At 51.6% G+C, this 57,671-nt stretch carries 50 protein-coding genes and 2 riboswitches (2 of these 52 running past the window's edge); of the genes, 8 read left to right on the top strand and 42 right to left on the bottom strand.

The window, feature by feature from the left end:
• Positions 1 to 839, bottom strand: the 5' portion of a protein-coding gene (locus tag ACX1C1_RS12665) for a DUF3048 domain-containing protein (protein ID WP_458957428.1). It extends 265 nt beyond the left edge of the window; the window shows 839 of its 1,104 coding nt (coding positions 1–839); the start codon lies at positions 837 to 839; the stop codon falls past the left edge of the window.
• 176 nt (positions 840 to 1,015) lie between these two features.
• The gene (locus ACX1C1_RS12660) at positions 1,016 to 1,834 is read right to left on the bottom strand and encodes an alpha/beta hydrolase (RefSeq protein ID WP_458957427.1); all 819 of its coding nucleotides are present in this window, start codon (positions 1,832 to 1,834) and stop codon (positions 1,016 to 1,018) included.
• 322 nt (positions 1,835 to 2,156) lie between these two features.
• Here ACX1C1_RS12660 and ACX1C1_RS12655 point away from each other — a divergent pair, with 322 nt between their 5' ends.
• Positions 2,157 to 2,285, top strand: a complete 129-nt coding sequence (locus tag ACX1C1_RS12655) for a hypothetical protein (protein ID WP_458957426.1) — start codon at positions 2,157 to 2,159, stop codon at positions 2,283 to 2,285.
• On the opposite strand, the gene ACX1C1_RS12650 is transcribed toward ACX1C1_RS12655, so the two are convergent.
• The 16 genes from ACX1C1_RS12650 to purE form a co-directional block, all read right to left on the bottom strand.
• On the bottom strand, positions 2,275 to 3,687 hold the full coding sequence (locus ACX1C1_RS12650; protein WP_458957425.1) for a sensor histidine kinase: 1,413 nt from the start codon (positions 3,685 to 3,687) through the stop codon (positions 2,275 to 2,277). The genes ACX1C1_RS12655 and ACX1C1_RS12650 overlap by 11 nt on opposite strands.
• On the bottom strand, positions 3,681 to 4,520 hold the full coding sequence (locus ACX1C1_RS12645) for a response regulator transcription factor (RefSeq protein ID WP_458957424.1): 840 nt from the start codon (positions 4,518 to 4,520) through the stop codon (positions 3,681 to 3,683). The genes ACX1C1_RS12650 and ACX1C1_RS12645 overlap by 7 nt, the downstream gene beginning before the upstream one ends.
• Before the next feature lie 29 nt (positions 4,521 to 4,549).
• Positions 4,550 to 6,031 (bottom strand): FG-GAP repeat domain-containing protein, encoded by a 1,482-nt coding sequence (locus ACX1C1_RS12640; RefSeq protein WP_458957423.1) that lies wholly within the window; start codon positions 6,029 to 6,031, stop codon positions 4,550 to 4,552.
• Positions 6,032 to 6,062: 31 nt separating this feature from the next.
• Positions 6,063 to 7,043, bottom strand: coding sequence for a polysaccharide deacetylase family protein (locus ACX1C1_RS12635; RefSeq protein ID WP_458957422.1), 981 nt, complete (start codon positions 7,041 to 7,043; stop codon positions 6,063 to 6,065).
• A 182-nt stretch (positions 7,044 to 7,225) separates the two neighbouring features.
• On the bottom strand, positions 7,226 to 8,491 hold the full coding sequence (gene purD / locus ACX1C1_RS12630) for a phosphoribosylamine--glycine ligase (RefSeq protein WP_458957421.1): 1,266 nt from the start codon (positions 8,489 to 8,491) through the stop codon (positions 7,226 to 7,228).
• Between the two features lie 59 nt (positions 8,492 to 8,550).
• On the bottom strand, positions 8,551 to 10,098 hold the full coding sequence (purH, locus tag ACX1C1_RS12625; RefSeq protein ID WP_458957420.1) for a bifunctional phosphoribosylaminoimidazolecarboxamide formyltransferase/IMP cyclohydrolase: 1,548 nt from the start codon (positions 10,096 to 10,098) through the stop codon (positions 8,551 to 8,553).
• Between the two features lie 85 nt (positions 10,099 to 10,183).
• Complete coding sequence (gene purN, locus ACX1C1_RS12620; RefSeq protein WP_458957419.1) at positions 10,184 to 10,798, bottom strand: phosphoribosylglycinamide formyltransferase; 615 nt, start codon at positions 10,796 to 10,798, stop codon at positions 10,184 to 10,186.
• Positions 10,798 to 11,841 carry a phosphoribosylformylglycinamidine cyclo-ligase gene (gene purM, locus ACX1C1_RS12615; protein WP_458957418.1) on the bottom strand — a complete coding sequence of 348 codons (1,044 nt, stop codon included), beginning with the start codon at positions 11,839 to 11,841 and terminating at the stop codon, positions 10,798 to 10,800. Before purM ends, purN begins: the two co-directional genes overlap by 1 nt.
• Before the next feature lie 43 nt (positions 11,842 to 11,884).
• Entirely contained in the window at positions 11,885 to 13,384 is a 1,500-nt protein-coding gene (purF, locus tag ACX1C1_RS12610) for an amidophosphoribosyltransferase (RefSeq protein ID WP_458957671.1), read from the bottom strand.
• Positions 13,385 to 13,416: 32 nt separating this feature from the next.
• Positions 13,417 to 15,660, bottom strand: a complete 2,244-nt coding sequence (gene purL, locus ACX1C1_RS12605; RefSeq protein WP_458957417.1) for a phosphoribosylformylglycinamidine synthase subunit PurL — start codon at positions 15,658 to 15,660, stop codon at positions 13,417 to 13,419.
• Positions 15,638 to 16,330: a phosphoribosylformylglycinamidine synthase subunit PurQ gene (gene purQ / locus ACX1C1_RS12600; RefSeq protein WP_458957416.1), complete on the bottom strand. Its 693-nt coding sequence runs from the start codon at positions 16,328 to 16,330 to the stop codon at positions 15,638 to 15,640. The genes purL and purQ overlap by 23 nt, the downstream gene beginning before the upstream one ends.
• A gap of 4 nt (positions 16,331 to 16,334) precedes the next feature.
• On the bottom strand, positions 16,335 to 16,580 hold the full coding sequence (gene purS, locus ACX1C1_RS12595; RefSeq protein WP_179215887.1) for a phosphoribosylformylglycinamidine synthase subunit PurS: 246 nt from the start codon (positions 16,578 to 16,580) through the stop codon (positions 16,335 to 16,337).
• Between the two features lie 94 nt (positions 16,581 to 16,674).
• Positions 16,675 to 17,574, bottom strand: coding sequence for a phosphoribosylaminoimidazolesuccinocarboxamide synthase (locus tag ACX1C1_RS12590; RefSeq protein ID WP_458957415.1), 900 nt, complete (start codon positions 17,572 to 17,574; stop codon positions 16,675 to 16,677).
• A gap of 20 nt (positions 17,575 to 17,594) precedes the next feature.
• Positions 17,595 to 18,890, bottom strand: coding sequence for an adenylosuccinate lyase (gene purB / locus ACX1C1_RS12585; RefSeq protein ID WP_458957414.1), 1,296 nt, complete (start codon positions 18,888 to 18,890; stop codon positions 17,595 to 17,597).
• Positions 18,891 to 18,897: 7 nt separating this feature from the next.
• Complete coding sequence (gene purK / locus ACX1C1_RS12580; protein WP_458957413.1) at positions 18,898 to 20,076, bottom strand: 5-(carboxyamino)imidazole ribonucleotide synthase; 1,179 nt, start codon at positions 20,074 to 20,076, stop codon at positions 18,898 to 18,900.
• The gene (gene purE / locus ACX1C1_RS12575) at positions 20,073 to 20,558 is read right to left on the bottom strand and encodes a 5-(carboxyamino)imidazole ribonucleotide mutase (protein ID WP_458957412.1); all 486 of its coding nucleotides are present in this window, start codon (positions 20,556 to 20,558) and stop codon (positions 20,073 to 20,075) included. The genes purK and purE overlap by 4 nt, the downstream gene beginning before the upstream one ends.
• Before the next feature lie 261 nt (positions 20,559 to 20,819).
• Positions 20,820 to 20,918, bottom strand: a riboswitch (purine riboswitch).
• Between the two features lie 262 nt (positions 20,919 to 21,180).
• On the opposite strand from purE, the gene ACX1C1_RS12570 reads away from it, so the two are divergent.
• Positions 21,181 to 22,464 carry a LysM peptidoglycan-binding domain-containing protein gene (locus ACX1C1_RS12570; RefSeq protein WP_458957411.1) on the top strand — a complete coding sequence of 428 codons (1,284 nt, stop codon included), beginning with the start codon at positions 21,181 to 21,183 and terminating at the stop codon, positions 22,462 to 22,464.
• Positions 22,465 to 22,518: 54 nt separating this feature from the next.
• Here ACX1C1_RS12570 and ACX1C1_RS12565 read toward each other — a convergent pair whose 3' ends face one another.
• From ACX1C1_RS12565 to ACX1C1_RS12555, 3 genes are all read right to left on the bottom strand, one after another.
• Positions 22,519 to 23,439, bottom strand: a complete 921-nt coding sequence (locus tag ACX1C1_RS12565; protein ID WP_458957410.1) for an ABC transporter permease — start codon at positions 23,437 to 23,439, stop codon at positions 22,519 to 22,521.
• Entirely contained in the window at positions 23,436 to 24,320 is an 885-nt protein-coding gene (locus tag ACX1C1_RS12560; RefSeq protein WP_458957409.1) for an ABC transporter permease subunit, read from the bottom strand. Before ACX1C1_RS12560 ends, ACX1C1_RS12565 begins: the two co-directional genes overlap by 4 nt.
• Before the next feature lie 740 nt (positions 24,321 to 25,060).
• Entirely contained in the window at positions 25,061 to 26,434 is a 1,374-nt protein-coding gene (locus ACX1C1_RS12555; protein WP_458952756.1) for an IS110 family RNA-guided transposase, read from the bottom strand.
• A 228-nt stretch (positions 26,435 to 26,662) separates the two neighbouring features.
• On the opposite strand from ACX1C1_RS12555, the gene ACX1C1_RS12550 reads away from it, so the two are divergent.
• A complete protein-coding gene (locus ACX1C1_RS12550) occupies positions 26,663 to 28,315 on the top strand; it encodes a transposase (RefSeq protein WP_458957408.1) in 1,653 nt (550 codons plus the stop codon).
• Positions 28,316 to 29,057: 742 nt separating this feature from the next.
• Here ACX1C1_RS12550 and ACX1C1_RS12545 read toward each other — a convergent pair.
• A complete protein-coding gene (locus tag ACX1C1_RS12545; protein ID WP_458957407.1) occupies positions 29,058 to 29,687 on the bottom strand; it encodes a nitroreductase family protein in 630 nt (209 codons plus the stop codon).
• A gap of 68 nt (positions 29,688 to 29,755) precedes the next feature.
• On the bottom strand, positions 29,756 to 30,724 hold the full coding sequence (gene msrB, locus ACX1C1_RS12540; RefSeq protein WP_458957406.1) for a peptide-methionine (R)-S-oxide reductase MsrB: 969 nt from the start codon (positions 30,722 to 30,724) through the stop codon (positions 29,756 to 29,758).
• Positions 30,725 to 31,001: 277 nt separating this feature from the next.
• On the opposite strand from msrB, the gene ACX1C1_RS12535 reads away from it, so the two are divergent.
• Together ACX1C1_RS12535 and ACX1C1_RS12530 are read left to right on the top strand one after the other, a co-directional pair.
• Entirely contained in the window at positions 31,002 to 31,433 is a 432-nt protein-coding gene (locus ACX1C1_RS12535; RefSeq protein WP_458957405.1) for a hypothetical protein, read from the top strand.
• Entirely contained in the window at positions 31,430 to 32,509 is a 1,080-nt protein-coding gene (locus tag ACX1C1_RS12530) for a phosphodiester glycosidase family protein (protein ID WP_458957404.1), read from the top strand. The genes ACX1C1_RS12535 and ACX1C1_RS12530 overlap by 4 nt, the downstream gene beginning before the upstream one ends.
• A gap of 122 nt (positions 32,510 to 32,631) precedes the next feature.
• Here the strand turns inward: ACX1C1_RS12530 and ACX1C1_RS12525 are convergent, their stop codons facing one another.
• From ACX1C1_RS12525 to ACX1C1_RS12515, 3 genes are read right to left on the bottom strand one after another with little or no spacing between them, the layout of a single operon-like run.
• A complete protein-coding gene (locus ACX1C1_RS12525; protein ID WP_458957403.1) occupies positions 32,632 to 33,621 on the bottom strand; it encodes a 5-oxoprolinase subunit C family protein in 990 nt (329 codons plus the stop codon).
• A 5-nt stretch (positions 33,622 to 33,626) separates the two neighbouring features.
• Positions 33,627 to 34,484, bottom strand: coding sequence for a 5-oxoprolinase subunit PxpB (gene pxpB, locus ACX1C1_RS12520; RefSeq protein ID WP_458957402.1), 858 nt, complete (start codon positions 34,482 to 34,484; stop codon positions 33,627 to 33,629).
• Positions 34,477 to 35,262 carry a LamB/YcsF family protein gene (locus ACX1C1_RS12515; RefSeq protein ID WP_458957401.1) on the bottom strand — a complete coding sequence of 262 codons (786 nt, stop codon included), beginning with the start codon at positions 35,260 to 35,262 and terminating at the stop codon, positions 34,477 to 34,479. The genes pxpB and ACX1C1_RS12515 overlap by 8 nt, the downstream gene beginning before the upstream one ends.
• A 174-nt stretch (positions 35,263 to 35,436) precedes the next feature.
• On the opposite strand from ACX1C1_RS12515, the gene ACX1C1_RS12510 reads away from it, so the two are divergent.
• Positions 35,437 to 35,910, top strand: coding sequence for a DUF2975 domain-containing protein (locus ACX1C1_RS12510; RefSeq protein ID WP_458957400.1), 474 nt, complete (start codon positions 35,437 to 35,439; stop codon positions 35,908 to 35,910).
• A gap of 10 nt (positions 35,911 to 35,920) precedes the next feature.
• Positions 35,921 to 36,136, top strand: coding sequence for a helix-turn-helix domain-containing protein (locus ACX1C1_RS12505; RefSeq protein ID WP_458957399.1), 216 nt, complete (start codon positions 35,921 to 35,923; stop codon positions 36,134 to 36,136).
• Between the two features lie 105 nt (positions 36,137 to 36,241).
• Here the strand turns inward: ACX1C1_RS12505 and ACX1C1_RS12500 are convergent, their stop codons facing one another.
• The 8 genes from ACX1C1_RS12500 to ACX1C1_RS12465 all read right to left on the bottom strand — a co-directional run bounded on the left by ACX1C1_RS12500 (position 36,242) and on the right by ACX1C1_RS12465 (position 44,569).
• Positions 36,242 to 36,667, bottom strand: coding sequence for a DUF3221 domain-containing protein (locus tag ACX1C1_RS12500; RefSeq protein ID WP_458957398.1), 426 nt, complete (start codon positions 36,665 to 36,667; stop codon positions 36,242 to 36,244).
• A 156-nt stretch (positions 36,668 to 36,823) separates the two neighbouring features.
• Positions 36,824 to 38,170 (bottom strand): NCS2 family permease, encoded by a 1,347-nt coding sequence (locus ACX1C1_RS12495; RefSeq protein WP_458957397.1) that lies wholly within the window; start codon positions 38,168 to 38,170, stop codon positions 36,824 to 36,826.
• Positions 38,171 to 38,293: 123 nt separating this feature from the next.
• Positions 38,294 to 38,394, bottom strand: a riboswitch (purine riboswitch).
• 135 nt (positions 38,395 to 38,529) lie between these two features.
• Positions 38,530 to 39,642 carry a DUF1648 domain-containing protein gene (locus ACX1C1_RS12490; RefSeq protein ID WP_458957396.1) on the bottom strand — a complete coding sequence of 371 codons (1,113 nt, stop codon included), beginning with the start codon at positions 39,640 to 39,642 and terminating at the stop codon, positions 38,530 to 38,532.
• The gene (locus ACX1C1_RS12485; RefSeq protein WP_458957395.1) at positions 39,632 to 40,033 is read right to left on the bottom strand and encodes a GntR family transcriptional regulator; all 402 of its coding nucleotides are present in this window, start codon (positions 40,031 to 40,033) and stop codon (positions 39,632 to 39,634) included. The genes ACX1C1_RS12490 and ACX1C1_RS12485 overlap by 11 nt, the downstream gene beginning before the upstream one ends.
• Positions 40,034 to 40,197: 164 nt before the next feature.
• The gene (locus ACX1C1_RS12480) at positions 40,198 to 41,139 is read right to left on the bottom strand and encodes a hypothetical protein (protein WP_458957394.1); all 942 of its coding nucleotides are present in this window, start codon (positions 41,137 to 41,139) and stop codon (positions 40,198 to 40,200) included.
• A 92-nt stretch (positions 41,140 to 41,231) separates the two neighbouring features.
• Entirely contained in the window at positions 41,232 to 42,539 is a 1,308-nt protein-coding gene (locus tag ACX1C1_RS12475; protein ID WP_458957393.1) for a 6-phospho-beta-glucosidase, read from the bottom strand.
• Between the two features lie 13 nt (positions 42,540 to 42,552).
• On the bottom strand, positions 42,553 to 43,524 hold the full coding sequence (locus tag ACX1C1_RS12470) for an N-acetylglucosamine kinase (protein WP_458957392.1): 972 nt from the start codon (positions 43,522 to 43,524) through the stop codon (positions 42,553 to 42,555).
• Between the two features lie 193 nt (positions 43,525 to 43,717).
• Positions 43,718 to 44,569, bottom strand: a complete 852-nt coding sequence (locus ACX1C1_RS12465) for an AraC family transcriptional regulator (protein WP_458957391.1) — start codon at positions 44,567 to 44,569, stop codon at positions 43,718 to 43,720.
• Between the two features lie 171 nt (positions 44,570 to 44,740).
• On the opposite strand from ACX1C1_RS12465, the gene trhO reads away from it, so the two are divergent.
• Positions 44,741 to 45,634 (top strand): oxygen-dependent tRNA uridine(34) hydroxylase TrhO, encoded by an 894-nt coding sequence (gene trhO / locus ACX1C1_RS12460; protein WP_458957390.1) that lies wholly within the window; start codon positions 44,741 to 44,743, stop codon positions 45,632 to 45,634.
• A gap of 85 nt (positions 45,635 to 45,719) precedes the next feature.
• Here the strand turns inward: trhO and ACX1C1_RS12455 are convergent, their stop codons facing one another.
• From ACX1C1_RS12455 to ACX1C1_RS12420, 8 genes are all read right to left on the bottom strand, one after another.
• Positions 45,720 to 46,871: a glycerate kinase family protein gene (locus tag ACX1C1_RS12455; RefSeq protein ID WP_458957389.1), complete on the bottom strand. Its 1,152-nt coding sequence runs from the start codon at positions 46,869 to 46,871 to the stop codon at positions 45,720 to 45,722.
• 80 nt (positions 46,872 to 46,951) lie between these two features.
• The gene (locus ACX1C1_RS12450) at positions 46,952 to 47,845 is read right to left on the bottom strand and encodes an NAD(P)-dependent oxidoreductase (protein ID WP_458957388.1); all 894 of its coding nucleotides are present in this window, start codon (positions 47,843 to 47,845) and stop codon (positions 46,952 to 46,954) included.
• Between the two features lie 31 nt (positions 47,846 to 47,876).
• Positions 47,877 to 50,198 carry a helix-turn-helix domain-containing protein gene (locus tag ACX1C1_RS12445; RefSeq protein WP_458957387.1) on the bottom strand — a complete coding sequence of 774 codons (2,322 nt, stop codon included), beginning with the start codon at positions 50,196 to 50,198 and terminating at the stop codon, positions 47,877 to 47,879.
• Positions 50,199 to 50,228: 30 nt separating this feature from the next.
• On the bottom strand, positions 50,229 to 52,277 hold the full coding sequence (locus tag ACX1C1_RS12440; protein ID WP_458957386.1) for an alpha-amylase family protein: 2,049 nt from the start codon (positions 52,275 to 52,277) through the stop codon (positions 50,229 to 50,231).
• Between the two features lie 100 nt (positions 52,278 to 52,377).
• Positions 52,378 to 53,913 carry an extracellular solute-binding protein gene (locus tag ACX1C1_RS12435; RefSeq protein ID WP_458957385.1) on the bottom strand — a complete coding sequence of 512 codons (1,536 nt, stop codon included), beginning with the start codon at positions 53,911 to 53,913 and terminating at the stop codon, positions 52,378 to 52,380.
• A 248-nt stretch (positions 53,914 to 54,161) separates the two neighbouring features.
• The gene (locus ACX1C1_RS12430; protein WP_458957384.1) at positions 54,162 to 55,040 is read right to left on the bottom strand and encodes a carbohydrate ABC transporter permease; all 879 of its coding nucleotides are present in this window, start codon (positions 55,038 to 55,040) and stop codon (positions 54,162 to 54,164) included.
• A gap of 20 nt (positions 55,041 to 55,060) precedes the next feature.
• On the bottom strand, positions 55,061 to 56,014 hold the full coding sequence (locus tag ACX1C1_RS12425; RefSeq protein WP_458957383.1) for an ABC transporter permease: 954 nt from the start codon (positions 56,012 to 56,014) through the stop codon (positions 55,061 to 55,063).
• A gap of 21 nt (positions 56,015 to 56,035) precedes the next feature.
• A protein-coding gene (locus ACX1C1_RS12420) for an alpha-amylase family protein (protein ID WP_458957382.1) crosses the window boundary here: on the bottom strand, positions 56,036 to 57,671 show its 3' portion. The gene runs 359 nt beyond the window's last position; only the last 1,636 of its 1,995 coding nucleotides appear in the window; the start codon falls outside the window, past its right edge — the gene reads right to left on this strand; its stop codon occupies positions 56,036 to 56,038.

Genomic DNA, 57,671 nt, shown 5'->3' with positions numbered 1-57,671 from the left:
ATCAAATTCGACGCTGCCAGTGTTTGGTTGTTATTCAAGTCCGTGTGCGGCTTATCATTGATCGTCCGACTATACAACCCTGTCGTCTCTTCGTAGTGGTAGCCTACTTTGTATCCATCATTTGTCAGAAACTTAATCGTAATGTCTCGCGCTTCTTCCGTGACGGCTGCAGCTGCGACGGTGCCTTCCGATGAAAATTGATATACGGGAACCGGTTTATCCTCCGAATATTTCTTTTTGGACGAACCTTCACGCAGCTTCTCAAGCGAAGAATACAAATTATGAGGCGCCTTACGATCCTTGCTTCTCCAGAAGTAGGAGCCTGCGTTCGTGATCTCATCTAGATAAGGTTTGCTTTGTTTTTGCAAGATGCCATAAGCCTCCGGGCTACCGCCCGCATGGGCCATAACAGCGCCGTAACTATCCGCGATATCGATCAAATATTTGCGGTTGCTTCGAATCGGTCCAATCGTGTCAGTAACGGCTTCCGTGCTCTGGAAGATCGCCACCAGACGCGTAATCCCGCCTTCTGCAAGTACTTCCCACACAACATCCGCGTTAGATAAGCCGGACTGCGGGCGCGCTGCGGAGAAATTATTAATCATGACAGCGATTGGTCTCGACTTGGACTCTTGCTGAATTCCTGCTCCTGTAAGAGGAGCGGTGTACGGCAATGGTGTTGCCGTAGGCGTTGCTGTGGTCTCTACAACAGTCGGCACAACAGTAGGATCAAGATCGACATTAGCATCAACGGCATGATCGCCGCCGCTGCAAGCTGTCGTCATGATCAGCGTCGCCGCTAGCAGTGCCGCGCAGCCAGTGCGCAATCGGTTGTTCATGGATAACCCGCCTTTGTCAGAAAGTTGGTAATCTTAGAATCTTTTACCGCTATCTCTTATTTAAACATAGGTTAAGGCCGCATGTCTCGACAAAATTATTGTTTTTCAGATACAAAGTCAACAAAAAAAAGAGCCCACGCGTCAATAATCGCGAGACTCATTTGCTTGACTCCATATTAAATGGACCAATGATGCCAATCTTGCTGCTTGCGGTCGAGACCGGTAAGCCAATCCGAGGTCACTCGAATCGCTTCTTCCTGATGCTCTCTCGAAGAATACGTGTGCCCCGCTTGGAAGATGATTTCTTTGTCGCATAACCCCTCGCTTCTCGTCCAGAATACCTTCTGGTAGAGAAAGCTGTAATCGACGGGGATAAGCTCATCGCCCGTCCCGTGCACGAGCAGCACTTCTCCACCAAAGCGAGTGGCGGACTGAAAGGGCTGATGTTGCATCAACGAATCAAAGAATGCTGGGCGCAGCGAATATCCGGCATGGTCGACGCTACCCTTCTTAACCGATGCCTCATAACCCGTTCGACCAACGATACGAACAATATCATTAAAGGGATAACCAACCGCCGACCACATAATCAGTCGTTTCACGCGTCTATCTTTGACAGCCGTCATCAAGGCAACTGCACCGCCCAAACTATGCCCAAGCAATACGATACGAGTCGGATCCACGCATTCCATCCCGTGCACATAATCGATGGCGGTTCTTGTTTGATCGATCATGGAATCGAATCCAAGCGAGCCGTATTCGCCATTGCTCTCCCCGCAGCCGCCATAGTCGAAACGAAGGACATAAGAGCCTTGCGCAGCCAGCGCTCTTGCCGTCTTAACGAACAATCGATCCACACCGATTCGGCTCCCGATAAAACCATGGCAGATGACAACAGCTTGCTTCTTCGCCGAAGAATCGTTGTCTTCAGCGGGATAATGTAAAGTTGCAGTTAATTCCAGCCCTTCGTGCTGCAACGTCAATTGTTTCTCCATCTCCGTATGCACCTCCCGATGCCATTATCTATATACAATAATTCCTATAATCAAACTATGAATTAATTTTATTCATATTACCATGCTCCCCAAACGCTGTCAACGACCCTTTACTGCGCCTCTCTCTTCGCTTCGCATGGATGCAAGTCCGTTAGCGCAAACTACATGGCAACAGTCATTTGATGCCGCTTGCCCAAGGTGATTCCGTTAAGTTTCCCTTCATCGTAATGTGCGAAGCATGCAGAGAAAAAGCCGCACCTCCAGGGGAGATACGGCTTGCAAGCATCAGAATTGACGTTCCTATGTTCGGGAGGTGGACAAGATGGAAGAGATGCCGTTATGGATTGCATGGCTCCGCGACAATTGGATGTCTATTATGCTCGGAGCAGGAGTCATCATTGCAGTGCTGTTCGTCATCTTCAATCGAAAGCTGCTCTTCTTCAAGGAGTAGGGCGTTCGCTCGCGATTGGCAGCATAATGACGACGATAGTTCCTGCTCCCGGTTCACTATCGATCTGAAGCTCTCCCCCATGCAGCTCGATAACTTCTTTGCAAATCGCAAGCCCGAGGCCAGATCCGCCTTGTCCGGAGCTGGCCTTATAAAATTTGTCCGTTACATGCGGCAAATCCTCAGGACTGATCCCGACGCCTGTATCAGCAATTGTCACCCTCGCCTGTTGCTGATCCTCCGATACCAATGTTGCAACACGGATGCTCCCGCCTTGCGGCGTAAACTTAAACGCGTTATCAATCAGATTGATGATCACTTGTTTCAACCTGTTGGCATCGCCGCTTACCACAATCGGGCCAGCGCCATACGTTGCCATAAGCTTGACTCGCGTCTGCTCCTCCCGCACGCCGAGTTGGCGCACGGTCTCCTTGACGGGACCGTTCAGATCAAGGAGCTCCGCATGTAATTCCATCGAACGAGCAGACAACTTACTGAAGTCAAGCAAGTCCTCGACAAGACCGGACAATCGCTCCGTTTCCTTGCTTATAATAGACAAGCCAAGCAACACATCCTCATGATCATCCTCCGGTCCGCTCTCCTTTAACGTTTCACTCCAGCCCTTGATCGATGTAAGCGGCGTCCTTAATTCATGAGAGATGGAAGAGATAAAATCATTTTTCAGCTTCTCCCGTTTGTTCAGCTCGCTCACCATTGTGTTAAACGTCTCGGCTAATTGACCGATCTCATCCCCGCTGCGCTTGGTCGCACGTTTGGTCCAATCTCCATCCGCCATGTATCTTGCCGCCCTTGTCAGCTCCTGCACCGGGCCTACAATGCGCTGCGCCAGGAACAAGCTAAGCCCTAGAAACAATAACACAACAAAGATGCCTGAAATAACAGCCATCTGAATCAATTGACCAACCATATGATCAACCTTCTCAACTGAAGCTGTATATCTGAGCAACGAAACAATCCGAGTATCGCCCATTAGCGGAATCGTGATGGATGTTACCCGTTCGCCATAATAAGGATCGATCCCGCTCCATCTGCCGACGTTGCCTGCCATCGCGCTTCTAACATCCTCCGAGTCATAACGAATCGCCGGTGCGAAGCCATCAGAATCAATTTGAACCTCGCCGTCGCTGCTGAGCAGCTGAATACGAGTGGGGCCGCTGTCCGCCATGTTTTGCAACAAATAATCCGCTTGATCATGCAAGCTAAGCGACAGGAGAGAGCGGCTATGCTGTGTGATCGCAGATTCTGCTCGTTGCTTCACAGAGCTCTGCGCGCTGCCGTAATAATAATTCCAGATCAGAATGGTGAACGCCGTCCCTAACAAGGCCACAACAAGCACGATGAGCAGCAAATAACTCCACACCATTTTTGCTTTGACGCTTAACATTCGGCTGCTCCCCGTTTCCATCGATAACCGAAGCCCCATACCGTCTCAATGAAGGTAGGCTCCGACGGATTGTTCTCCAGCTTCTGCCTGATGCGCCGAATGTTGACGTCTACGACCTTCAGATCGCCGACATAATAACGTCCCCATACTTCGGTGAGGATATGATCCCGGCTGATGCTTTTCCCTTCGCTCTCCATCAGCAGCCTGACAAGCGCCCACTCCGTCGGTGTCAACACGATTTCGTTGCCATCCTTCCATAATCTCCGCTGCGGGACCGAGAGCCTGAAAGGTCCGCTTGTCATCTCGTCCAGCATATGACCGCTTATGATCCTCTCCTGCACAGGTACGGCATGCGAATGCAAGCTTACAGTAGTAACAGATGCCGAGTCAGTAACAGATTCGGCGCCGCTCGCAGCTTCCTCGATCAGACTATCCTCCCGCTCAATGGAAGACACAAGCTGCGGCAGTGCTTGCATACGCCGATATAACGACTTGATGCGTGCAACAAGCTCCCCAGGACTGAACGGCTTCTGCACATAATCGTCTGCTCCCAGCTCCAGTCCAAGGATTTTGTCCTCTTCTTGCGACTTTGCCGTGAGCATAATAATGCCCATCCGGGGATACTTATGCCTAAGCTGCTCGCACACTTCGAACCCGCTGATTGTTGGCAGCATGACATCGAGGAGTGCGATATCGAATGGTCCCTCCGACTCTGTATATGCAAGAGCGTCTTCACCATTCTCCGCTTCTGTGACCGCCATGTCGTTACGCTTCAGGTTGATGCGGATGAATCCCCGAATCGACTCCTCATCTTCCAGCAACAATATGCGCATCCCGACACCCCCGCTTCTTTCCTGCTTATTTATTCCGAATAGCCGATAAGAAGTCGCTCCAGAAGCCTGTCCCTATCGACCATCATCTCTTCGATATCTGCCCTTGCTTGTTCCGATAACGTTGGGATCTCATCATTATAGAAGGATACCGCATACTGATTGCCACTGTGGATTCCCACAGTCTTGAAGGCGCGTTTCTCATCCCGCCACACATGCTCCACACTTTTCCATTGCCGATTAGGAACCTCATAGATCGTGATCAAATCCGCCATTTCATTAGTTGTTTCGTTAAAATACTGAAGCGTAACGATGCCATAACTCGCTCTTGGCGGCGTCTCCAACGTTAATTTACCACTCCAGCTGTCCGGAATATCCAGTCGTATGCCATGGTTCTCGTCCACATATTGTTCGGAGACGCGAATCATATCGTTTCTGCCATCCCATTGCAGCCACTCTGTCAGCCATAATGAATCCGAGTAGGGCACATCCTCATGTCCCTTTGCCTCTGTAATTCGAGGAAGCTCAATGATGCCATCTCCGTTCATATCCCTGCTCCTTGTTGGTTTGCCGGAGAAACCAAGCCCTTGCCTCTCTTGTTCTTCTGTCGGGAACACTAGCGTGAGCTCGAGTCCGCTCCAAGCATACATATATGTCAACATGCTATGCGCGCCTGTTCCTCCTTCAAGCACGATCCCCTGTTGCCTGACCGAAATACGCCCCATCTGAATACGTTCGAACAAATTAACTCCCTCAGGCAATGTTACTTTCGATCTCGGGATAAGTCTGCCGTCCTCCCAAACATACAACGTTAATTGGAAGATAGGTACGACCAGCTCAGAAGTCGTCCCGGAGGAAATAGATCCGCTGACAACGGCAAGCTCTCGCTCGCCGTCACGATCCAGATCGGCCGAATCGGCTAGACTAAACGGAAGTGACGCTGCGGGAATCATCGTCAGTTTTCCTTTGTCGTTACGAGCTGTTTTGGAATTGAATGAATAGATTTCAAGCATGGTGGCGCTATCAAAGGCGCCTACCCAGCCAACGGCCATTTCCTTAACCCCGTCGCCATCCAAATCCTCTATGCTGAGCCAAGTCATCTCACGAGCCAATGGCTGCTGTACGAGCAGCCATTGTCGCCATCCGTTCTCCGTCAATCGCAGCGCCATAATTTCCGGGGAGCTGTATTCGTTATAATACGTGACGACTGCTTCTTGTTTGCCATCGCCATCCAGATCGATCAACCGAATGGCTTCTTTATCAGAAGAATCATGAGGGAGCATCAGAATACTAAACTCGGGAAGCGCCTTCGTGACGGCTTCCAGCAGCTGCACCTTCTCATCGCTGATTAGAGGTTTGCGAAGCAGATCAGCCGGTGCAGCCGTGTACTGACACCCCGCCAGCACAAGAACTGCTGCGATCAACACGAGCACCAGCGTTTGCCGTAGCATGCTGCCGCGTGCGACATTCCAATATGCGGTTAATTGAGGTCGAATATGGCGCTGTCGCTGCATAGATTCTGACGTTCTCCTTTTGCGATATACGTTATTTCGCGATAAGCTCTTCTACAGTGACCAGTGTATATCCAAGCTTCTGCAGGTCGTCAATGACGAGAGGAAGCATCGTAACCGTATTCTGGATATGTTTGCCGCCAAAAGAATGCATTAATATTATACCATTAGGCTTGGTGTCATGAATAATCATGTCGCGCATATCCGCTACCGAGGTTCCCGCCCAGTCTCTGGTGTCGATCGTCCAGCCTGTATGATGTCGCCCCTCATCCTTCAGAATTCGTTTCAGTTCGTCGGACAAGGAGCCGTAAGGAGCTCGGAACAGAGAAGGCGTTTCTCCAAGCACTGCTTTGATCGCTTGATCCGTCAGACTGATCTGCTCCAAGATCCCTGATTTTCCGAGCTTTTTTAAATCTTTATGATTTTGAGTATGATTGCCGATAGAATGCCCCTCATCCTTGATGCGCTGCAGCACCTCGGGATATTTGCTCACTTGCTGTCCTACGACAAAAAACGTCGCTTTAACACCTTTTTCCTTAAGTATATCTAGAATCGCCGTCGTATATTTGGCATCCGGTCCATCATCAAACGTCAGCGCGACGTACTTCTTACCATCATCATTGCCATCCGTTATACCGCCACTGCCGCTGCTGTTTCCATCAGTTTTATCGACCTCAGCATTCGAGCCTGTCCCGTCCGTATGACCTTCAATGACTCCGCTGTTCCCATCTGTACCTGCTCCGCCTGATCCCGTCTGCGTCTCTCCTGACTCCGTTTGTGATCCGCCCTCTCCGCCAACGCCACTTACACTGCCGCCTTCGCTGCCCGTTCCATCATCGCCCCCTGCCTCGCCGCCTTGCAGAACCTCGCCGCCCTGCTCGACCGATGGAACAATCGCCGACAGCCCCATGGAAATCGAACGCCCCGCGGCACAACCAGCTACCCAGAACAGCACGGCCACTACAACAACCAACATTAACAATCTCCGACGACGACGCTTTTTTGAATTCTCCATCTTCTCACCTTCTAGTCCTCTGATAGATTCATTCTATCGGAAGAATAGATTAAGAGAGTTACAAAAGAGTAACACCATTCGAGCTCGTTTGAGCTTGTTCGTGTCTGTGTGACAGTAAACAAAAAATGGCAGCTCCAAGGACTTATCCTTGAACTGCCATCTCACCTGCGATTACTTAAATATTAAACAAGCGCCTTAGCCGCGATATCCGTCCGGTTTTGTTTTCCTTCGAACTGGATCACGCTCACCGCTTCATATGCTCGTGCGCGAGCCTCTGCGATATCGCGCCCTCTGCCTACGATGCCCAGTACGCGGCCGCCGTTCGTCACGAATTGACCATCCTTGAGATCGGTGCCCGCATGGAACACAAGCGCGCCTTGCGCTTCTGCTGCTTCGATGCCCGTAATGACGCGTCCCTTCGGATACGATGCCGGATAACCTTCGGATGCCGCGACGACGCAGACTGCGGCTTCGTCGCTCCATTCGATGTCGAGCTCACCGAGTCGGCCGTTCATTGCCGCCAGGACGATGTCGACGAGATCAGTCTTCAGACGTGGAAGCACGACTTGCGTCTCGGGATCGCCCATACGAGCGTTAAATTCGATTGTTTTAGGGCCATCCTTCGTAATCATGAGGCCTGCGAACAATACGCCGCGGAACGGTCTGCCTTCGCTCACCATCGCTTTAGCCGTCGGAATGATAATATTCGTGATGGATTCTTCGACGATAGCCGGATCGATATGAGGAAGCGGCGTGTATGTGCCCATTCCGCCTGTGTTCGGTCCTTTATCGCCGTCAAAGATCGGCTTGTGATCCTGTGCCGGAACCATCGCTTTAACCGTTTCTCCATCCACAAAAGCTAGAATCGACATCTCTTGTCCTTCGAGGAACTCCTCGATGACGATTTGATTGCCTGCTTCGCCGAACACCTTGTCCACCATCGCCTCACGCAGTGCAGTTTCCGCTTCCTCCATGGAGAAGGCGACCGTTACACCTTTGCCGGCAGCAAGTCCGTCAGCTTTGATCACGATTGGCGTCGCTTGCTGGCGCAAGTATGCGGAAGCCGCTTCATAATCCGTGAACGTCTCGTATTTGGCAGTTGGGATGTTGTATTTGCGGAGCAAATCCTTCATGAAGATTTTGCTTCCTTCAATCTCCGCCGCTGCTTTGTTAGGGCCGAAGGCCGGAATGCCTGCCGCTTCGAATGCGTCTACGATACCCGCTGCAAGCGGATCATCCGGGCCAACGAAAACAAGATCAATCGATGCTTCCTTCGCGAATCTTGTAAGCTCATCGAACTGTGAAACCCCGATCGGCACACATTCCGCGATCTGTGAGATGCCCGCATTACCCGGAGCGCAGAACAATTCCTTCACTTTATCGCTTTTCTTGAGCGCCCAGCAGATCGTATGCTCGCGACCGCCGCTGCCAATGACCAATATACGCATATGATAACAAACCCCTTTCACTTATGGAGAAAGCCCGCCTCTATCGGCGGGCTATTAGATTAATGTTTGAAGTGACGTACGCCTGTCAGCACCATAGCAATTCCGTTCGCATTAGCTGCAGCGATGGATTCTGCATCCTTGATGGAGCCGCCTGGCTGAATGATCGCCGTAATACCGGCTTTTGCCGCCAATTCAACTGTATCTCCCATTGGGAAGAACGCATCGGAAGCAAGCACAGCTCCGTTGGCCTTCTCAGAAGCCTGTTCGATTGCGATACGTGCTGCACCTACACGGTTCATTTGGCCTGCACCAACGCCTACCGTCATGTCGTCCTTCGCAAGCAGAATCGCATTCGACTTCACGTGTTTCACAACTTTCCAGCCGAAGAGAAGCTGCTTAAGCTCTTCAGCCGTAGGCTGGCGCTCAGTTACCACTTGGAGATCCGCTTCGGAGATGCTGTGAACATCGCTCTCTTGAACGAGCATGCCGCCATCAACAGAAGTGACGACCCACTCGGCTTTGCGCTCTGCCGCAGCCGATAACTCGCCTAGCTTCAACAAGCGAATGTTTTTCTTCTGCGCAAGAATCTCGAACGCCTCCGGTGTGTAGTCCGGCGCGATAATAATTTCTAGGAAAATGCTGCCGAGCAGCTCAGCTGTGTCAGCACCGATGGTGCGGTTTGCTGCTACGATACCGCCGAAGATCGATGTTGGATCGGCTTCGTACGCTTTTTGATAAGCTTCATGAATGGTTGCGCCGATACCCACGCCGCATGGATTCATATGTTTGACAGCAACAACAGCCGGCTCGTCGAATTCTTTGAGAATCGACAGCGCTGCATTGGCGTCGTTAATGTTGTTGTAGGACAGCTCCTTGCCGTGCAGCTGCTCAGCTGTCGTTACGTTGCCAGTCGCTGCAAGCGGTTTGCTGTAGAAAGCCGCTTTCTGATGCGGATTCTCACCATAACGAAGGTCTTGTACCTTTTCATAAGTAACGGTATACGTTTCTGGCAATGGCTCGCCTGTTTGCTTGGAGAGGTAGTCCGAGATCAAAGCATCGTATGCTGCCGTGTGGCGGAATACTTTGGCTGCGAGACGTTTGCGCGTCGGTAGTGTTGTATCGCCACCCGCCTTCAATTCCTCAATGACGGAAGCATAATCGCCGGCATCAACGACAACCGTTACGAAGGCGTGGTTTTTCGCTGCAGAACGAAGCATCGTCGGACCGCCGATATCGATATTTTCGATCGCATCCTCGTAGGATACATCCGGCTTTGCAATCGTTTCTTTGAATGGATACAGGTTAACAACGACCAGATCGATATAGTCGAGACCCAGATCCTTCATCGCCTGCTGATGCTCTTCGTTGTCGCGAACCGCAAGAAGACCACTATGCACAGCTGGATGAAGCGTTTTGACACGACCGTCCATAATCTCCGGGAAACCCGTTACATCCGAAATGCCGATAACCGGTACGCCTTCCTTCTCCAGCAAGTTGAAGGTACCTCCGGTCGAAATAATTTGCACGCCTTGCTCTGCGAGTGCTCTCGAAAACTCAACAATGCCCGTTTTGTCGGACACGCTGATTAACGCTCTGCGAATAGCCACAATTAACGTCCTCCTTTATGGATATGGATATGGATATGGATCAAACTTTTGGCTTAGGTTTGTCTAAGTGATGGGATAAGTCCTTCTATGCTTGTATAACGGTCACATGTCTGCCTTCGAGCTTGACTCGTCCGGCAGCAATATCACCGATTACTTTCGGATAAAGCTCTCTCTCCACGACTTGAACCCTCTCGGAGAGCGACTCGATATGCTCGCCTTCCAGAATCGGTACGATTTCCTGCGCGATGATTGGTCCGCTATCGAGACCACCATCTACATAATGAACCGTAACGCCGGTCAGCTTCACGCCATAATCCAGCGCTTGTCCCATTGCATTGACACCAGGAAACGCCGGCAGCAGCGATGGATGAACGTTGATCATACGTCCATAATAAGGATCGACAATCGTCGCAGTAAGAATTCGCATATAACCTGCTAGCACGATCAGCTCGACTCCTCGTTTCGAGAGCTCGGCTACAATCTCTGTTTCGTATGCTTCTCGGTTCGGGTAATCCTTGGGTTTGAATACGAAGGCGTCTACGCCCGCACGACTTGCACGTTCGACTACAGGCGCAGACGGCTTGTCACAAACAAGAAGCTCGATGGATACATCGAGCTTCCCCTCCCGCACCGCATCCGCAATCGCCTGGAAGTTCGTCCCTTGACCCGAAGCGAATACCGCGATGCGCAGCGGCGCCATTATACTTCGGCTCCCGTGAACGTAACGATACGGCTGCCTTCCGTAACTGTACCAATGCGGTAAGCTTTCTCGCCCAGCTCTTCGGAAACACGGATCGCCTTCTCCGCTTGATCAGCAGGAACGACGATAACCAGACCGATTCCCATGTTAAATGTTGTGAACATATCGCGGTTCGTGATCTCGCCTTTGTTCTGCATCAGACCGAAGATCGGCAGGATCGGCCAAGAGCCGTATGCGATATCAACGTTAACGCCGTCAGGCAATACACGCGGGATGTTCTCGATAAAGCCGCCGCCTGTAATATGCGCCATACCTTTGACTTGTACTTCCTCGATCAGCTTAAGAGCTTGCTTCACATAGATGCGCGTTGGCTCAAGAAGCACATCGCCCAGCTTAGCGCCGCCAAGTTCATCCAGCTGTTGATCTAACGTATAACCTGCTTCTTCGAGCAAGAGACGGCGTACAAGCGAGAAGCCGTTGCTGTGAATGCCGCTGGACGCGAAGCCCAGAACCGCATCGCCTGGCGCGATTGTGGAGCCGTCGATCATTTTCTTTTTATCTACGATGCCAACCGTAAAGCCGGCAATATCATATTCTTCTTTGGAGTACATGCCAGGCATCTCGGCAGTCTCGCCGCCGATCAGCGCACAGCCGGACTGAACGCAGCCTTCGGAGATCCCTTTGACGATCGCTTCGATCTTCTCAGGCACGACTTTGCCACAAGCAAGGTAGTCAAGGAAGAACAGCGGCTCAGCGCCTTGAACGATAATATCGTTCACACACATGGCAACCGCATCGATCCCGATTGTATCATGTTTGTCCATGGCGAACGCCAGCTTAAGCTTCGTGCCTACACCGTCCGTGCCGGATACGAGTACTGGCTCCTCGTATTTGTCTTTATCAAGACCGAACAAACCGCCGAAGCCGCCTAGCTCCGCCATAACCTCCGGACGATAAGTGCGCTTCACGTGTTTCTTCATACGCTCAACAGCTTCGTTGCCTGCGGCGATGTCGACTCCAGCCTTCTTATATGCTTCTGACAAAAGGTCCCACTCCTTCATTCATCTCAAAAATAATTCGTTGCCTCTAGCAGCTGCAGCTTTTGTCCGACTCTTCGTTGACCGGAGTCGGATAGTCGTTATCGAAGCAAGCAAGACACATGCCGCGGTTATACGCGCCATCGTTGCCGCCTACGGAATCAACAAATCCTCCGTCGCTTAGGAAGGACAACGAATCTGCGTTGATTTCCTTGCGAATCTCTTCTACCGTACGGAACGAAGCAATCAACTCATTGCGATCCGGTGTATCGATGCCATAATAACAAGGATTCTTGAACGGCGGCGATGTAATGCGTACATGCACCTCCAAAGCTCCGGCTTCGCGCAGCAAGTTTACAATTCGGCGGGATGTCGTGCCTCGAACGATCGAATCGTCGATCATCACGACACGTTTGCCTTCAACTACTTTGCGAACTGCTGACAGCTTCATCTTAACGCCCTTCTCGCGAAGCTCCTGCGAAGGTTGAATGAACGTCCGACCGGTATACTTATTCTTGATCAGTCCAAGCTCGTATGGAATACCTGTCTGCTCTGCAAATCCGATCGCTGCCGAAATACTGGAGTCCGGTACTCCTGTTACGATATCGGCATCGACAAACGATTCTATAGCAAGCTGACGTCCCATACGCTTACGTGCGGAGTGAATGTTAATGCCATTGATGTCACTGTCCGGTCTAGCAAAATAAATATATTCCATTGCGCAAGTTGCCCGGCGCTCGATCTTGGCGTAACGATCCGTGCGCATGCCGTCCTTGTCCAGAATCAACATCTCGCCAGGCTGAACGTCACGAACATACTCTGCGCCGATGGTCTCGAATCCGCATGTCTCGGAAGAGAACACATAGGCCTCGCCCAGACGAGCCATCGCCAGCGGACGCAGTCCGTTGGGATCCGAAGCGACAATCAGCTTGTCGTTCGTCATAATCAGGAACGCGAAGCCGCCGACGATGCGCTGCAGCGCTTCTTTGGCTGCGGTCTCGAAATCCTTGGTCGAACGTGCGATCAAGTGGGCAATAACTTCAGTATCGCTGGATGTCTGGAAGATGGAGCCGCTAAGCTCAAGCTCGCGGCGTATCTCTGGCGCGTTGACAATATTCCCGTTGGTCGCCACACCGAGATCGCCGTCACGATAGCGGAAGATCAGCGGTTGAGCGTTGCCAAGCTGGCTTGCACCCGAAGTCGAATAACGAACGTGACCGATGGAGCGGTCGCCCTTCAGCATCTCCAGCTTATCCTTGTCGAAGACTTCCTTAACAAGACCCATGCCGCGATGGTAATTAAACGCATTGCCTCGATCCGGATCTACTGTACAAATTCCGGAGCTTTCTTCGCCGCGATGCTGAAGCGCATGTAGACCATAATAAGACAGGCCGGCGGCATCAGGGTGACCGAACACCCCGAATACGCCGCATTCTTCTCTCAGCTTATCGAAAATATCGTCCCTGCCGATGCCCTCGTTATAATGATCGCCGGTCCATAGCAAATGGCCGTCTAACTCAAGGCCGTCTTGCGCAAGTCCGCCGAGCATGGTGCGCTTCTGATTCTGCGCAGGGCGGTCGATTACTTCATGAGACATGGAATCGCATCCTTCCAAACCTTCTCCAGTTGTTGTACCGGCGCCGCAATGCCGGAGTTGCCATTTACGTTGATGGTCAGGCTGCTACCTTTGACTGTACCGATGACTTCGTGCTTAACGCCTTGCTCGCTCAGAAGAGCGGTTAACGCCGCTGCTTGTTCCGACTTGGCCGACAATAGAATACGCGATTGCGATTCGCTGAACAGCAAGTGGTCTGGACGAAGATCGCTATTAAGCGATACTTCTGCGCCAACGCCGCCGCTGATGCAGGATTCTGCCAACGCGCCCGCAATGCCGCCTTCGGACAGGTCATGTGCCGATGCGACAAGGCCTTGCTGAATCGCGCTTAGTACAGCCTTTTGCACGTTTTTCTCCACATCGAGATCGATAACTGGAGGGCGTCCGGATGGCGCACCGTTCAGGACATATTGCAGCTCGCTGCCGCCAAACTCTGCTTTCGTCTCCCCGATCAGTACAATAACGTCGCCTTCGGACTTAAAGCCTTGTGTTGTAATGTGGTCGATGTCGTGAACAAGACCTACCATACCGATGACCGGTGTTGGGTAGATTGCGCCTTTGGCATTCTCGTTGTACAAGCTTACGTTACCGCCGATGACTGGCGTATCCAGCTTCACACAAGCTTCGGACATACCGTCAGCCGATTTCTCCAGCTGCCAGAACACCTCTGGTTTCTCCGGGCTGCCGAAGTTCAGGTTATCCGTAATCGCAAGCGGCTCTGCGCCGGAGCAGACGATGTTACGCGCTGCTTCTGCAACCGCGATACGTCCGCCCATCTCTGGGTCTAGGAATACATAACGTCCGTTGCAGTCTGTTGTCATTGCTAACGCCTTGCGAGTACCGTCAACCAGCACAACTGCCGCGTCTGATCCAGGACGAACAGCCGTAGCCGTACGAACCATATAATCATATTGATTGTAGACCCACTCTTTGCTCGCAACCGTAGGGGATGCCAACACTTTCTCAAGCGCGCCGTTCAGATCCGTAATTTCTTCAAATGCTGCTGTATCGATCGATGCGCTATCGCGGAACGATGCAGGCTCGCTGGATGGTTTGTTGTATACCGGACACTCATCTACCAGCGCTTTTACCGGCATATCGGCTACTTCTTGACCTTGGTGGAACAAGCGGAGACGTCCGTCATCCGTCACTTTGCCCACTTTGGCGCAAATAATGCCCCAACGGTCAAAGATTTCTTTCGCTTGCGCTTCATGCTGCGGTTCAACGACGAACAACATGCGCTCTTGCGACTCCGATAACATCATCTCGTATGGCGTCATGCCCGTTTCGCGCTGCGGCACTTCGTCGAGGTACAGCTCAAGGCCGTTGCCCGCTTTGGACGCCATCTCCGCGCTGGAGCAAGTGAGGCCCGCCGCGCCCATGTCCTGGATGCCGAGGACGATGCCGGAGTCGATTAGCTCTAGCGTCGCTTCCATGACCAGCTTCTCCATGAACGGATCGCCGACTTGAACCGCTGTACGTTTCTCCTCCGATTCCTCGGACAGCTCTACCGATGCGAACGTCGCGCCGTGGATGCCGTCGCGTCCTGTTGCAGGACCAACGTAGAATACCGGGTTGCCTACACCTTTCGCGACACCGCGCTGGATCTTGTCATGATCGATCAGACCGACACACATCGCGTTAACGAGCGGATTGCCTTCGTAGCTCTCGTCGAACATCACTTCGCCGCCAACCGTTGGGACACCGATACAGTTGCCGTAGCCGGCGATGCCGCTAACGACGTTCTCGAACAAGTATTTTACCCGCTCATTGTTTAAGTTGCCAAATCGCAAGCTGTTTAGTATGGCAACAGGACGCGCGCCCATAGAGAAAATATCGCGAAGAATGCCGCCAACGCCCGTTGCCGCGCCTTGGAATGGCTCGACCGCGGATGGATGGTTATGCGACTCGATCTTGAACACGACGGCTTGGTTGTCGCCGATATCAACGATACCCGCGCCTTCGCCCGGTCCCATCAGAACGCGAGGTCCCGTAATCGGGAATTTGCGCAGGATGGGCTTGGAGTTTTTGTAGGAGCAGTGCTCCGACCACATGACGCTGAATACGCCGATCTCCGTGTAGTTAGGCTTGCGGCCGAGGAATCCGCAAATCAGTTCGTATTCATGATCTGTAACACCGAATTGCGTGTAAATGCGCTGATCCGCGATTTGCTCCGCTGTCGGCTCCTTAGCTGTTAATTGCTGCGCCATGTTGTTCCCTCCATGCATTCAAAATCGATGTAAACATCTTAAGTCCGTCTTCCGAGCCAAGAATTTGGCTAATTGCACGCTCCGGATGGGGCATCATGCCAACTACGTTGCCGGCTTTGTTGCTGATGCCCGCAATGTTGTCTACGGAGCCGTTCGGGTTCGTGTCACCCGCGTAGCGGAACACGATTTGGTTATTATTCTGCAGCTCTGCAAGCGTCTCTTCATCGCAGAAGTAGTTGCCTTCGCCATGAGCGATCGGAATATCGATAATATCGCCTTGCGTGTATTGATTCGTGAACGCAGTCGTCGCATTAACGACTTCAAGCGGCGTTCCGTGGCAACGGAATTTCAGACCCGTGTTGCGGATAAGCGCGCCAGGCAGTAGATTTGCTTCCGTAAGAATTTGGAAACCGTTGCAGATGCCAAGAATATATTTGCCCTGTTCGGCTGCCTTCTTTACTTCGTTCATTACATTAGCGAATTGTGCAATTGCACCGCAACGCAGGTAATCGCCATAAGAGAAACCGCCTGGAACAAGAATCGCATCGTAAGCGGACAGATCCGTAGCGGTATGCCATACGTAATCGACTTCCTCGCCGATCGCTTCTACCGCCTTGTAGCAGTCAATATCGCAGTTAGAACCGGGGAATACAAGAACTGCAAATTTCATCCCATTAACCCTCCAGCTCAAAGCGGTAGTCTTCGACAACCGTATTCGCAAGCAGCTTCTCGCACATCACTTTGAGGCGGGCTTCCGCTTCCGCGCGATCGTTTGTGTCAAGCTCCACCTCGAGATATTTGCCGATGCGCACCTTTCCAACTTCTGCGAATCCCATCGAGTGAAGCGCTCCTTGCACAGCTGTTCCTTGCGGATCCAGAACGTTTTCCTTAATCGTAACGTAGACGGTTGCCTTCATAATAGCCTCCTGAATGTGTGGTTGTAATGGTACATCTATGATCTCACTTTTTTGTGTTTATCGCTTATCCTGCGGTTTGTTGCTTGTTTCAAGCCTTCTAGGAAAGCTCTTGTCCCGTCAAGCGGTGGTAAATCTCGCGATATCGAGCCGTTGTCGCCGCTACGACGACCTCTGGCAATGGGTCCGGCATGCTGTCGCGGTCCCAGTCGGAGCCCAGCAGGTATGTGCGAACCGGCTCCTTGTCCATACTGTCGATCTCAACGTCGTAGGCGTAACTGCCTTCTGACCAGAATCGCGACGAGTCCGGCGTAAAGATTTCGTCGATGAGGATTACCTTGCCGTCGATCAATCCGAATTCGAATTTGCAGTCGGCGAGGATAATGCCGCGTTCTTGGCAATACTCATGAGCGAAGCGATAAAGCGCAAGGCTACGATCACGTAGCTCCTCGGCAAGCTCGGCGCCCACCAGTTCCGCCATCCGCTCGAACGGGATATCTTCGTCATGGCCAACATCGTTTTTGGCAGCCGGTGTGAAGATCGGTTCTGCGAAATGCTCGTTTTTGCGCATGCCCTCAGGCAGCTTGATGCCGTTGATCTCGCCTGTGCTCGTGTACTGTCTCCAGCCACCGCCCGTAATGTAGCCGCGCACGACACATTCGATGTCGATACGCTCTGCTTTGCGTGTTACCATAATGCGATTCTTAAGCAGCTCCGGCTCAGTGATGATATCGCCCAGCAACGCTACGTCGGTATGCACGACGTGGTTCACTTGCAGCTCCTTCGTCACTTCAAACCAGAAGGCTGACAATCGGTTCAGCACATTGCCCTTATCCGGCACAGCCGGGTCCAGCACATAGTCGAACGCCGAGATGCGGTCGGTCACAACAATCAGGAAGTGTTCTCCCAGATCGTACAGCTCGCGCACCTTGCCTTTGTATACCAGCGGAGCCTTAACGTAATCAATCGCCGTAGATAATGCCTGCGGCTTTGCGCTCATTCCAGTCATCCCCTCGTCCCTTAGTTCAAGCCCAATCTTGCGAAAATCGTGTCCACATGCTTCAGATGCCAAGCCGGGTTGAAGCAATCGTCGATCTCTTCCGTTGTAAGAGCTTCTTTGATTTCAGCCGTTTCTTCCACGATGGAGCGGAACTGGCGTTGCTCTTCCCAAGCCTGCATGGCGCGCGGTTGCACCGTATCGTACGCTTGCTCGCGGCTGAAGCCTTTGTCGATCAGCTTCGTCATAACACGACCGGAGAACGGTACGCCGTATGTCGCGCTCATGTTGCGTTTCATATTGTCAGGGAATACCGTCAAGTTCTGAATAATGTTGCCGAGACGGTTCAGCATATAGTTAAGCAGCATCGTCGAATCCGGAAGGATTACACGTTCTGCCGACGAATGGCTGATATCGCGCTCATGCCAGAGCGGCACATTCTCGTAAGCCGTCAGCATATGTCCGCGAATGACGCGGGAGAGACCGGACATGTTCTCGCAGCCGATCGGGTTACGTTTGTGCGGCATCGCCGACGAGCCCTTCTGACCTTTGGCGAACGGTTCTTCAACTTCGCGGAATTCACTCTTCTGAAGCGCGCGAATTTCAGTCGCGAACTTGTCCAGCGACGTTGCGATCAAAGCAATAACGCCCATGTATTCCGCATGGCGGTCACGTTGCAGCGTTTGTGTCGAGATTGGCGCCGCTGTAATGCCCAGCTTCTCGCAAACGAATTGCTCTACGAACGGATCGATGTTAGCGTAAGTACCTACAGCGCCGGACATTTTGCCGAATTGCACGCCGTTTGCCGCATGTTGGAACCGCTCCAGATTCCGTTTCATCTCTTCGTACCACAGCGCCATCTTAAGACCAAACGTCGTTGGTTCAGCATGAACGCCATGCGTACGTCCCATCATCGGCGTATCTTTATATTGAATCGCCTTCTCGCGCAGGATGCCGATGAATCTTTCGATATCCTTGAACAGGATCTCGTTAGCCTGGCGGAGCAGGTAACCCGTTGCCGTATCCACAACATCCGTCGAAGTCAAACCGTAGTGAACCCATTTGCGCTCTGGTCCAACCGTCTCGGATACTGCGCGTGTGAACGCGATAACGTCATGGCGTGTTTCAAGCTCGATTTCGTAGATCCGATCAATATCGAAGCTGGCAGACGCACGCAGCGCCTCCACGTCTTCCTTCGGAATAATGCCAAGCTCGGACCAAGCTTCGCAAGCGCAAAGCTCGACTTCCAGCCAAGCCTTGAATTTGTTTTCCTCCGTCCAGATGGCTCTCATTTCGGGTCTGCTATAACGTTCTAACATGATGGCCTCACACCTTCCAAATCTTAGTTTCTTCGATCCATGCAAGTGCAGCATCCACATTTGGCGCAAGCACATTCACATGTCCCATTTTCCGTTTAAACACAGCATCGCTTTTTCCGTACAAATGCAGCTTTGGCGCCACGCCGCCTATTGACGCGGCGTCGTCGCTCTCCGTCATTCTTGCCAGCACCGGCTCCACATGTTGTCCCAGCACGTTAACCATAACCACAGGGCTCATCAGCGTTACGTCGCCTAGCGGCAGTCCGCAGATCGCTCTTACATGCTGCTCGAATTGTGATGTGCGGCAAGCCTCCATCGTGTAATGACCGCTGTTGTGCGGACGCGGTGCCAGCTCGTTCACGTAGAGACCGCCATCCTCCGTCACGAACATCTCTACCGCGATGAGTCCAACCACTTTAAGCCCTTCTGCGATCTGCAGAGCCAATGACTCCGCTTCGCGAATGACTTCCTCCGAGGTGCGGGCAGGAACGATAGATAGATGCAATATATTATCGACATGAATATTTTCCGCAGGTGGGAAGACTTTTATTTCCCCTTTGGAGCTTCTTGCCGCAATGACCGAAATTTCTTGCTTAAATTTGATGAATTGCTCCAGCACGAGCTGAGTGCCCGCCCGCGATAACGTTTCGTAAGCTTCCGGAACTTCAGCAGCATCGCGGATCACCCATTGGCCTTTGCCGTCATAACCGCCAGTTACCGTCTTCAGCACGCATGGAGTGCCAAACGCCGCAACTCCCTCATGAAGCTCGTCCTCGCTGCGAATCTCGCGGTATGGCGCAACGCGTACGCCTGCTGCTTCGATGGCACGTTTCTCGCGAAGACGGTGCTGGGTCGTATACAGCAGCTCGCTCCCTTGTGGGACATATGACTGCTCCATCAGCTTGGCTGCGATGTTGGCATCGACGTTCTCGAACTCGTACGTGATGACGTCCGATGCGTCCGCGAGCTCTAGAGCCGCGTTCATGTCATCGTAAGCCGCCACGATCTGCCTGGATACTTGTCCCATAGGCGAGTCCGGGGTCGGATCCAGCGCGACAAATCGATAGCCCATCGCGCTGCCGGCATTCGCCAGCATGCGCCCCAGTTGACCGCCTCCAAGAATGCCAATCGTGCTGCCTGGCACAATCGTCTTCACGTTGTCCGATCCCGATAGGCTCTTCATCATAATGTGTCGCTGCTTTCCAGCACTTCTTGCTTCACACGATCACGTCTTGCTTGCACGCGCGCGGCGATTTCGGGTTCGAAGGCTCCGAGAATTTGGGCAGCCAGCAGACCGGCATTGGTACCGCCCGCATTGCCGATCGCCACGGTAGCTACAGGGATGCCTCCCGGCATCTGTACGATGGAGAGCAGCGAATCAAGTCCGCTCAAATTTGACGATTTAACAGGAACGCCAATAACCGGCAGAGTCGTCTTGGACGCGACCATACCGGGCAGATGCGCAGCGCCGCCTGCTCCCGCGATAATAACCTTAAGACCTCGCTCCGCAGCATTCTCCGCGTATTCGAACATTAAATCCGGCGTGCGGTGCGCCGATACGACCTTCTTCTCGTATGCGATATCAAGCTCCTCAAGAATATCGCACGCAAGCTTCATCGTGTCCCAATCCGACTTGCTGCCCATGATGACGCCAACCTTAGCAGACATTTGCCCAAACCTACTTTCGTATTATCAATTTGGAATATAAATAGAAAAAAGCCCTTTAGCGATCTATATCGGATCTGCCTAAGGACCATAGCCGAAACGAGTCCCTAAGCGGCACTTCATTTCCTTTCGATGAATCCTGGCAAAGACGAAAACATACCATCATCCGTAAGACAGCACAAGGCTGCCCCTAAAGGAAGCAACCTGTCATTTGACTCTTCTGACTGGGCAATGGATGTATATCATTCGTTATCATTTACCTCATTATTGATTCATCTAGCTCGTAGTCCAGAAAATATGGTTCCCGGGTAGAAACATTCGGGCCAATCCCGAATATATACGAGTATTGCTCGCTTAGGACAACCTGACATCCCAAGCCTATTCTAGTTTAAACAATCGCTCCACGACTGTCAATGAAATACGAACATTACTAGAAATCCAATTGCAAAAGTTCGTTTTTTCGTCCAATTTGTTCGTTTCCGATGTGAACGATGACGCTTCGCACTCTTGGATTGCCGATTTCTTCCTACCTTCTTCTAGGCATGCCAAAGGGTGAATACAATTAGATATAAGGCGTATTGGGTCGTATTGGCAAGAACAAAGGGTATGAGAAGGAGGTTTATCTGTGCACATCCATACGGTAAAAAAGGGCGACTCGCTATGGAAAATCGCGCACGACTACGGTGTTCCTCTGGAGCCTCTGTTTGTTGCGAACGGACTTTCGGATCAAAGCGTACTCGTCATCGGTCAGGCCATCGTTGTACCCACGGAACCAAAACCAACGGTTCATAAAGTGCTGGTCGGCGAATCCCTGTGGAAGATCAGCCAAATGTACGGCGTAACGATCCAGGAGCTTGCTGCCGCTAACGGCATTCGAAATCCTGCACTGATCTATCCCGGACAACTGTTGCAGATTCCGACACCTGCGAAACCCATTATCGAAGTGAACGCTTATCTCGAGAAGCTTGGTCAGAGGGGCGCTGAGCTAACGGAGCAGGTCGGCGATTATTTGACCTATCTTAGCCCCTTCAGCTATCGCGTCCAATCGACCGGCGCACTGCAGCCCATCGATGACACGGCAGCGATCGCTACCGCGTACTCGAAGCGAGTAATTCCGATGATGGTCATCACGAATTTCGAGGGTGATAATTTCAATCCAGAAATCGCCCATGCGGTCGTGACGGATGCCGCCGCGCAGAACCAGCTCATGATGAACATCGTTTCCGTCATGGCGCAGAAAGGGTATAAGGCGCTGAACGTCGACTTCGAATATGTGCCCCCTGCAGACAAGGAGATGTACAACGCATTCCTCAAGCGGCTGGTCGATACGCTTCGTCCGTTAGGATATTTGGTGTCCGCCGCTCTGGCTCCAAAGTTATCGGCCGCTCAAGCAGGCACGCTGTACGAAGCGCATGACTACGAGGCGCAAGGACGCATTCTTGATTTCGTTATCCTTATGACGTACGAATGGGGCTGGTCTGGCGGTCCGCCGAGAGCCGTTGCGCCGCTTAACGAAGTCATGAAGGTTCTGAACTATGCGCTGAGCGTCATTCCTTCTAACAAGATTATTATGGGCATTCCGCTCTACGGCTACGACTGGACGTTGCCATATGTAACAGGAGGACGATGGGCGCCTACGGTCAGCTCTCAAGCCGCAGTAGAGCGTGCCGCGCAATACGGCGCCGTCATTCAGTATGATGAAGCCTCGCAATCGCCGTTCTATAACTATTTCGACGAGCAGGGCAAGGAGCATGTCGTCTGGTTCGAAGACGCGCGCAGCATCCAAGCCAAATTCGATGTCGTGAAGAAGCTCAAGCTGCGCGGTGTCAGCTACTGGGTGCTCGGCGTCGCGTTCGCCCAGAACTGGTTCGTGCTCGGCGAAAACTTCACGATACGGAAGTATCTCTAGTGAGTGGGGGAATGAGGGCCAGAATTCCGCCCCCGCCCCCCCTTTTTTTTCAACTCAGAAATGAGGGAACCTCGCATACAATTGATTGTACCGTTTCTCCAGTCCCTTGGACAGCAGATGGAAGCCGACGATGAGCAGCACGTAAGCGACTAGCGGCGAATAAAAGATCCATTCGTACACTTGAAAATTCCCTCTCGCTTGACCAATCAATCCGCCCCATTCGTTCGTCCGGCTATGGAATTCGGAAGGGCTGTAATATTTGATCGTACCCCCAACGAATATTTGGAACAACGCCAGCTGACCGAACAATGTAAGTACGAGAATGATCTCTTGTACGATTAGAATAAGGAAGCTTTCCTTCAAATGAGGCAGCAGATGCTTGCGAATAATGCCTCCGCCACCCGCTCCAAGCGACTGAGAGGCTGTGACGAATTGACGCTCGCGAAGAACCAGTGTCTTCTCTTTCACCGTGGACATTATGGCTGGCACCCCGACTATCGTAAGCACGGCTCCGAGGAGCAGTGACATCAACAGCGGCGAAAACACCGGATTAATCGTTATTCCTATCATCATTAACCAGATAATAATAAACACCGGTATGCCGTTCAGCAGGTTCCCAGGAGATGCGGCGGTAGAACGCTGTGCCACGGATTTGCTGTAGAAACCAAGTAACATCCCTATGCCCCCTCCGATGGCAACACGAGCGAATGCGATACCTATCGAGAGGAAGATCGTATATTTGGCTCCGTGCAATAGCTTCGTCAACATATCATAACCTGATTTATCAGTACCAAGCAGATACTGTTGCCCCGGCGGGGCCGGCGGAGCTATGACGGTGCCTTCGCCGTTTTCGTCCAGAACATATTCGATTTTGAGTTGATCATATGGCCCATACGGAGCAATTAACGGTCCGATCATAGCGATCAATACCATCATTGACGTTATCATAATGCCGGCAAGCAACGTTTTATTCATCGGACGAACACCTTTCCTAACCCGTATAAGAATATCCGCAGAACACCGTATCCGATCGCATACAACGCCAGCAGTGCCAATAAACCGTTAACGACGACATGATACTGATAGCCGTGGTCAAATGCATTGGAGAATATCAGCATGGTAATCCCGTTATTATTGAACAAATATTCGACTAGAAACAAATTACCCATAATAATGCCCATCAATTTATGTAGATCGCCTTTTACGAATGGAAGCACGTTAGGCAGGGCATGGTACCAAATGACGTACCTCCTCGAAAGACCCTTCGCCTTGGCGTTCCCGATGTAATCTTCCGTGAGTGTGAGTTTCAATTGCATGGACACGCTCCATATCACATAATTCGCCGGGAAAATAATCATCGAGATCAGCGGCAGTACGATAGCAGGGTCATCTTGCGTCAATGTAGCCACTTCAAATAAAACGACGCCGGTTTCCTTGGCGATCATGACGATCACAAATTGCATCAGCAGCACGACCACGAAGTCCGGAAGCGAAGCAATGAGATCAACCAGCGCTTTGAACCAAGGGGCTTTTGTGAACACGAACCAGACTCCGGCTGCCATTCCGATCACCATACCGATTAACGCTCCAGCTGTAACGAAGATCAACGAATTGCGGAAGTAATCGCCGATTCTCTCCCAGAACGAAAACTCGTTCTTACCTATATAGAAACGAAACGTTTCCCCATTCGCGATTCCTGCAAAATAGTGCCCCGCCGCGTCCCAGCCTTGTCCGAACGAGAAGTGGATCGGCCCGCCTTCAAACTCCGTCGTGAGCATGAGCGGCAGCGCAGCTAGCGCGAGCACGAACAATAACATCCCCGGGATCATGATCGTTACCTGTGTTGCTTTGGACATGCCTGTTGTTCCTTCCTTTAGCTCTGTAGTTGTCATTGTAGCTCTGGCTGTACCTCTAGACAAATAATTGAACTTATTATATCTCCTCAATCACACCATTGATAAACAAAAAAATGGAAAATCCGCTAGGCGCACTAGCTGTAGGAGGAGCGCCCATGCGCCTCCTTGCGCGCCACGCGGCTGCGCAGGCTATAATAGCCCGATTAATCGGGCTATTAATGCTCTTGCGGCTCTGCCGACTCCAACAGCCCGATTTAATCGGGCTATTTGCTCTCTCGCGGCTCCGCCGACCCTAATAGGCCGATTTAATCGGGCTATTTGCTCTCTCGTGGCTCCGCCGACTCCAATAGGCCGATTTAATCGGGCTATTTGCTCTCTCGCGGCTCCGCCGCCTCCAATAGTCCGATTTAAGAGACTGTCGATTAATTCTAAAGCGTACTATGTCAACTACTTTTTACGGACTTTAGAGCACCCCAAACACACCTAACCTGTAGAATTTTAAAAATAGGGTTACCAACTGACGAAAAGCGGTGGACGAAAGCGGTATGTCTCGAATCTGAAGAAATAGCCTCGTTTCAATCCTGTATGCAATCTGGCTGAGTGCAGATAGCTGTTCTAACGTACAATTCGCATTGACAGGACGAGGTGGATAACGCTTTAGTACGAGGTCTGGGCCTCCAGAATTTGATCCGATCTTCCCTCGGTCCCAGACATACCGACTTCATCATTTTTCTTTGTATCTAGGCAGCGCTTGATGTGATCATGCAATTAAAGGCGAGCTTTTTGTTGATTTCCTGCACGAGCCGATAAGCTGGCTTGGAGGAATGGAACGGCTGCTTATCGCGTAACATGGCAAAAGCGATCTTAAGCATCTTGTTGCCCATTGCTACAAAGGTTGCGCGTTCGTGCTTGCCTCGGCTTCTGAGACGTTCGTAAAACGGCTTCAGGTCCTCATTATGCAAGCAGAGGCTCCGCCCAGCTAGATAAGTGACATAGCGTAAGTGAGTATTGCCCTGCTTGGAGATTTTGCGATAAGAGCCCGCGCCGCCGCCTGACTGCTTGACGATCGGATTGGTACCGGCCTTCTTGATGAGTTGCCCGGCATGCTGATAATCCAAGACATTACCGATCTCCGCGTAGAGCTCTGCCGCCAAGGATACGCCGAGTCCAGGAACCGTAAGGAGTAAGCTACCGTCGGTCTGAAGCAACAGGTTTTCAATCTCATTGTCCAGCGTATTGATTTTGGCATCGAAGGCGCGGAGGTCCTGTAGCTTCATACGTAGCACCATGAGCTCGGGACGGAGCGTCTGCACGTCTGAGGCAAGTGATTCCTTTGCCACATGAAGCAGCTTGCCGATTGCGTTCGTACGCAACTTCAAGTTGTGCTGAACGGAAAGCTTCCGTAGCCCCATCTCACCAAGTTGCAAAACGAGAGCGGGGTGCGGGTAGTACTCCATGAAGTAGAGAGATGCTTTCCCCCACAAGTCGCTAAACACTTTTATTTTCTTAGCTCTTCCATTCTGGTGTTCGGCGTAACCTTGATACTCTCGCCAGACGATATCCAGGATGTTTCGGATCTCCATACGAAGGCTAGAACGCTTGCGAATTTCTGAGCGCTTTGCACGAGTTAGGACGCGCAACTGTCTTTGCAGGCCTTCCGTTAAACGATACTCCGTCGCTTTATTGTTACGAATGGCGTGAGCAATGGCGACGAGGTCGAGGTCATCGGTTTTGCACCAACTAAGAGCGCTGGCACGCTCTTCAGAGGTCGTGTAGGCGTTGAGAATTTGAACGTGGTACCCATGCATGGTCATCTGTCTGACAATGTCCTCGTAGTAGTGGCCGGTTGCTTCAATGCCAAGAAACAAGCGTACGGCTTCCGTGTCTCGAATGGCTCTTTCAATCGTGTCGTATAGGAGTTTCATTCCGGATTGACTGACGGAAAAAAAGAAGGGTTTCTCAATCACGTCGCCGAAATAATTGCATATGAGTGCTTTTTGGTGGAGCTTTGCCGCATCGATCGCTACGATGAGTACTTGCTCCAGGTTAACACCTCGCAGTTGTTGACTGAACTTTGTTCCCTTTAAGCCTTGAATATGTTGGGATTTCCCCATGTGACTTCAACCTCCTGTGGTGGGTGGTTAGATTGAAGCTCTTCGTCAGGTGCTTCTTTCTTCGATAGTCGCTGGGGATTTTCCTTTATAAAAGGAGTATATTACACGCCAGAATCTATAAATAAAAATGGTCAAATTCTATATAAAATAACCTTTTTACTCGATAAATCACCGAATATCTCCCGATTTCGTGGTATAATAGACTTATACTGAGGGGAGAGATTTGTCATGGCAGTCGCGTTTAAACAGTTTGAGCAGCTTTCATTTGCGGATATCGAGGTTTATTCTGTGTTGCCTGAGCATCCCATTTGGAGCAAAGTAGCGGATCTCGTGGACTTTAGCTTCGCAGACCGCATTTGTGCTCATCTGTATTCCTCGCGCGGCCCTAGACCCTATGCCCCGTCCATCAAATTTAAACTTCACGTTGTCCAGCGCTATTACAACCTTTCGGATCGCGAGATGGAGGAGCGCGTCATTGGCGATCTCTTCATTAAGCGATTTTTAGGCGTTCCGGTCAGCTTTATGGGGTTCGACCACAGTACGATCGGGCTTGATCGCGACCGTCTCGGCTCTGCTTTATTCGATGCCTGTCACCATCACATTCTCGCGCAAGCGAAGCAAAAAGGGCTTTGGGGCGATAACAAGGACATTTGGATTGTGGATTCCTTTATCACGCAGGGCAATGCCGTTTACCGCTCCTCTTATCGCCTCATCAAGCATGCCTTCGTCCGCGTGCTGAACCACCTGAAGCGTGCATATCGGCACTTGTTTGACCGTGCCCAAACGGAGCTTGACTTGCGTCCGTTGACCACAAAGCTTCCTCCCGATGCGACCGCGGAGGATCTCGGTGTTGCGTTTAGTCAATTGATTCTTATGGCTTACGAACTGTTACACTGGTTCGAAAAGGATGCGATCCGCAACCTCTTCTGGTCGTGGTCCCATCCGGAGCGCCGAGTAGATTCTTTAGAGCTTCAAGCGATTCTGTACCAGACTTTAATGGAGAATGTGTACCCGGAAGATCCGAATGATCCCAAGACCCCATTCAAGAAGATCGAGCGTAAAAAGCGGCTGAAAGACCGGATCGGCAGCGCAGTCGACCCAGAGAAGCGAAATGGTTTCAAAAGCAAAACCTTACAGTTCTTTGGCGACAAGGTGCAGGTGGTCATGTCCGAAACCAATGGCATCGTGCTCCATGCGGAACCGATTGCGGGCAATGAGCCCGATGGCGACCGTCTGCAGGAGCTCTTGAACGTTGTGATGGAAGAGCATAACGTCAAACCGGAGTACGTCTTGGGCGATTCAGCGTATGGATACGGGGTACACCGTCAGACGTTGGCTAAAGACGGCATTCAACTTGTGTCGCCGTTAAAATCCATTGGCGTCAATACGAAGGGGCTCATGTCCAGCGACTTATTCCTTTACGACCCCGATGCGGCGTCGGTCACTTGCCCGCAAGGCCAAGTAAATGCTTATATTAACGATATGCGAGAAGACGCAGGCAAACAGTATATATTCAGCAAAGCCCAATGCAAGAGCTGTCCGATCAGATCGGAGTGTACCACGAGCAAAAGGACCGGGAGAACCATTTTCATCAGTGACTATTATGCAGAATTCAAGCAAGCAGGAGCAATTAACGCAACCGATGCGGGAAAGGCACTGCTACAAAAACGCGCGAACATTGAACGGAAATGCAATGAAATGAAAAATCACAATGGGCTAGGCAGAACACGATTACGTTCTCGGGAGAAGCGCCGTATAGACACGAAGCTTGTAGCCGTGGTGACAAATCTGAAGCAAATCGTGAAACACGCGCAGGGTTCGCTTACACTTAGTTTTCAACGTAAGCGAGGCCCTGGCTCACTGTGGCCGATTTACGGTTAAGGGCAGCAAAAGGAACAGAAAAACGGGCTGACTTGACCGAAGTTGGACGTTGAAAGGCATGAAATGCAAAAATTTAACAGAATGATAGTTGAGGGCAAGTCTGGTGACTGTTTAATCGACAGTCTCTTTTCTCGGGCTATTGGGCGCGGCTGCGCCGCCTCCAATAGTCCGATTTAATCGGGCTATTTGCTCTCTTGCGGCTCCGCCGACTCCAACAGCCCGATTTAATCGGGCTATTTGCTCTCTCGCGGCTCCGCCGGCCCCAATAGGCCGATTTAATCGGGCTATTTGCTCTCTTGCGGCTCCGCCGGCCCCAATAGGCCGATTTAATCGGGCTATTTGCTCTCTCGCGGCTCCGCCGATCCCAATAGGCCGATTTAATCGGGCTATTTGCTCTCGCGGCTCCGCCGGCCCCAATAGGCCGATTTAATCGGGCTATTTGCTCTCTCGCGGCTCCGCCGACTCCAATAGGCCGATTTAATCGGGCTATTTGCTCTCTTGCGGCTCCGCCGACTCCAATAGGCCGATTTAATCGGGCTATTTGCTCTCTTGCGGCTGCGCCGGCCCCAATAGGCCGATTTAATCGGGCTATTTGCTCTCTAACGGCTCCGCCGATCCCAATAGGCCGATTTAATCGGGCTATTACCACCACAAACATGAAAAAAGCAAAAAGCTCCATGCCTCCTAACGCGGAGGCACGGAGCGGAGCTTTGGAGCTAAATGTTACTCATACTTGCTTCAATTAGCCTTCCAGCCAAGTTGTTTTCTCGGAGATAGGCGCACGTTTCTGCATTGGCGCTGCCATGTCGGGGTAGCCGAGGAAAATCAGTGCAACAATCTCCTCTTTGCCCTCAGTCAACCCAAGCGCGCTGCGCATCAGCGGGTTAAACATCGGTTCGCCAGAGCGCCAGATAGCGCCAAGACCATGTGCTTGCGCGGCAAGCAGCAGGTTCTGGACAGCCGCTTGCGATGCAGCCAGCTCCTCTGCGCGAACCGATCTTGGATCTTCCGCCTGCGAACATACCGCCGCAATAACAACCGGCGAGCGGTAAGCCTTAGCTACTTCCTTCTCACGCTTCTCCGCCACTTCCTCAGCGCTTAAGTCAGCAGGCCAGTTCGCCTGTGCGATATTGGCGTACCCTTCGCCAAGCGCCTTCCGTCCATCACCCGTCATAACGATAAAACGCCACGGCTGCGTGTTGAAGTGATTCGGCGCCCAGCTTGCCGCTTCGAGGAGCTCCTCCAGAATAGCGCGATCCACGGGATCACTTTTCACTCTGCCAATAGAACGGCGCGACCTGATTGCTTCAAGAACATCCATCGTTGCCCGTTCGACGGGCGCTTTTGTTACCGGCACTTCGTTGCTCATCATTCAATTCTCCCCTTAACCCATAATTATTTCTTCAATCAAATCGAAAAGTTCCATGCTTAGTAAACCATTTACGCGAACAAGCCTGCATACTCGCTATAACCTTCTTCTGCGAGCTTATCCTTCGGAACAAAACGAAGCGAAGCCGAGTTGATGCAATACCGCAACCCAGTCGGCTGCGGACCATCATCGAACACATGGCCCAGATGCGAGTCTCCCTCTTTGCTTCGCACCTCGACGCGAACCATGAAGTGGCTCGAGTCCGTATGCTCCGTCACCGAAGCCTTCTGAAGCGGCTTCGTAAAGCTTGGCCAGCCGCAGCCCGCATCGTACTTATCCTTGGAGCTGAACAACGGCTCGCCAGATACGATATCGACGTAGATGCCGTCTTCGGTATGATCCCAATATTCGCCCGTGAACGGACGTTCCGTTCCATTCTGCTGCGTTACATTGTATTGAATAGGAGTCAGCTTCCGCTTCAATTCCTCCTGGTCCTTCTTCGCAGACCAATGATTCGAGATAAAGGCGTCTCTACCCGATCCTTTGCGATACATCTTGTAACGGAAAGGATTTTTGTTATGGTAATCCTGATGGTAATCCTCCGCGGCGTAGAACACATCCGCCTTTGTAATTTCCGTCACGATCGGCTTGTCGAAACGTCCGCTGCGCGCCAGCTCTTCCTTCGATTGCTCCGCCTCTTGGCGCTGCTCATCTGTATAATAGAAGATACCTGTACGATATGATTCGCCGCGGTCGTGGAATTGCCCTCCCGCATCTGTTGGATCGATTTGCTGCCAGAAGATGTCGAGCAGCTTGCGATAAGGGAAAACTGCCGGATCGTACGTGATCAGCACGGCCTCTGCGTGGCCCGTCGTTTCCGAGCAGACCTCTTCGTATGTCGGATTAACGGTGTGTCCGCCGATATAACCGGAGACGATGGATACAATACCGGGCAATTCCTCGAACGGCGTTACCATACACCAGAAGCATCCGCCCGCGAAAGCAGCCTTAGCATAACTGCTGGATTGAAGTTCTGCCACTTTTGCCACCTCACCTTTCAGTTTATCTTTCCTATTATAAACGATCCTTTGATGAACCGGAAATATGGATAGCTGCGACTGTCGCCAAATCAATAAATAACGTGCATTTTTTCAGGTACATATCCGGGATGGCTTTGTTACAATAAGATGACAGCCGCAACCTTTGGGCCGATTATGCGTCCATACAAGTAGGCAATGGGACAGGCAGGCAACCCGCGCATAAACGGTTCATTCATCCACGGCGGCACAGAACAGAGGCTCAAAGAGGTGAATGACTATGAATGACCTAAGTTTGGAAACGACAATGGCAAGCCGGCAGGAACATGTTGCTCGCAAGCGCAGAAGTGTGGTCTCCCTCGTTATTTTTATCGGGGTGTGGATGATCCTTATCGGCGGCGGGTTCTATATGGCTAAGTGGTATACCGATAAGATGCAGCAAGACATTACAGCTGATATCGAACAACAGACATCCGCTCAACTGAGCGAGATGCAATCGATATACGATACCAAGTTAACGGATCTGGAGACGGCCTACACCGCGGAGATGACCGAGCTGAAGGGCAAGATCGATGCGCTTAACGAGCTCCTTACCTTCACGAAGGACAACGCAGATACAAAAACGGACAATAGCAATAAGCTATATACGCAGCTAAACGAAGTGAAGAAGCAGCTGGACGAGCTTAAGAAAAGTCTGGACGTGCTGAAATGACGATTACAGCCAAAACGTTAAATCGTACCGCTCTGCTCGCTTTCTCTCCGTTTGTAGGTATTCTGATCTGGCTTCTGGTCAGTCAATTGACGATCCAGCTTGCCGAATTAGATTCCGCAACAAGCTCGAGCACAGATATGCTTCTGCAATCTGATGCACGGATTGCGGAGTTAAGCGGCGGTCTTGATGCTGCAAGAGAGACGGCGGTTGGAACCAGTGAATCCATCAAAGCGCAGCTCGACTTGTACAACCGAACCAATGCGGAGATGGCGGCGATCTCCAAGCTAGCAGCGAGTCAGGCCGTGCGGCCGCTGGCGATCTATGACGCCAAGATTACAGCGAAGCTTGGCAAGCCCTCTGCAACGATTAATTCGGACAAGCTCCGCGCGCAGCTCTTTTACTTAAACAACGGCGTATTCAAAAGTTATGCGGTGAAGATTAAGCTCAAATCAGACAACGCCATGAAGATGGTGCTTGGCGGCTCGGAGATCGGACAATCGCAGACAACGATGCAAGCCGTCAAGGAGCATCAAGCGGCTGTCGGCGTTAACGCCGGCGGCTTCGCAGACGGAGGAGGCAAGCGGTATCCGCTGAGCAATACGATTGTGGACGGCAAGTACGTCTCCGGCTTTGAGGCTTCTTATTCGGATTTATTTTTTGTCGGCATGAACGATAAGAACGAATTAATCGGCGGCAAATACACCAGCAAGGATCAACTGGATGCGAAGAATCCGAAATTCGGTGCTTCCTTTGTTCCCGTGCTCCTGCGCGGAGGAGCGGCTCAGCAAATTCCACTCAAGTGGCAAATCAGCCCGAAGCGCGCTCCCCGCACCGTCATCGCCAATTACAAAGACGATCAATTGCTGATTCTCGTAACGGATGGCTACAACGAATCCGGCAGCTCCGGCGCTACGCTCTCAGAGCTGCAGAATCTACTGAAAGGCTATGGCGCGATCGACGCCTACAATCTCGACGGAGGAGGCTCCTCCTCGCTTGTCTTTAACGGCAAGCTCATCAACAAACCGTCGGACGGATCGCTGCGCAAGCTGCCTACCCATTTTTTATTTTTCAAATAAGCCTGCAAAACAAAAAAACAAAACAAATCAAATCAAATCAAGGCTGCCCCAAGAACTCCTTACACGGAGCTCTGGTGCAGCCTTTTTTGCATAAGCGTTTCTAGGCGCTCCTCGTCCTCATGTTATCTGAATTTAAGCGCAACAGCCGTTCTTAGCAGATGATAATCTCGCTCTGACGCAAGCAACAATCGTTCGGCTTCGGCATTCGTAATAAGCTCGAATCGCACTTCCGCTCCCGGTCTAAGTTGCGCAAACATTGGGATGTCGACTGTAGCGACATGGGCAATGCGCGGATAACCACCGGTTGTCTGTCGGTCAGCGAGCAGCACGATCGGTTGCCCGCCAGGCGGCAGCTGTATAGTCCCGAGCGAAACAGCTTCTGACAATAGCTCTCCCTCGTCCCGACTTTCTACTTGCTGCCCTTCGAGCCGACAGCCCATCCGATCGGATTGATGACCGATCGTGAAAGTACCCCCGAACAACTCGCGTCTTCCCGACTCCGTCAATCGGTCATAATGGGCGCCAGGAAAAGCACGAACGATGGCGATATCCCGTTCGGCGATCGCAAAGTGCTCGGCATGCCAGCCGCCGCTCTCCGTCCCTTTGCGGATTGCCGCAGTCAATCGTTCGGCTGTAGAGCCGGCAATGATCGGCTTTAGGCCAAGCTGATCCCCCGCTTGCAGCATCCGTCCTTGATAACCGCCAATTCCCGCTCTCACGTAGGTGCTTCGACTCCCCATAACCACCGGGATGTCGAGTCCGCCAGCAATAGCAATGTAAGCACGGAAGCCCGATCTACAGCCTCTCAGCGCGATAACATCCCCTGCCTGCGCAAGCACGGGCCGCCACATCGGGATTGGTTCGCCATTCAGCTCTGGCATCAGATCTGCGCCACAAATGGCTATGACCGCATCCTTATCCATGCGCAGCTGCGCCCCCGTCCATGTCAATTCCAGCACTGCTTCCCCTTCATCATTTCCGACAAGTGTATTGGACGTCCTTGCAGCGGAGCCATCCATCGCGCCTCCTACCACAACTCCTTGGTTCTGATAGCCATGTCTCCCCATATCTTGTACCGTTGCCTGCAGCCCCGGCTTTAGAATCGTGATCATATCCCTCAGCCTCCCTTGGACCTGTTGTTCTCTTCTTCGTACTCGCCAGTCGGCCAGTCCTCGTATTGCTCCTTGGTGATCGGCACGAACCGGATGCGATCTCCGCTTCGCAGCAGGCTTGGCTGTGACTGTTCCGGCCGGAAGAGCGCCATCGGCGTCCGCCCGATAATTTGCCAGCCGCCAGGTGTTCCTATTGGGTAAATTCCTGTCTGTCCTCCCGCAATTCCAACACTGCCTGGCGGAATCAACATGCGTGGTACGGCTCTTCGCGGTGAGGATATGGCCTTCGGCATACCGCCCAAATAGGGAAATCCAGGTGTAAATCCGATCATATGGACGGTATACATCTCATTGCTATGTAAGGCAACCACTTCGTCTGGAGCCATCCCTGCGATCGCCGCGACCTCATCCAAATCCGGCCCGTCTTCTCCACCGTAGTGTACAGGGATATTAACAATCCGAGCATCTTCTCTAGCTGCCTGGCTGAAGTCAAGCTGATCCAGCACGGCTAGCACCCGGTTGCAGACTGTGCGAAATACCGTATCATCGAGCATTTCCGACTGCGTCCTCCCGTTCTTAACCAAATAGGGATGATAATACAATGCAACGGAAGCGTAGGCAGGTACACATTCGATAAAGCCGGACCATACCGAATGATTTTCTATCGCCCTTGTCACAGCCGTTACCTTGGCAAGCATCGACTCGTCCATCCGGTCTCCCAGCTTAATCAGCAATCCGCTATCTCCAAGAGGCCTAAGCTCATACTTTTCATGGTCTGTCTCATTGGCAACCTTATACCCATCTGCGATGACCATCCTGCTCCCCCCGATTCCTTTGTCCGAATGCCCCACCCTGCTAAACACGATAATCTGCTCTCCGCGGTGCAATACCAGATGCTCGCAACGCTCTGACCAACTCATCTGCATGTCCGAGCGCATCAGGGGAGTCGCCATGCAAGCAGATCGTGTCTGCCTTCAGCTTGATCCAGCTCCCTTGACGTGTTAACAACTCGCCGCTTTGCACGAGACGAACCATTCGAGCTCCAGCTTCGACTGGATTCTCGAGCACGGAACCGTTCACATGTCTCGGTGTCAGTGATCCATCCTCCTCGTATGAACGGTCAGCGAACACTTCATGCGCCGACCTCAGCCCCAGCTGCTGCGCCGCTCGTACCAGCGAGCTTCCCGAGAGTCCATATAACATCATATTCCCGTCTATCTTATATATGGCTTCTGCAATCGCTTCCGCTAATGCTCCATCCTTCGCTGCCATGTTATACAAAGCGCCATGGGGTTTGACATGCGATATTCTCGCACCTTCCGCTGTAGCAAAAGCTTGAATGGCACCAATCTGGTAAACCGTCATTTCGTAAGCTTCCTTTGGAGTAATCGCGATAGCTCGTCTGCCAAAGCCATTAAGATCAGGCAGACCGGGATGCGCCCCAATTGCGACATCATGCTCCAGCGCAAGCTTGATCGTAGCCGCTATCGTGCCCGGATCGCCCGCATGAAAGCCGCAAGCAATATTAGCGGAGGTCACAACCTTCATCAGCTCCTTATCGTTGCCTATTCGGTATGCGCCATAACCTTCTCCCATATCGGCGTTCAGATCAATATATTCCTTTACCACGGTATTATCCATCGCCCCAACATTCCTCTCTCTCTTTCGCTCCCACCATTATATCCCATGTCGAAATTCGTTGTAACACCCCATGTAAAACAACAATAATTTTTTAAATTAGAATTTATATTTATTGATTTACGATAAATTTTATGCTAATCTCGATATGAAATCAGATAAGTGAGGTGCTTGCCCATGAAAAGGGAAACCCTGTTTTTGAAAGCCGTGATTACTTTAATGGGACTTGTGGTTGCAGCCTTGTGTATTTTCTTTATGCCGGTGTTTACAAGAGAAGCGCTGGATAACTTCCCGGATGGTCCTGTCTATCCTCTCGTTTCCATTATGTACGCATCCGCAATTCCGTTTATTGTCGCTCTATATCAGGCGTTCCGACTGCTTGGGTATATCGACAGGAACACGGCTTTTTCGGAGGTATCGGTCGGAACACTCAAGAAAATCAAATATAGCGCGCTCTCCATCAGTATCCTGTATGTCGTCAGCCTTCCTTTTCTATACATCATTGCCGAATACGACGATGCACCAGGCCTTATCCTGATGGGAATGGCTTTTGTGTTCGCCGCTTTCGTGATCGCGGTTTTCGCCGCCGTGCTTCAGAAGCTGCTGCACAACGCCTTGATAATCAAATCAGAAAACGATCTTACGGTCTGAGGTGAACGCGATGGGGATTATCATTAATATCGATGTAATGTTGGCGAAGCGAAAGATGAGTGTAACGGAGCTGTCCGAGAAGGTAGGTATTACGATGGCCAATCTGTCGATTCTGAAGAATGGGAAGGCCAAAGCCATTCGTGTCTCGACGTTAGAGGCGATCTGCAAGGCGCTGGATTGCCAGCCCGGAGATATTCTGGAATACAAAGCCGGTCAAGAGGACTAATCTTGATCTCTATCCATCTGTATCTGACCTATATTCGTGTTCACATGAACAAGCGCCGTCCGAGTTTCCGACGGCGCTTGTTATGTTTGCTCTATAGCCATGGCATTACGACATCTCCATCACTTCTCTAACATCGCTAGCCTCTCCTTCGGCCGGGTAGGTATCGCTTAGCTCACCTTGGATCTCCACGCTGACCTCATCCCCTACCTCAATACCGTCAAGCAGCTTCTCATCCATCACGCTAACCCATACGGCCTCCGGTCTTACAACGTCCAGCAGCTCTTCGATCGCTTCCTTCGTTGGAGCCAGCTCCAGATCTTTGACATCCGAGCTCTGCACCACTAGCAGCTTGGGCGTATCGATCGCCACTACGCGACCTTGTTTGTAATCCCATGCCTCCGACTGTTCATCAGGGCTCGGGCTTACTTGCTCCTCTTGCTGCCCGTTCGTTCCGTTGTCTATAGCAGCCTCATCTGAGCATCCCGTCAAGAATAACGCCCCCGCTAGCACCGTCACGCCTAGTTTGATCATATTCATCACCCTCCAAGTAAGTAGTAAGCAGCTCTTAGATTCTCTTACCTAGGCTTACCCCGTCATGAACAATGATAAACATCACGCCCCATGCGCCGAACAAAAAAAAGAAGCAGCGCCGGTCCAGCGCTGCTTCTTGCGTTCATTTTGTTATGCTTACTCTCCGCCCATAAATACATAACGGCAGATAATGAGTATCGCCAGGATCCACATGAGCCAGTGAACCTTGTATTTGCCTTTGCCCGCAACATTCGCAACGGTAGCAAGCAAGACGTAGGATACAACGCCGAAGGAGATACCGTTAGCAATGCTATACGTGAAAGGCATCATCGCAAGCGTCAAGAATGCTGGAATCGCGTATACCATATCGGAGAAGTCGATCTCCTTCACGGATTGCATCATCAGTACGCCGACAATAATCAGTGCCGCCGCTGTAGCCGCACCCGGTACGAGCGCTACTAGAGGCGAAAGGAAGATCGCCAGCAAGAAGCAGATGCCTGTCGTTACTGCCGTCAGACCGGAACGACCGCCTTGAGCAATTCCCGCGGAGCTCTCAACGAAAGCTGTTACAGTGCTTGTACCAAGGACAGCGCCGCCGCCAACGCCGATTGCGTCAACCATCATCGCTTTTCCTACGATTTTTTTGCCTTCTTCAGGATTTTTCATTACGCCAGCACGGTTAGCTGTACCAACCAGCGTGCCGAACGTATCGAACAGCTCAACAAACGTGAACGTCAGGATGACGGTAATCAGACCTACCTCCAGAACGCCAGCGAAGTCAAAATGCCATACGTTCATGGTGGAGAAGTCCGGAATCCACGTTTTGTCCTCAAGCGCTTCGCTAATGTTCACATGACCGGAAATCAGCGCGATAATCGTTGTACCCAGAATACCGAACAGAATAGCTCCCGGCACGCGTAGTACCATCAGAATTGCAATCAAAGCGATTGCAATCATTGTGAAGATCACATTTTCATTTTCGAAGCTTCCAAGCGAGATTAACGTACCACCATCATCGAATGTGATGATCGTCATCAAACCGCTGTTCTTAAGACCGATAACTGCGATAAACAAGCCAATACCGACCGTAATCGCATGCTTCAAGCTGTCCGGTACGGCGGTAATGAGCATCTGACGAATCTGCGTAACCGTCAGAATGATGAAGATGATCCCGGAGATAAACACCGCTGTCAGACCCATAGCCGGAGATATCGGGGTGTCCGTAGCTTGGGATGCGATGATGACCGATGCAAAATATGCGTTAAGACCCATGCCTGGTGCCAGAGCAACCGGGAAGTTAACGAACAAGCCCATTGCGATTGTGAAGATACCTGCTGCCAGCGCTGTTGCCAGGAAGACAGCTGTCCAGTCCAGACCAGTCGGCTCCAAGATTGACGGATTGACGGCCAATATGTAAGCCATCGTCATGAAAGTCGTCAGACCAGCCATGATTTCAGTTCTGACATTTGTTCCCAGTTCCTTCAAACGAAAGAAACGTTCCATTTTGAATATACCCTCCCAAAATTGTGTTGGAACAAACAAAGAAGCCTAGAAAAAAATGCAAATGTCGCATTTCTCCTAGGCTCTGCAAAAAGGGAAAAAAGCATACGCCGGACCGCTGCGCTTCGCTTTTTTCACTCTCCTCGTAGCCTGATCATTTACGGTGATCTAGTAGAGACTCTCAAGCCGATTCTTGAGATTATACGAAAAGTTCTATGCGGTTGTTTTCCGATTTCAATTCTAAAGAAATTTTAATCCTTTTGTCAATCATTTTCACGAATATTCGTGTTCATCATTAATCCAATCATTCGCAATTGGAACGTTTTCATTAAAATTCCAGTTGGCCATTGATCGGACTTTGCCTATTCCAGCACAAAGGGCAGTCCTACGGCGAGCAAAATGATGACGACGATGATCGCCCATGCCCCTGGTCTTGCCAGATTGATCGTCCAGCCGATCCCGAACCGTTTCTCGACAAAATAGGCCGGGTCATTCGGATTGAAATAAAATTGGCCAAGCTTCCAATACCGATCGTGGTCCGCCGCCGACGCGAAGGATTGCGGCTTCCCTCCGGTCGCCGTCTGGAGACGGCTGCCGCCTTGCCCGGTCTTGACGGACAGCAAGAGCGAGGCGATCACCATGATGCCCACGACCGCGATCGTCGCGATGCCCGAAGCATTGGCCGACCACCCTAACAGCATGCCGATCGGCACCAGGGCGATGGTCGCCATGACCATGAAGCCGAGCACGATCAAATAAGCGGACCATATGCGGCGGAAATGCAGATTGCGTTGCAGCGAGCCTTCCGGATCGGCGGCTTCCGCCACTTGCTTGCTGCGCCCGATGACGACGTTCGTAAAGACGAACACGATCAACAAGAAGGACTGGACAAAGGCGGGCCATAGAACGGAACGGTAGCTTTTGTCCACGCTTCTCGTCACTTCGCCCCCTAAATCGAATTTCATAGGGATCGAGTCCGGGAACTTGTCGTAACCCAGCACGCAAACCAGTATCGTGCCAAGGATAAGCAGCAGATGCGGAATAAACCGATAAAACGGCTGCGTCAACTTCTCGGAACGGAATGCCGTGCTGACCATGATCCGCTGCGGCGCGTCTTTCAGCCAGCGCTCCTCTTCCTTGATTCTTTGGACGGCGCGATGCTGCTTGTAATACACCGCGAACGAGAAGGCCATATACGCCATTGTATGGGCGACGAGCGCGATGCCCCAGCCGTTGTCGCTGGTCAGCGAATACGTGAAAGCGATAAGCGACGCCGTAAGCAGCACGCCTAGTCCGCCGTTCCACCAAAGGTAGCTTTTGCGCAGCGCCATGATCGCGGGATGGCTCTGGGCTTCCTCCGGAATTGTTACGCCGAAGCTTTCGATCCTTCTCGTCAGCAACGGAATAACGGTCGTCGTAATCACGACGGGCACCATAATAACGAACACCAGCACTAACATCCAATTATGAGTCATTTGCATGCTCCCCTCTTTTCATGTCCTCGAACACATCGTGGCATAACGCGTCAAACTGCTCTTTGGTCAATCCCCGGCATATCGCGTCCGCGATAATCGGCCTCAGCTGTTCGTTCAGCCGCAGCTTGTAAGGCTCGTCGGCGGGTGGCATCGTGTCGGGATGAATGACGACGCCTTGCTTGCGATTAATCTGCACGTACCCTTCCTGTTTTAGGATCTGGTACGCTTTGTTGACGGTGTGCAGGTTGATGCCGAGGTCCGACGCGAGGCTGCGGACCGACGGCAGCGGCTCCCCCGGGCGCAGCCTCTTCCTTGCGATCCCGTCCACGATCGCGTTCACGAGCTGCGTATAGATCGGTACATCGGATTGCAAATCGATTTCCAGCAGCAACGGCTTCACCTCCGAATACACTTCATGTAGTTGTTATATATCAACTATAACAGGTAGCATAGAATCGAACAATAGTCATTTGCTCCGGATCATATAGGTATTTAACGCACAAGGAGCAGCATGCCGGCGGCATGCTGCTCCTTGTGTTCCATCTATAACCGATATCAAGCTTGTTTCTCGATCCACACTATACGCTCCGACTGCAGATTAGCGAGCGCGGATTCCGCAGACTTGTGCTCCGCACCGAGCCGACTTACGACGCTCCTAACTTGATGGATCGCCTCCAAGACCTTGTCTTGTGAGCTTTGAATGCGCCCCTGAACGACCCAGTCGGCGATAAATCCGTCAAACCAATAGTCCGCCATTTTCAGCACTTCGCCAATATCGACGCTAATATCGATGCTCCGACGCAAATCGGCCAACTCGTCTCGAAAATTGCGCATCAAATGGTTCGCATTCTGGATAAACGCTTTAGCATCATCCACATGTCCATGCTTGAGATGCGTGCTTACCATTCCACCGCCGCCCCACAAATCCCACTTTCCCCAGTTTTCTGCTTTTTCCAGGCTATTCGATGCGGTTTCCAGCGAAGACAATACACGTTTTCCCGCCGTCCAGGCTTCCCCAATCTCTCTGACCAACAGGGATTGATCGGAAATGTCGGCTTCCATTCTCGACAGCTCGACCAAAGCTTCCGGCGAATGCCGAAGTGCTTCTTCCTTCTCCTTCATCAATTGTGTATAATCTCGCTCGGCAGCTTGGAAATTCGCAAGATCTTCGCCGACTTGCTTCAAATCCGCTTCAACGCTTGCCAGCTCCGCCTTAGCCTCTTGAAGCTTTAGCGCGGCGGCAAGCGCCTGCTGCCTCTCTAATTCCAACTGTTCCTCTTTGCTTCGAAAGATGGTATGAAACAGATTGGTTAGCGACATCCGCATAAGTTGATCAACGTCGGCTTGCTCCGTCTCCAGATTAACCTCCAGCTTCACAATAAGCCGCTCCTGCTCCCGGCGCCTCTTCAGAAGCTCCTCCCGCATACGTTCAGCTTTGTTCAGTCGAAACTTTTGTTCTTTCGCTGCCATGAGCCGATCGTCCAAGATATCCGCCATCGAATCAGCCTCCTCTCCCTATTGTAACGTCAGGATAGGGCGATTGGTTGCATCTTGGCTTGGAATCAGTGTTATTCGTAATGACAGCTTAGCTAGTCCTTAAAGAAGTTCGGCAGATACTGCTTGTTCGCTTCCAGCATTTCTTGGAGCAGCGCCTTTGCCACCGTCACGCTTGGCACGAGCGGATGATGCACGAGCGCTTGCAGCGCGATTCCGCGATCTCCCGTGATCGCCGCTTGAATGGTCAGCGACTCGTACGTCTTGACCGCGTGCAGCAGTCCCGTCACATGCTCGGGAATTGTGCTGAGCGGGATCGGCGTCGGGCCTTGCGCCGTTACGACGCAGTTGACCTCGATGCTGGCATCCTCCGGCAGGAAGGGTATGATATTGCCGTTCTTCACGTTCAGCGTCTGGATGTCGCGTTTGTCCGTATACAGCGAATGCATCAGGTTGACGGCCGCTTCGGAATAATAGGAGCCTCCGCGCTGCTCCAGCTGCTTCGGCTTCTCCTTCAGGTTGACGTCCTTGTACAGCTCGAACAATTCCGTCTCCACGCGGCTTACGACGTCGGCGCGCGTCCCGTTCTTCTCCATCGATGCCGTCATGTCCGCCAGCATCTTGTCCGTCATGTAGAAGTAGCGGAGGTAATACGTCGGAATCGCGCCGAGCGAGCTCAGGAAGTCCGCGTCCCAGTCCAGCGCGGTCACGTTGGAGGCCGTATACTCCCGGCCCTTGCCGATCAGCTCCGGCAGCTTGTCTTCGCCGTTTACGTAAGCCGCGGTAACCCAGTGCAGATGGTTGATGCCCACGAATTCCGGCAGCACCTCGCGCTCGGTCACGCCGTACTCTTTGGCCAGAAACTTATAGAAGTTGATCGGCGAATTGCAGAGCCCCACCGATTTGACCTTCGTATGCTTCAGCACAGCTTCCGTCACGATGCCCGCCGGATTAGTGAAGTTTAGCAGCCAAGCGTTAGGCGCGAGCTCCTCGATATCCTTGCAAATGTCGAGAATGACCGGAACGGTGCGCAGCGCCTTGAACATGCCGCCAGGTCCCGTCGTCTCTTGGCCAATGACGCCGTGGCTGATGGGGATATGCTCGTCGCGGCGGCGCGCCTCGAGCAGGCCGACTCGCATCTGCGTCGTCACGAAATCCGCGCCTTTGATCGCTTCGCGGCGATCCAGCGTCAGGTGGACCTCGATGGGAAGGCCGGATTGTTCCACCATCCGTTTGGCCAGCGCGCCAACGATGTCCAGCTTGTGTTTGCCTTGCTCGATGTCGACGAGCCACAGCTCGCGAATCGGCATTTCGTCATACCTTTTGATAAATCCTTCAACGATCTCCGGTGTATATGAAGAACCTCCGCCGATGACGGCGATTTTGAGCGGTTTTTTATTCATTTGTGATAACCTCCTATAGGATGATTTCGCGTAATTTGGCATCAGTCTCATCATCGATCTTAAGTCCCGCACCATCCATTGCGCTCATGACCGCACCAATAACGGGGTCAATGGTGAGCTTAACGATGGAAGCACCCGGCGCTTCAGTACGAATCGCCTCGCGAATCGCCTCCACCATATGCGGTGAGCTGCCGCGCATCATGACGCTGCCTGTCAGCACCACGTCAAACGTGTCATCTTGCATCCCAAGTCTGCGAATAAGCGCAAGCACAGAGTTGGCATGCTCGCGGCCCGCCTCCTCAAGAATACGAATCGCTGCCTCGTCTCCTCCTGCCGCCGCTTCGAATACGAGCTTGGCTAAACCGGAAGGCGGGCGCACGCCGTTGTAAAGCGCATCGTCATACATCGCCTCCACGGACGGATAACCAAGCTTGGCCGGCACAGTCTCCGACAACACAGATGGTTTCTCGCGCCCTTCCCAAGAGCGGATCGCCGTGCGGAACGCATGGATCCCTAGATCGGTGCCGGACCCTTGTCCATCGCCGAACAAATACCCGAAGCCGCCGTATTGCAGCTCATCTCCCGCACGGTTGCGGGCGGCCGCGTTAAAGCCTGTTCCGCTGATGATCACGGCGCCATGGGATTGATGCGTGCCCGCACGCATACCGATCATCGTATCGCACGCGATTGCATATCGCTCATACCCGAGCGATGCGATCATCGGACGCAGGATTACATAATCGGGTTCTCTATCTGCTCCGGCAAGCCCGAAGTACGCAAACGTCACTTCACTCTTCGATACTCCCGCTTCCGCTAATGCCGCGTCGCACGCTTCTTCAATATGAGTCCTCGCCTCTTGGAAGGCCGTCTGATGGTTGCCATTGCCGCTATGTCCGCGTCCAAGCACCTCACCACGTTCGTTCACCAGCAATGCGTGCGTTTTCGTTCCTCCCGCATCTATACCTAGAAATAGGATATCCTCCACGCTCCTTGTTTATGGGTAGTCTCTAGTTTCTTGTTTCTTGTTTCTTGTTTCTTGTTTCTAGTTTCTTGTAATAAGTGATGTGATGCGATAGCTCTACTATAATACAAAAAAACACCGTCCCTCTACGCGAAAGGAACGATGTTCTGATACAATCTTACTGTTTTTCGCCGTTATTGGGCGGTATAGGATATCATCATAGGCGAAGCTCCGAAGGCAGCTTGCCTACATGGTTCTTGAACAGTCTGTTAAAATTCGATAAATTGCGGAATCCGCACATGGCCGCAATATCGATCATCTTGAGCTCAGTCGTTTCGATGAGGTCAACCGCTCGCGACAATCTCAACTGAATAAGATAATCCATCGGCGACGTGCCTACGATGCTCGTGAACAACGCGCTGAATCGCGACGGGCTTAGATGGGTCAGCTCTGCAAGTTCACCTAACGTCCAGCCATGCTCCGCATTGCCTTCCATGGTACGCAGAACCTGGCGAATGGTCTCCGTGCCTCTCGCGAGACCCGATTTCCCATTCGATTTGTTAACGAAATATCGATTGGCGTAAGCCAGAAAACGAACGAGCTGCGACCGTACGACAGCCTCATAATGCGGCTCTTTGCGGCCGTATTCATCCTTCATCTCCTCTAGCAGTGTCCTCATTCTGGGCAGCTCTGGATTTGTACGATCGAGTACATGGTCAAGCGTTTTCCCCGTGCCTCTGAAGGGGAGAAGCAGTTCTGTGTCATACCGCTGCTCCAACGCGAGATAGGCCGGATCGAACATGATGATGCCCATCACGAGCCCTCCCGTATCAAAGGCGCGGTGCAGATCGCCCGAGTGTATAAGGACGATGTCGCCCAATTTCAGCTCATATCGATTGCCGTTGATGAGTATGTATCCGGTGCCGCTTACGATATAGTTGATTTCGAGCGTGTCATGCCAATGCAAACGCTGGAAAGGAGGACTTACGCCTTCCGTCTGCGACATAAGCAACGGGAAGCCTTGCGGCAGATCGATCTGATCCCGGATAACCGGCGGGCTCTGTTTCATTGCCGTTCCTTCTCCTCTCGTCTTGTTTTAAAGGAAGTATAGCAGAGACTGCGCAATAAAGTCTCCTTCACCACCGACACATGGCGAATGGCAGTCTTTGCTGTTGAGATCAAGCCTCTAGTCCTTTACAATAGAATGAATACAGACTGAAAAGCAGAAAGGACTTTTGCAATGACTGATCAATCCAACTATCAAATTTTGTTGTACTATAAATTTGTTCCGGTACCGGACGCGGAGCAATTCGCCGCCGAACACTTGGCTTATTGCAAGGAACTTGGCGTGAAGGGCCGCATCTTGATCGCTGACGAAGGCATCAACGGCACGTTATCCGGAACAATCGAACAAACCGAGCAATACATGCGCGATATGCACGCCAATCCGTTATTCGCCGATATGGTGTTCAAGATCGACCCGGCTGATAAACACGCTTTCCGCAAAATTTTTGTCCGTTACAAGAAAGAGCTTGTGACACTGCGCTACGATAAGCCGCTTGATCCTAACACGCTTAGCGGCACTCGCCTGTCGCCTAAGGAGTTTCACGAGTATCTGCAGCGCGAAGACGTTATCGTGCTCGACGGACGCAGCGATTACGAATACGATCTGGGCCACTTCCGCGGCGCGATCCGGCCAACGCTCGAAACCTTCAAGGAGTTCCCAGAATGGCTTCGCGAGAATATGGCGGAAATGAAGGACAAGCCGATTATCACCTATTGCACAGGCGGCATCCGCTGCGAGAAGCTGACCGGCGTCATGCTGAGCGAAGGCTTCACGGACGTGTACCAGCTTGAAGGCGGCATTGTGACGTATGGCAAAGACCCGGAAGTTCAAGGCAGATTATGGGATGGCAAATGTTATGTATTCGATGATCGGATCTCCGTACGCATCAACAATACAGACGAAGACATCGTCGTAGGCAAATGCCACCATTGCGGCACGCCTGCCGATACGTATATCAATTGCGCGGATGACACTTGTCATCGCCAGCATATCGTATGCCCGGATTGCGAGACATCGCATAATAGTTATTGCTCCTCCGAATGCGAAGACAACGTAAATGTAGGCTAAACGTGCAGGACGCCCATACAAATAACGATAGCGCCTTCCTAAACGGAAAGGCGCTAATGTTATTTGTGGCAAAGCCATCTATTCGTTAACCGGTCGTCTTCGCGAAAGCAAAGATCAGTCTGAACAATTGCTCTGCTGTTCGTCTCAAGTTCGTTCTCGTAACTTCCGGTTCCATCGCTTGCTCTACCAACATGGGACCACTAATGATGGGGAAATATGAGGTAATGCCGCATTTATTTAAGGCAGACGCCTCCGGCGTTATACCTCCAGCCAATGCGATCGCCGGAATATTATGTTTCGCGGCAAGCTGGGCGACGCCTACGGGCGCTTTGCCCATCGATGTCTGCCCGTCCAATCTGCCTTCGCCCGTGATGACCAGGTCGGCTCCGAGGATGTGCTCCTCCGCCTTGATCGATTCGAGGACGAGATGAATACCCGACTCCATATGGCCGTTTAAGAAAACGGCAAAAGCCCCGCCTAATCCGCCAGCCGCTCCAGCTCCGGGAATAACCTGCATATCCTTACCATATTCGCGCTCCACCAGCCCTGCAAAACCTGCTAATCCCGCATCTAATACCGATACCATCTCGGGAGTGGCGCCTTTCTGCGGACCAAATACGTATGCCGCTCCCATTGACCCATAGAGCGGGTTATTGACATCACATGCAATTTTGAAATTGCAATTGGACAGCTCAGCGCTAACCTTCGACTTGTCCAGCTTGCGAATGGACTGAAGCGCTGCTCCTCCATGCCCCACGGCTTGCCCGTGCTCATCCAGGAATATAAATCCTAGTGCCTGCAGCATACCCACGCCGGCATCAACGGTGGAGCTGCCTCCCAGACCGATAACAAAATCGCGGCAGCCTTGATTCATCGCATCGAGTATGAGCTCGCCTACACCAAATGTTGTTGTTTCGAGAGGATTACGAAGCTCCGCCGGCACGAGCGGCAAGCCGCATGCCGCAGCGACCTCAATGACCGCGGTCTGCTCATCGCCTAGGATTCCATAAACAGCTTGAACAGGCGTCCCCAGCGGACCCGTTACTTGAACCGTTCTGAAACTGCCGTTTGTCGCATGAACAAGCGCTTCCGTTGTTCCTTCCCCACCGTCAGCGAGCGGCAAGATAACCGTATCCACAGTCGAGGAAACGGCTGCAATTCCCGCAGCGATTTCCTTGCTGCCCTCCACCGAAGAGATACTGCCCTTAAAGGAATCTATTGCAATGACAACTTTCATGTCTACTCATCTCCCGAAACGTAACATTTTCACCAGTATAGCACGACTAACAATAGGAACCGCAGTCTATCCGTCCTCCGCTATTCGGCAACAGCCGAGCGATCCCAAAGCTTGATTAAGGCTTGTGTTCCGTTATCCCCGTATCCAAGCTCGGCAAGCTTGCGGTACATCGATTCTGCAAGATTGAGACCCGGCAGCTCCACGCCCATTTGTTTGGCCGAATCAATGGCGATGCCCATATCTTTGATAAAATGTTTGACATAGAAGCCCGGAGCCATATTGCCAGCGATCATACGCGGCGCCAGATTGCTCAGCGACCAGCTGCCGGCAGCGCCTGTCGCAATGCTTGTTAACACTTTATCCGGATCGAGACCGGATGCCTGCGCGTAAGCAATCGCTTCGCATACGCCCAGCATGTTGGAGGCGATGGCAATCTGATTGCACATCTTGGTATGTTGTCCCGCACCTGCTTTACCTTGAAGGACAATATTCGTACCCATCTGTTCGAACAGTGGAAGAACAGACTTATATGCTTCGTCGTCGCCGCCGACCATAATCGACAGTCTGCGTTCCTTCGCCCCGATATCGCCGCCGGAAACGGGCGCGTCGAGCGAGAACATTCCGCGCTCTGCTGCCGCTTCATAGATACGTGTCGCCAGCAGCGGGCTGGACGTCGTCATATCGATCAGATACGCTCCGCTGCGCGCATGCGCGAGCAGACCATCTTCTCCGAAATAAATGTTCTCCACGTCTTGAGGGAAACCAACCATTGTAATAACCGCATCACAAGATGCCGCCAGACTCGCGGGAGAATCATACCACTGCGCGCCTTTCTCCAGTAGTCCCTCAGCTTTGCTCTTGGTCCGGCTGTATACATGTAATTGGTATCCTGCCGCAGCAAGATGACCTGCCATGCTGGTGCCCATTACACCTATTCCAATAAAACCAACCGCGCGAATACCCGTTTCTGACATTCTCTATTCCTCCCATGTTCTCATATAGATGTTATCGGTTCGACATGCGATATTGCTTCGGCGACATTTGTACAAAGCGCTGGAACGCACGATTGAGATTTCTTTCGGAATACCCTACGATCTCCGAAATCTCCAGCACGCTATAATCCGTTTCCTTGAGCAGCTGCTTCGCCTTCTCAACCTTAAATTCCATAACAAATTCGATAAATGATTTGCCGGTTTCTTTCTTGAATAATCTGCTTAGATAGGATGGACTGACGCTGACGAGCTCCGCGCATTCCGACAACGAATGTGTGCCGTCCGGATGATTCGTAATATAGCTGCAAACACGCTGTACGAGAAGACGTGACGAGTTGGCACGAATTTCGCTGCTTGCCCGCTCATACAGCGGGAACAGCACATCAATGAACCAGTCATGTACTTCCTTGGACGTTCTGTATTGACTTAATTGGTCGAACAAATTGTTACCGAGCAGCTCCAGTACGCCAGGACCCTTTTCTTCGAGCGATTGAATAATCGATGAGAGCAGCACCTGGTAGCATTGAAACAATACATTATACGATTCGGCGTTGCTGACCCGCTGGGTGAACTTCTGCAATGACTCCTCGGCGCTTGACAGCTCCCCGTTCCATAGACTTTCCATAATGGATTCTTCATGCTCGCGCGGATAAATAAAGACGGGATGCCGTTCGACGCGGATGATGTCCTCGTGGAATAATATCGTATCCGCATCATGGAACAAGCGGAACTGCAACGCATGCTGCGCCGACGAGTAGGATGCGGATAACTCCTCTAGCTTGACCAAATGGCCGATGCCGCTCGACACACTGAATGACAGGTAGGCCGACATCGCTTCACGCACTTCCGAACAATATTTCTGCAGCGCATGACGAATCGCCGTATCGGCGATCCCTTCATCGAAGTGGATAATCGCAACCGCTTCTCGCTCGTCCAAATCAACCACGTAGCCATTAATATCCGTATGACGGGTCATGATTTCTGCCATCACGTTTTTGACGGCGAACACGATGACCGCTCCTTCATGCGGCATGAACCTTTTCTCCTTGAGCAGGTTCTCGACCATCGTAACTACAGCAACATATCGCCCGTTAGCCGGTATGCCATACTGCTGGCACGCCTCGGCAATGGCATATCTTCCACCTGCTGCTCGCAGCTGCTTCTGCAGGAACTGCTCTCGCAGACCCGGTTGAATCTTCATTACGTACTCATTCAGCGACTGGGCTTGATCGTTCAGATAGCTGAGACAGGATCGAATATATTCGATCTCATTCCCACTCCAATTATCGTCCGCTCCATTCTTGCGCAAATGCTCGCCGTATTGCAGCAGCTTCTGGATTGGATTATAGACGAAACGAGACGAGAAGAAGGATAACATCAATCCGATCAATAATACGATCGAAACGGAGACGAAAATTAAGATCCGGATCCAAGCCAGCTGTCCATACATTTCCTCTTCCGGCAGCTGGGAAATGTACGTTCGTCCATACAAGTTCTTATCATAGGCGAGCAGCATGGCGCCACTCGCATTGTCGAGCACATATTGGTCCGTACGTTCCTCGCGCCCGAGAACGGATTGCAAGTAAGAATCGGATGCAGCGTCTTGACCAAGCCATTGCTGACCCAGCGTATGCAAGATGATCCGATTGTTCGAATCGACGACCGCTACCGTCTGCTTCTCCAAATCGACGGAATAGCTTTTGAGCAGGCTTCGCAGCGCCGCTTCATCCACATGAATAATAAGCACGCCTTGCGGATCGCCATTTCCCATCACCGGCAATTGGCGTACATAAGAGATCAAACCTTTCCCGCCGGATTGAGGCAAATAAAACCAGCCTGCCATTTCATCTATCTTCATTGCGCTCTGGATGTCAGAAGCACCGGGGAACTCCTCAAGACTTGCCAAGCCATAATAACTCGACAATGCCAAGGCGGATTGCTCGTCAAAAAATATAAATTCTTGAATCAGGTCGTTCATATTTTTGTGTAGTTGAAAATAATCAAGAATTTCCAGCTGTCCGCTCATATCCGACGCATATCCTGCTTGGCCAAGCGTCTTGCGAATCAACGGATCGCTTGCAAGCTGCAGCGACTCCTGCTCTACATTGGCAAGCGCGCTCTCAATCCGATACTCTAGCTGCTTAAGCGATACTTTATTATTTTCCTGAAACTCTTTGGTAAGCTGCTTCATGGAGAAATGATAATAAACACTCCCAGCCAGCACAACAGGTATGACGACGGATATACAACTAAACCAGATCAGTCTGGTCAAATATTTGTTTGTCGGCAGTAGCTTCCCGAGCTTGGTCTTGATGTTATGAATGATAGAATTCATTAGGTTCTCCTCACTAGAAAGGTATCCCTATTATAAACGATCCGACGCAGGTGCTGAGCTAGAAAATTTAATACACTCCCATACGTCGAGACGGGGAACCGTAAATCGAATGTATCGTCCATCATATTCGCTGCTTAATTGGTCGCCCGCAATCAGTCGCTGGACTGTGCACGGACCAGCAGCATCATCAACTCGCAGCTCGACTTCGATGTTATACAGCGGCAGTGTTGTCGACAGCGGTCTTCTGCCCGCGCCGTTGACAAGATGCAGAAGCAGATCGCCATCTTTGCGGAATAACGTCAATTGAAGACCCTGATAGGAAGTAACAGAGACAAGCCGCTCGTCTCCGAGCGCCATATTGATCGCATTATCGATCAACACATAGTGTTCCTCTAGTTTAAAATCATTAATCAGCCCACTAAGAGAGAACGGGAAATATAGTGCGCTCCCCTTACCTACACGATGCTGTACAGCAAGCGGCAAATCGGTGTGTGAGACTGGCAGAGATGCCCGCTCCGGCGGCGCGCCAACGCTCTCGAGCGGGGAGAACGGAGGCACAAGCGTCGCGAGTACCGTTGTTCCTTGTACGGGCTTGCAATACGTGACCTTGCCTCTATGCGCGATGATCTCAGTCCGCGCAAGCCCCGCTTGCAGCGGATTCCCCTCACCCTCGAAACGGAGATACGAAGCAACAAGCGATTCGCTTGCAAAGGTTTCCTTCTCGATCCCGACCAGCTCGTATAATGCTGACAGCTCTGCGGGGAGCTCCCCTTCGGTCACGATATAACCGCCTTGCTCTACGAATGCGAGAAGCAACTGCAGGAATGATGGTGTCCAGCGGAATTGTTCAGGAATGATGACCGCCTTATAAGAAGCTAGACGCTCAGCCTCCGCCTGCTCAGGCAGAAGAACGTCGAACGGTATTTGCTTGTTAATTAAAGCATCGGCCCAGCCTTCTGCCGATCGGCCTGCATTCCACATCAACGCGACTTGCGACACCGCTGCTGCATCTTCCATATAGGGATCGACGATCGCGGCGTTTTGGTTCAGCTCGGCAACCGTATCCAGAATACGTTTGTCTGTAATCGTCTCCGGCACGCCTGTGAGCGAATGCCAGATTTGCCCGCCATTCGCGGGTATTTGAGCTAGCCAGAACTTGTACTCAGCTGTTGGCAGACCCGTATGACGCCAATCCATCCCTGGACATGAATGCACGATTCCGAATGGAGCCGGTCTGCCTGGCAGAGATCGACCTAACTTGATGCTCAATGCCGGCTTCCAGAATTCCGGTATTTCCTTATGACCCAGCGACAAAATATCTTGTGGCTCCGTACACATGAGGTCAGTTGTCTCGGCCCGCTCGAACAGATTGTCTCGATACAGATTGTAGTACAGAATCATGGGTACTTCGCCCCGTGTTTGCTTAATCAGTCGATGCATCGCTTCCATATTATCGCGCATGCAGCGGGAGGCGAAGTCCGGCTCCAGCTCGGTTGAGCTAGAAGGCAGCTCCTTGCCGTACATCGCACGATATTTGGTCTTACAGCGCTCGCAATGACAGTAGAAGTAACCCGGCGCATTAAAGAAAATGCCGTCGATATCATAATGATTCAGCACTTCCCTCAGAACAGGCTCTGCCACGGCTTCATTACGATAGTCACCGTTAATACATGTATTCATCAACATCGACCACGGCCCGGGACGTCTTGCCCCGACAATCTGCGGCTCGCCTGCGCCATCACGGACGAACCATTGCGGCCGCTGCAGATAAACCGAATCCTCCGCTTTGCTGAAGTCGAATCGGGCAATAAAACGAATATCTTGTTTATTGCACGCTTCAATAACGTCACGGAGCAAGTCTCGATGCTGCGGCAAATAAGGGTTAACCGTATGGAATGGGATGTTGGAAGGATACCAGCCATATATCCCCCCTACATTAAAGACGATCGCATTTGCTCCAAGCTCCTTCATCTGTGCAGCCAATTGTTCGGGGTCGATCTTCGCAGTATCTTGAACTTGCAGATTAGGCTGGACGACTCGGAGCGGCCTCTGCCACCATAACTTTAGCTCTTCGTTCACTCAGAATCCCTCCGCTTTCAATAATGGAACCGCCCCGCCCGCCCTATACAGGCGCAGTGCGGGGCAGTGGCAAGCTCATCGCTTCCCGTCAGCAGTCATTTTATTTTTCGAACTGTTTGTATTGTTCAGCCATAGCCAAGTAAGCTGCCTTCATCTCCGGCAAGTTGTTCAGCTTATCTACGTAAGCCTTAAAGTCGTCCATCGAAATTTGTCCGACGATCGCCTTAGTCACCATCGACAGGTACTCCGTCTCATACTTAGGCCAAATCGCGATCCATTCATCCGACGAAATGATCCGGTACGGGTTAACCTTGCCGATTTCGTCAAATTTCTCGACTTCTTTGATCTTGGCGTCGTTATACGCTTTGCTGCCCGAAGCGCTTGTTACTTTGCCCCACTTGGCATAGGCCAGCACGCCCGCGCCCTTGCTTGTCGTATTAACTTCCTTCACGCCTTGCTCTGTCAATACTTTCTGACCGTCTACAACTGTATGATGAATGTCCGGAAGTCCGTAGTAAGCCAAATCGGTCATTTCCTGCGAAGCCGTCTTGTCAAAGTATGCTAGTATCTGCTTCACCTTTGCTTCAGGCACTTTCTTCGAAATATAGAAGCCTCCGGCTACGCCTGTTTCGAGTCCAACGGCATCGCCGCCTGGTCCTGTCAGGTGCAAGTTCAAAATTTGCGCATTTTCTTGCCCAGACTTCTTCATTGCGCCTTCCCACTCGTTGTCCCACCAGATCGGACGTCCGTACGAAGCTGCGCGATTCGTCTTAAAGAGCTCTTCGGCTTGCGATTCCTTCATAACCGCATATTCCTTAGACATTAGTCCTTCCGCATACAGCTTGCGGAACCACTCTACCATGTCGGCATATTGCGGAGTTAGACCTGGATTCATCAAACCGCCCTCGGCATTATAGGTCGGATCGAGTGCACCGAAGCCCGCAGTAAACGATTCTGTTGGATTATTGATATACAGCAATCCAACCGTATCGTTTTTGCCGTTGCCGTCCATGTCGCTTTCAACGATCTTTTTAAGCGCGGCTTCATATTCGTCAAATGTTTTCGGAACCGGAATATTAAGCTTGTCTAACCAGTCTTTACGAATTTTAATGCCGCCGTCTACACGTGAGCGGGAACGTGGCACCGCATAGACCTTGCCGTCTACCGACAAGTATTTGAGCGCGTCTTCGGCCAAGTTATTCTTCAGGTTCGGATATTCGCTCAAATCGCCAAGGAATGGTGTCAGATCCCAGAATGCCCCATTTTTGACTGCGCTTACAAGCGTTGGTCTCATGCTGTTCGAATAGGCAACGACTTCAGGCAAATTACCCGAGGCAAGCAGCAGGTCGAGCTTATTATTAAGGTCGCCCGACGGTACCCACTCGATATCTAGCTTGGTGTTCGTCTGCTTCTCCCACTCTGACCAGAAATCATCCTTCATATCCGGCACTTCATTGTACAGTCCTGCGAAGATTTCGATCGAAAGCGGCTCCGATCCTCCGGCATTGCCTGCATTTGATCCCGCGTTAGCACCAGGCGAGTTCGAATCATTGCCGGCGCCGCATCCCGCCAGCATCGAAAAAGCAACAATTGCAGATACGCCTACACTCCAAGTTTTCTTCATGTTACGTTTCATCTTTTTGTTCCTCCCTTTTTTTGTTGAAACCGTGTGGCCTGACCGTTCTGACGTTGACCCTTGTTCTTGCGACTTGCTGACCTCATTGTACCTGCGTTCCAGCAGGCAACCTACAGACAAAGGATGATCCGGCAACCGTGAACAAAAAATGTCCGTACCTTTCTTTGCGCCCACTGGCGTTCATTGCCGCGAATGCTGAGCTCCGAATGCCCAAGACAAATTTTGTCCGTTCAACAAGTGTCCGATTGTTACCCTTTGACCGATCCCAGCATGACGCCTTTGGCGAAATGCTTCTGCAAGAACGGGTACACGATGAGAATGGGCAGCATGGCCAGCACGATGGATGCCATTCGAATCGTCTCTTGCGGTACGACAGCTTCATCACTAGCTCCAGCTTGAGCAACAGCACCGGAGTTGGAATCAATAACCAAGGTCTTCACCAAAATTTGCAGCGTCCACTTGTCAGAATCCGATAAATACACGAGTGCATTAAAGTACGTATTCCAGTGAGCGACCGCAAAGAACAGCGTGAAAGTCGCGATTGCAGGCATCGACAACGGCAGGATGATCCGCGTGAATACGCCGATATCGCTGCAGCCATCAATCTTGCTTGCATCCTCCAGCTCTGAGGGCAACGAGTCCATGAAGCTCTTGATCACGATCAAACTCCAAGCGTTCGTCAAGGCCGGCCAGATTAGCGCCCAGTACGAGTTAAGCAGGCCAAGTTCCTTCACTAGCAAATAGTTAGGCACGATACCGGCGCTGAACACCAGCGTGAATATAACGCCGCCCATAATGATTTTGTGACCAGGCATCGTTCTCTTCGTCAACCCATACGCCATCATAAACGAAACGATAACGTTAAGCACCGTTCCGACGACCGTAATGAATGTCGTGCTCTTAAATGCATTCAGAAAGCTGTTCGTTGACAAGATATACTTGTACGATTCAAGAGACCATTTCTCGGGGAATAAATAAAACTTAAGCGGTACGTAAACCTTAGGATCTGTAAAGGATACACTAAATACATATAGGAACGGGAATAAACAGCTTATTGATATGATTGTAATAACGGTGTAATTGATCCAATCAAACGCCGTCAGCTTTTTTTTCTGCACGAAGCTCATATCCGCTCAGCCTCCTTCATTTAATAAATACCTTCGTGACCGAGCTTCTTGACGATATAGTTCGACAAGACGATGAGGACAAGACCGACGACACCTTTAAACATACCAACCGTTACGCCAATGCTGACCTGACCTTGCAGGATGCCGTGCGTATAGGCGTACGTATCGAACACCTCGCCAACGGACAAGACAAGCGGGTTGATCATAAGCAGCACTTGCTCAAAGCCGATATCCGCCATACTGCCAAGTCTCAAGATTAGCAGAATAATGATCGTTGGGCGAATCGCCGGCAGTGTAATGTGCCATATTTGGCGCATGCGGCTCGCACCGTCAATTACCGCGGCTTCATAACGCTGAGGGTCGACACCTGCCATCGCCGCCAAGAAGATAATCGTGCCCCAGCCGGCTTCCTTCCACATATTCTGAGCTGTTAATATACCCCAGAAGTAGTTGGGCTGCGACAAGAACGATATCGATTCGTTGCCGGTCGCCGTAATGATTTTGTTAATGACGCCAACATCAACAGATAGGATAAAGAACGTCAAGCTCGAAACTACGACCCACGACAAGAAGTGGGGCATGTAGACAACCGATTGATGGAATCGCTTGAACGCCTCATGTCTGATCTCGTTCAGCATGAGCGCAAGCAGAATCGGCAGCGGGAAATGAAAGACAAGCGCAATCACGTTGATCGCGAATGTATTACGAAGCATCACATAGAAGTTCTTGTCGGCGAACAGCTCTGTGAAGTGGCTGAATCCCACCCATGGACTGTCCCAGAACCCGAGAAACGGATTATAGTCCTTGAAGGCAATAAGAAGTCCCCACAGCGGAGCAAATTTAAATACGATAAAAAACAGTACACCAGGCAGCACCAGCAAATAGATGGATCGGTGCTGCACGATGCGGGCAAGCAAACTGCCATGACTGGCAGTTGCTGCAGTCTTGGGCTTGATGGCTGCGGCCATATGCATCAATACTCCTTTGCATTACATTCATTGGTTGGGCGGTGTCTCGATCACGATTGCTTCGTACACGTCCCGTAGATCCAGCTCGAGCATCATTCCGTTATCCGTTTCGTGCCATTCGTACGTTCGGCCAGTCACGAGCGATCTCACTCCGTTCGGACGCCTGATGCCAGGCAGCCGTACAGTTATGCCTGTCAGCGGCAATGGCGCTCTATACGTTGAGCCGTTATATCCAGACAAATTAAGCGCTTGGACGAAGTGCTCGCCTGTTGGCAAGCGATGAAGCAGCCACTCGGTGCAGGCCGGCGCGTCCGTATGCAGCGCACATTGACCATCCATCAGCTCCAGTAGAACATCAATGACAGCATGCTTATGATCTTCGAAACCATGCATGGCGTATTGTGCCCCAGGATGCCAGCTGAAGTATGCCCCGCGCCCGCCTCGATCCGCAACACCAAGGCCGAAACCTCCGCTTTCCGTATGGCCGTATGCTCGTTCGGGAGGCCCGAAGTTAGCTGGGGCAACATGCGGCATACGCTTGTCTGCATCCTGTTCGAACGACATACAGGCAAATGGTTCTGCTATAATCCACGTTCGCTCGCCGAAGCTTGTCAGCCCTTTGTCATCCGACACACGCACGTACGAGGCAGGCGAGCTGACAATCTCTCCTTCATATGCGGCCCCGAACAATTGGCTCAGCGATTCTGTATCGTTCAAGAGCGCACAGCCAGAAGCCAGCACATGAACGCCATTACGCTGCAGACCCGCCAGTCCCGCTCGTTGTTCCTCATCCAGCATAGAGACTCCCGGCAGAATGATCGCTTTGACACCGCTGAGATGCGGCGTCAGTCTTGCTGTCAGCTGACCGATTGGCACGACGTCAAACTGGATATGCGCTTCCTTCAGCATTTTGAAGATGCCTTCGTACTCTTTGATCGCTTGAGGTTCCTTCGGTTTAATCAATGCCACATCAGCAAGCGATTCCAGCTTACCGTAGTAATGCTCATGCTCCGCGTGGAATCGGAATACCTTCTTCACCGCATTCAGATTATCTCCGTCTGGATACCCTTCGAATGCGCCGATGATGCAGAAATCGAGTCCCGATCCGCTTGCTATATTTTGATACAGACGAATCTCAGCCTCATGCTTGGACACTCCGGTAAACCGATATGTCAGATCAATCGCATTGATACAACAATTGCTGACCAGCTTGTCGTCCCACCCATGTTCGATCGAAGCTACGTTCTCCGAAGCAGAATACAGGCGGAGCGGATCGACCCTCTTCAGCGCCGTGTTTGACTCTTTGCGCACGATATCAACGTAGTCGGTGAAATAAGTGCAAATCGCCACTTCCGGGCGCAGCTCCTTCACATGTTTCTGGATACGCTGCAATATATCTCGTACCGTCGCTTCCTGGAACTGCTTATATAAGCCGTCCAGCTGATGCCCGGCGCCCTCGTACTCCATGAGATCAAGTCCGTACATGTCACTGAATCGAGTCCGGCAATTCGCGCAGTAGCAAGGTCCGTAATGATTGCCGCTGTAATCCCAATGCTGATAACCGAACATATTAAAGAAGATTCCGTCTACCGGGTAATTCATAATAACTTCTTCAATCATCTTCAGCGAAATCTGCTGCTGGTAATATCCATTCAGGCATGTA

The organism is Paenibacillus sp. strain BS8-2 (assembly GCF_054483835.1).
Note: the sequence above shows the minus strand (reverse complement) of the source record. Positions and strands in the feature narration are given on the sequence as shown.

What these genes read in the sequence shown, in the direction of transcription:
- ACX1C1_RS12660 (WP_458957427.1), bottom strand. Translation starts at nt 1,834, where the DNA reads ATGGAGAAACAATTGACGTTGCAGCACGAAGGGCTGGAATTAACTGCA.
- ACX1C1_RS12655 (WP_458957426.1), top strand. Translation starts at nt 2,157, where the DNA reads ATGGAAGAGATGCCGTTATGGATTGCATGGCTCCGCGACAATTGGATG.
- ACX1C1_RS12650 (WP_458957425.1), bottom strand. Translation starts at nt 3,687, where the DNA reads ATGTTAAGCGTCAAAGCAAAAATGGTGTGGAGTTATTTGCTGCTCATC.
- ACX1C1_RS12645 (WP_458957424.1), bottom strand. Translation starts at nt 4,520, where the DNA reads ATGCGCATATTGTTGCTGGAAGATGAGGAGTCGATTCGGGGATTCATC.
- ACX1C1_RS12640 (WP_458957423.1), bottom strand. Translation starts at nt 6,031, where the DNA reads ATGCAGCGACAGCGCCATATTCGACCTCAATTAACCGCATATTGGAAT.
- ACX1C1_RS12635 (WP_458957422.1), bottom strand. Translation starts at nt 7,043, where the DNA reads ATGGAGAATTCAAAAAAGCGTCGTCGTCGGAGATTGTTAATGTTGGTT.
- purD (WP_458957421.1), bottom strand. Translation starts at nt 8,491, where the DNA reads ATGCGTATATTGGTCATTGGCAGCGGCGGTCGCGAGCATACGATCTGC.
- purN (WP_458957419.1), bottom strand. Translation starts at nt 10,798, where the DNA reads ATGGCGCCGCTGCGCATCGCGGTATTCGCTTCGGGTCAAGGGACGAAC.
- purF (WP_458957671.1), bottom strand. Translation starts at nt 13,384, where the DNA reads ATGCTCGGCGGACTTGCGCAAGACGGCCTTGAGTTAGACGGCCATTTG.
- purL (WP_458957417.1), bottom strand. Translation starts at nt 15,660, where the DNA reads ATGGCGCAGCAATTAACAGCTAAGGAGCCGACAGCGGAGCAAATCGCG.
- purQ (WP_458957416.1), bottom strand. Translation starts at nt 16,330, where the DNA reads ATGAAATTTGCAGTTCTTGTATTCCCCGGTTCTAACTGCGATATTGAC.
- ACX1C1_RS12590 (WP_458957415.1), bottom strand. Translation starts at nt 17,574, where the DNA reads ATGAGCGCAAAGCCGCAGGCATTATCTACGGCGATTGATTACGTTAAG.
- purB (WP_458957414.1), bottom strand. Translation starts at nt 18,890, where the DNA reads ATGTTAGAACGTTATAGCAGACCCGAAATGAGAGCCATCTGGACGGAG.
- purK (WP_458957413.1), bottom strand. Translation starts at nt 20,076, where the DNA reads ATGATGAAGAGCCTATCGGGATCGGACAACGTGAAGACGATTGTGCCA.
- purE (WP_458957412.1), bottom strand. Translation starts at nt 20,558, where the DNA reads ATGTCTGCTAAGGTTGGCGTCATCATGGGCAGCAAGTCGGATTGGGAC.
- ACX1C1_RS12565 (WP_458957410.1), bottom strand. Translation starts at nt 23,439, where the DNA reads ATGAATAAAACGTTGCTTGCCGGCATTATGATAACGTCAATGATGGTA.
- ACX1C1_RS12560 (WP_458957409.1), bottom strand. Translation starts at nt 24,320, where the DNA reads ATGTCCAAAGCAACACAGGTAACGATCATGATCCCGGGGATGTTATTG.
- ACX1C1_RS12555 (WP_458952756.1), bottom strand. Translation starts at nt 26,434, where the DNA reads ATGGGGAAATCCCAACATATTCAAGGCTTAAAGGGAACAAAGTTCAGT.
- ACX1C1_RS12550 (WP_458957408.1), top strand. Translation starts at nt 26,663, where the DNA reads ATGGCAGTCGCGTTTAAACAGTTTGAGCAGCTTTCATTTGCGGATATC.
- ACX1C1_RS12545 (WP_458957407.1), bottom strand. Translation starts at nt 29,687, where the DNA reads ATGATGAGCAACGAAGTGCCGGTAACAAAAGCGCCCGTCGAACGGGCA.
- ACX1C1_RS12535 (WP_458957405.1), top strand. Translation starts at nt 31,002, where the DNA reads ATGAATGACCTAAGTTTGGAAACGACAATGGCAAGCCGGCAGGAACAT.
- ACX1C1_RS12530 (WP_458957404.1), top strand. Translation starts at nt 31,430, where the DNA reads ATGACGATTACAGCCAAAACGTTAAATCGTACCGCTCTGCTCGCTTTC.
- ACX1C1_RS12525 (WP_458957403.1), bottom strand. Translation starts at nt 33,621, where the DNA reads ATGATCACGATTCTAAAGCCGGGGCTGCAGGCAACGGTACAAGATATG.
- ACX1C1_RS12515 (WP_458957401.1), bottom strand. Translation starts at nt 35,262, where the DNA reads ATGGATAATACCGTGGTAAAGGAATATATTGATCTGAACGCCGATATG.
- ACX1C1_RS12510 (WP_458957400.1), top strand. Translation starts at nt 35,437, where the DNA reads ATGAAAAGGGAAACCCTGTTTTTGAAAGCCGTGATTACTTTAATGGGA.
- ACX1C1_RS12505 (WP_458957399.1), top strand. Translation starts at nt 35,921, where the DNA reads ATGGGGATTATCATTAATATCGATGTAATGTTGGCGAAGCGAAAGATG.
- ACX1C1_RS12500 (WP_458957398.1), bottom strand. Translation starts at nt 36,667, where the DNA reads ATGATCAAACTAGGCGTGACGGTGCTAGCGGGGGCGTTATTCTTGACG.
- ACX1C1_RS12495 (WP_458957397.1), bottom strand. Translation starts at nt 38,170, where the DNA reads ATGGAACGTTTCTTTCGTTTGAAGGAACTGGGAACAAATGTCAGAACT.
- ACX1C1_RS12490 (WP_458957396.1), bottom strand. Translation starts at nt 39,642, where the DNA reads ATGACTCATAATTGGATGTTAGTGCTGGTGTTCGTTATTATGGTGCCC.
- ACX1C1_RS12480 (WP_458957394.1), bottom strand. Translation starts at nt 41,139, where the DNA reads ATGGCGGATATCTTGGACGATCGGCTCATGGCAGCGAAAGAACAAAAG.
- ACX1C1_RS12475 (WP_458957393.1), bottom strand. Translation starts at nt 42,539, where the DNA reads ATGAATAAAAAACCGCTCAAAATCGCCGTCATCGGCGGAGGTTCTTCA.
- ACX1C1_RS12465 (WP_458957391.1), bottom strand. Translation starts at nt 44,569, where the DNA reads ATGAAACAGAGCCCGCCGGTTATCCGGGATCAGATCGATCTGCCGCAA.
- trhO (WP_458957390.1), top strand. Translation starts at nt 44,741, where the DNA reads ATGACTGATCAATCCAACTATCAAATTTTGTTGTACTATAAATTTGTT.
- ACX1C1_RS12455 (WP_458957389.1), bottom strand. Translation starts at nt 46,871, where the DNA reads ATGAAAGTTGTCATTGCAATAGATTCCTTTAAGGGCAGTATCTCTTCG.
- ACX1C1_RS12450 (WP_458957388.1), bottom strand. Translation starts at nt 47,845, where the DNA reads ATGTCAGAAACGGGTATTCGCGCGGTTGGTTTTATTGGAATAGGTGTA.
- ACX1C1_RS12445 (WP_458957387.1), bottom strand. Translation starts at nt 50,198, where the DNA reads ATGAATTCTATCATTCATAACATCAAGACCAAGCTCGGGAAGCTACTG.
- ACX1C1_RS12435 (WP_458957385.1), bottom strand. Translation starts at nt 53,913, where the DNA reads ATGAAACGTAACATGAAGAAAACTTGGAGTGTAGGCGTATCTGCAATT.
- ACX1C1_RS12430 (WP_458957384.1), bottom strand. Translation starts at nt 55,040, where the DNA reads ATGAGCTTCGTGCAGAAAAAAAAGCTGACGGCGTTTGATTGGATCAAT.
- ACX1C1_RS12425 (WP_458957383.1), bottom strand. Translation starts at nt 56,014, where the DNA reads ATGCATATGGCCGCAGCCATCAAGCCCAAGACTGCAGCAACTGCCAGT.